Here is a 48482-nt window from a genome sequence, read left to right as displayed (position 1 = left end):
AACGGCTGCGCGGCCGTGCCGGCCCCGCTGTTCGACCCAGTCGTCGACACGTAATAAATCGTCATCTCTGAATTTCCCCTTGTCATTCAGGATTGTTCAAGCGGATGGAATAGTATTAATTTACTAAACTCGTTGCTGATGCTTGTTTATGATCCGCGGGGGAGACATTATCTGAGAATGTGTCCTGTTTATGTCCTGCATAACAAGATCGTGATTATGGCTTTTGCTGCCAACATACTGACAAATATGCGGCAATATCCTGCCACCGCTCAGCGGTGGGAAGCTCATCTCCATTTCGAAGACAGAACGAATTGGTGAGTGTTGTTGAGGGGCTTGCCTGCCTCACTCACAATGCACGAACCCATCCTGGCAGGGAGCACGGCATTGGTGCCGGCCGAACGGCTGACATCATGGCCATCAGCAATCTTTGAAAATTCGTGCACCCCTGCCGCATAGCGCGGCCTCGTCTCGAGAACCTGTTCGGCTGCCGACGTCATCGTCCTCATGCCCACTCGGCTCGAACAGAGTGCCTTCCTCGAGCTGGCGCTAAGTCGATCCTGCGGGGATGACAGCTCTTCTCGAACTGCTGCTTGGGCCGGGACTCCGGAGCGCTGAACGTGCATCGCATTGCTCTCGCCACCAACCGATTCCGGTGGCATTCAAGGTGCTTTAGCTCCTCAGCCGCGGCCGCGATCTCACAGGGAGAACGGCAAGATCGCATTTGGACATAGGGCAATGCCCGTACCTCGCCCTGCGATGGCAAAGGTCATACGGCCGACGTGTCGGGTGCACCATTCCTTCTGCAGGGGATCAGTGTCGAGGTCTCTCCCGCGACCGGGTGACATTCTCAGCGTCCGGCTCCGGTTTGCAGGCAACCGATGGGTTCCCGCAGGCGCATGAAGACTTCTCGCTGGAGCCGACGACCCCGCGCGAGCTGCGTGGCTTTTCCGACAGGTCGATCATGACCTGCTTTCCGGAGATGGGGTCGAGAACGGTCATCGATCGTCTTTCAATCTTCCGGCTGCACATGCCGTATCCACGCTTGGAAAACGGCCTCGTGCCCGCTCCGTTCAGGCTTGCCGACGCATCATGTGCGCTGGAGCACGAGGGAGTGCTGAATGGCCGCGCTAGGTCGGATCAAGCGCTTCGGGAGGGATTCCGGCAGATCACTCCGGACAACGCAGCACCGCTCAATGCGGGCGACGTGCGATGATCCAGACCGCATGGACGATGCCCGGAATATAGCCAAGGATCGTCAGGAGAATGTTGAGCCAGAACTGGCCGCCCAAGCCGACGGTGAAGAACACGCCGACCGGGGGAAGCAGGATCGCCAGGAGGATACGCAGAAGGTTTGCCATGGGATCGCGACGAGAGGTGAAGCCATGGAAAGAACGGCACCGCGGCCGTTCCGTTCCGGGCCTGATCGCCGTGACGCGATCACGAAAGCATTAGTACGGTCAGCGATCCCATTTGATGCCGAGAGCACTGGTGACGAGCCGGTCGATGAGCACCGGCGCATCAGCCGCCATGCGCTCGATTCCCGTCACGGCTTGGCGCGTCATGCGCCCATTCAGAAATGCGTAATCCATCACGATCGCGCTGACGAGCGCGATCACGGTCTTGAAGGCGCGTGAGGCGAGATCTGACCAGGACATGAGACCTCTCAAGGGGAATCGGATCGCCTCATGCCCGAAGGATCCGCCAGGATCAAGCTTTCGCCAGCATCCACTCGTGATCGGGATCGTTATGGAACTTCCAGATCCGCTTCGGGCCCGCCATCACGTTCAGATAATAGAGCTCATAGCCGTGCGGCGCGCCTACCGGGTGATAACCCCTTGGCACCAGCACCACGTCGCCGTTGCTGGCGGCCAGCGTCTCGTCGAGGGAGCGGTCGTCGGTGTAGACCCGCTGAAGCGCAAAGCCGGTCGGCGGGTTGAGACGATGGTAATAGGTCTCTTCCAGCAGCGACTCAGTCGGCAGCATGTCTCGGTCGTGCTTGTGCGGCGGGTAGCTCGACCAATGGCCCGAAGGCGTGATGACTTCCACCACGAGCAGGCTCTCTGCGGCTTCGGTCTCCGGCAGGATGTTGCGCACGTGGCGCGTATTCGTGCCCTGGCCGCGCGTCTCTTGGCCAACCTGATCGGGACGGATCACACGAGGGGGGAGCTTTCCCTCGGCGGGCGCCGTGCAGACAGCGATCTCACAATCGGTCTGCGTCTCAAGTGACCACTCGGAGCGGGCAGGCGCGTAGAGCGACCACGGATCCGGATCGAACGGCGACGAGCGTCCGCCGATCACGCCGAAATCCTGCCCCGAGGCCGCCACGCGGGCCTTGCCCGACAGGAGCACGACACAGGCCTCCCGATCCCCTGTCGCCTGATGGAGGCTCTGCCCGGCCTTCAGCTGGTAGACCTCGAATCCCACATAGGTCCACCCGGCGGAGTCCGGCGTGATGGCGTGGATGCGCCCCTGGTGATCGGGCTTCGACGGTTTGACGAGAAGATTCGCCATTGCATTCTCCCTTATCGCAGGCCGGCTTCCCTGAGGAATCGCGTCAGATTGGCATAGCCCATCTTGGCATAGGTCAGCGGATGCGCCTTCTTCGGATCCTGCTCCGCCTCGATCACCACCCAGCCGCTGTAGCCGGGCAGTTCCTTGAACACCGAGACGAAATCCACCATGCCGTCGCCCGGCACCGTGTAGACGCCTTCGATGACGGAATCGAGGAAGCTCCAGCCCTGCGCCCGCGACTTCTCCATCACGTCCCTGCGGACGTCCTTCGTGTGCACATGGCTGATGCGGCCGCGATAGCGACGGGCGAGCGCGGCCGGATCCGCGCCGCCCCAGGTGGCGTGGCCCGTATCCAGCAGGAGATGCACGGCCTCGCCGGTGGAGCGCATGAAGGCGTCGATGTCGGCCTCCGATTCCACGATGGTGCCCATGTGGTGGTGATAGACGACGCGCACGCCTTCCTGCAGGGTCCGCTCGGCGACCTCCGTGATGCGGCGCCCGAACTCGGCCCAGTCGCCGTCCTGCATGACCGGACGCTGCGACAGAGGCTTGGAGCGGTCGCCATGGATGGCATTGGAGGTCTCGGCGAAGACGAGCACGTCCGAGCCCATGCCCTTGAGAAGATCGAGATGCGGGCGCAGCGCCTTCATCTCCGCCTCGGCATCACGCTTCAGCAGCTCGGCCGAATACCAGCCCGAAACGCACGCGAGGCCGAAGGGCGCCAGCGCCTTCTTGAGGGCTTTCGGCTCGCGCGGGAACTTGTTGCCGAGCTCCATGCCCTCGAACCCGGCCTCCCTGGCTTCTGCCAGGCACACCTCCAAGGGCGTCTCGCCGCCGAGTTCCGGCATGTCGTCATTGGACCAGCCGATGGGATTGGCCCCGATGCGGATCGTCATGTTCGTCTTCCTCTGTCCTGGTCAATCGCCCACGCGCTGAGTGGCGAGAGCCGTTTCGTAATCCCTGCGGGCTTTGTTCACCTGCTCGCGCACCGACACTTCCGGTACCGCTACATCCCACCAATGGCCGCCGGCTTCGGTCGAAGCGAGCGGATCGGTGTCGATGACGATGACCGTGCTGCGGTCCGCGCCGCGCGCCTTCTTGAGCGCATCCTCCAGCTCGCCGATGCCCTTCACCTTGATGGATTGCGCGCCGAGCCCGGCCGCATGGGCGGCAAAGTCGATCTCGGGAAGGGTCACGTGATTGGTGTGCTGCAGCAGGTTGTTGAAGCTCTCCCCGCCCGTAGCGCGCTGCAGGCGGTTGATGCAGCCGTAGCCGCGGTTGTCGAGCAGTACGACGATGAGCTTGTGCCCCAGCATCACTGAGGTGGCGAGCTCCGAATTCATCATGAGGTATGAGCCGTCGCCCACCATCACGATCACCTCGCGGGATGGATCAGCCATCTTCACGCCGAGCCCGCCTGCGATCTCGTAGCCCATGCAGGAATAGCCGTATTCCATATGGTAGCCCAGCGCCGCGCTCGCCTTCCAGTGTTTGTGCAACTCGCCCGGCAGGCCGCCGGCTGCACAGACCACCACGTCGGTCGGCGACGAGGCGCGCTGAACCGCGCCGATCACTTGCGCGTCCGACGGAAGCTCCGCGTTGGTTGGGTTCGTGTACCGGGCTGCAGCATCGAACCAACGGGCCTTTTCGTCGTGGGCTTTGGCCGTCTGCTCTTCCGGCGCCGTCCAGGCGCCGAGCGCGTGGCTCAATTCCTCAAGGCCCACGCGCGCGTCGGCCACGAGCGGAGCCGCACTGTGCTTGGTCGCGTCGAAGGCCTGCACGTTGAGGCCCACGATGCGCCGCTTCGGGTTCTTGAACAGGGACCAGGAGCCCGTGGTGAAGTCCTGCAGGCGCGTACCTACGGCGATCACCACGTCGGCGTCTTCGGCGAATGCATTGGCGGCGCCCGTCCCGGTCACGCCGATCGCGCCGAGATTGGCCGGGTGGTCGTGGGGCAGGCTCGACTTGCCGGCTTGCGTCTCACCCACCGGAAGGCCGTGCTTCTGCGCGAAATCCGCCAGGGCGCTCTCGGCGCCCGAGTAGAGGACGCCGCCGCCCGCCACGATAAAGGGTTTCTTGGCCTTGCGGATGAAATCGGCCGCCTGGGCGAGCTCGGTCTCGTCCGGACGGATGCGGCGCTGCGTCCAGATCTTCTCCGCAAAGAAGCTTTCCGGGTAGTCGTAGGCTTCGGCCTGCGTATCCTGGCAGAGGGCGAGCGTCGCCGGGCCGCATTCGGCCGGATCCGTGAGCACCGTCATGGCGCGCTGCAGCGCGGGGATGATCTGCTCGGGACGGGTGATGCGGTCGAAATAGCGGGAGACTGGCCGGAAGCAGTCGTTCGCCGAGATTGTGCCGTCGGCAAAGCTCTCGATCTGCTGCAGCACCGGATCCGGTCTGCGGTTGGCGAAGACATCGCCCGGGAGGAGCAGTACGGGCAGGCGGTTCACATGGGCGACGGCCGCAGCCGTCACCATGTTGGTGGCACCGGGGCCGATGGACGTGGTGCAGGCCATCATGCGCCGCCGCCGCGAGGCCTTGGCGAAGGCGATGGCCGCGTGCGCCATGCCCTGCTCGTTATGGGCCCGATAGGTCGGAAGCTGGTCGCGCACCCCGTGCAGGGCCTCGCCCATGCCCGCCACGTTGCCGTGTCCGAAGATGGCCCAGACGCCGCCGAAGAGCGGCAGGATCCGTCCGTCGATCTCCGTCTTCTGGGCCGTCAGGAAGCGGGCAACGGCTTGCGCCATGGTCAGGCGGATCGTGCTCATGCGTGTACCTCTCGAATGGCGTCGCAAGGTGTTCAGGTTTTCGCGGTCATGGGAAGAGGACAGAGCCTTCCGCGGGCTTCATCCTTGGTATTAGGCGGCATTCACCTGGTCCGAGACGCGCTGCCACGCGTCGACGAGGCGCTGGAATCGGGAGGCCATGTCGCTGACGGCCGCTTCATCCGAGATCTCGCCCTTGAGCCAGCGCCGGGCCGCATCGTTGAAGATGGTGCGGCCGACCGCAAAGCCCTTCACCTGCGGCTCCTTGGCGGCGGCCGCGAAAGCGGCTTCCAACTCGCTCTCGGGCGCCTCAAGGCCAAGCAGCACGATGCCGCGGCAGTAGGGGTCGTTGCGGGTGATGACCGCCCCGATGGAATGCCACGCGGCTTCGTCCCGTTGCGGTTCGAGCTTCCACCAGTCGGGTCTGATGCCGAGATCGTAGAGCCGCTGCAGGATGGCGGCCACCGTGTCGGTTCTGAGCGGCCCATGCTTGCCCGCGATGATCTCGACGAGCAGTTCGCGCCCGATGCGGCGCGCGGCATCATGGAGCCGCAGCAGATCGCGCTCCTGGCGCTCCTTCAGCTCCGTCGGATCGTCCGGGTGGTAGAAGCACAGGCACTTGATGGTGTGCCCCACCGGCCATTCCACGAGCTTCGCGCCGAGTGAGCCGCCGCCCTCGAAGTCGAGGGGGCGCGAGCCGGGCAGTTCCACCGGCCTCCCGATCCAGAACGGGTGATCGGCGGCGCGAAACAACGCCTCGCGGCCATAGGTCCCGTCGATCAGCATGCCGAAGCCGGCGCGTCCGTCCGCCACGCGTGCAGCCGCCTCGACGGCGAGAACCTTGAAGTCGGGAATGCGCTCGACCGGCGCGCCGATCTCAGTCGCCATCGCTTCCAGCTGCATGCGGTGGTCGATGGCGAGCGCCATCAGCGTCTCGCTTTGAGGCCGGCGCGTCGTCGCCCAATGGATGTGGTTGATATCCTGGTCGAAGCGCAGCGCCTTGTGGCGGCTGCCGGTTTTCAGGAAATGCTGCAACTCGGGGAAGGTGGGGATCTCGGGTGAGCAGAGCAGGCGCGACACAGCGAAGGCGCCGCTCGCATTGGCATAGGCGCAGCACGTCTCGAGCGGCTCGTCCCGCAGCCATCCCCGCAGGAAGCCGGACAGGAAGGCATCGCCGGCGCCCAGCACGTTGTAGACCTCGACCGGGAAGCCAGGCCCCGTCACGCCATCATCGAACGCGTCCGGGATGTCCCCCGGAAACACCACGCAGCCCATGGGACCGCGCTTGCACACGATGGTGGCCTTCGAGATCGCCCGGATCGCCCGAATGGCGGACAGCGTGTCCTCGGACCCGCCCGCGATATGCAGTTCCTCTTCCGTGCCGACCACGAGGTCGCAATCGGCCAGGATCGGCTTCAGGTGCTCCGTCACCGCATCGGAGCGCACATAGCGGGATTCTCCCGCGCCATGGCCGAGGAGGCCCCAGAGGTTGGGGCGGTAATCCACGTCGAACACCACCTTGCGGCCATTCGCCTTGGCGATTCGGATCGCCTTCTTCTGCGCGGCGGCCGTTGCCTCCCGTGAGAAGTGCGTGCCCGTCACGACGATGGCCGTTGCGGAGGCGATGAATCCCTCGTCGATGTCATCCTCGTTGAGCGCCATGTCGGCGCAATTATCGCGATAGAAGATCAGAGGAAACGAATCCTGGTCCCGTACACCCAGGATCACGAGCGCGGTCAGCCGCTCCTTGTCGATGACGATGCCGTCTGTAGCGACGCCCTCGCGCTCCATCTGTTCGCGGATGAAGCCGCCCATGGCCTCGTCGCCGACCCGGGTGATCAGCCCGGACTTCAACCCGAGCCGCGCCGCCCCGATGGCGATGTTCGCCGGACAACCGCCGACAGCCTTGGAGAAGGAAGCCATGTCCTCCAGCCGTCCGCCCACCTGCTGGCCGTAGAGATCGACCGAAGCGCGACCAATGGTGATCACATCCAGGCCCGGCTTCATGCTGTTCCTCCCGCTCCCGGTCTTGTAAACCGTGTAAGAGCCGCGCTCGGCTCTTGCCGTTATAGAATGTTTATTCTATTAGCAGCTTATACTGGAGTATCAATTCCAAATTCGACGTAAGCCGGCAAAGGATCAGGGGGAAACATGATCAGAATCGCCGTATTGGGCGCTGGCCGCATCGGCCGCATTCACGGTCGCAACGCCGCAAGCCATCCGGACGCCCGCCTTGTGGCGGTGGCCGACCCGCATGCGCCCGCCGCGCAGGACTTGGCGGCCGCCACGGGAGCCGAGGTTGCCTCGCTCGACGCGATCGTCGAGCGTTCCGACGTGGACGCCGTCCTGGTCTGCACGCCGACCACCACCCACGCCGACCTGATCGAGCGCGGCGCACGCGCCGGCAAGGCAGTGTTCTGCGAGAAGCCGGTCGATCTGTCGAGCGCGCGCATCGAGGCTTGTCTCGCCACGGTCGAGAAGGCGGGCACGTCGCTCATGATCGGCTTCAACCGCCGCTTCGATCCGAATTTCGCGTCGCTGCGCCGTCGTCTCGCCGATGGCGAGGTTGGCGAGGTCGAGCTGGTCACGATCCTCTCCCGCGATCCCGGCCCGCCTCCGGTGAGCTACATCGCAACCTCCGGCGGTCTGTTCCGGGACATGATGATCCACGATCTCGACATGGCCCGTTTCCTGCTGCTGGGCGATGAGCCGGTGGAGGTCCATGCGGTCGGCTCATCCCTCGTCGATCCGGCGATCGGCCAGGCGGGCGACGTCGACACCGCCGCCGTCATGCTGAAGACCGCCAAGGGCCGGATCGTACAGATCTCCAATTCCCGCCGCGCCACCTACGGGTACGACCAGCGCATCGAGGTCCATGGGTCCAAGGGCATGATCCGGGCCGGCAACGTCCACCGCACCACGGTCGAGGTGGCGAACGCCTCGGGCATCACCGCCGATCCGGTGCAGGATTTCTTCCTGGAGCGCTATGCCGAGGCCTATCGCGACGAACTCGCTACGTTCCTGAACGCGATCCGCGACGGCAAGCCGTGCGACCCCACCGGCCGGGACGGGCTCATGGCCCAGCGCCTGGCCGATGCCGCGACAGAATCGGCGCAATCCGGAAAACCCGTACGGTTGTAAACAAAGGGGCGCCGCGGCGCCCCTTTTCATATCCGCGCGAGGACGCGGCCCTGTCAGCTCTCCGCCCGCTTCTCCGCCGTGCCGACGGCAAGCGCCATGGCCAGGGCGAAGGAGGCGGAGAGCGACCGGAAGGCGCCGAAATCCGCTTCCGCGACCTCGAGCCAGACATCGGCATTCGTCACCAGCGGGCTGAAGGCCGAATCTGTGATCGCGACCACCGGCACGTCGCGCTGCGCGGCTGCCGCCGCGAGATCGGCCGTGACCGGCGCGTAGGGTGTGAAGCTGATCGCCAGAACAGCGTCGCGCTTGGTCGCAATGGCGAGCTGCTCGGGGCCGAGCTGTCCGACATGGTCGATGAGGATGGCCCGGATGCCGAGCTTTCCGAAGGCATAGGCACAATAGGCGATGACCGGGAACACCCGCCGGGCGCCGAGCAGGTAGACGGTATCGGCCTTGGCCAAGGTCTCGATGGCCCGGGCCAGCTCCTCGGGGCGCACGGAGGCCCGCATCCGGTCCAGGGAGACGGCGGCCGCACTGGTGAAGCCGTCGAGCAGGGACATCGCATGAACATGATGCCCATCGGCATCGCGCAGGCTGCGGAGCCGCTCGCGATAATCCGGAAACCGCTCCCGGAGACGGTCCCGGAAGATCTGCTGCAGATGGGAGAAGCCGTCGTAGCCGATGCTCTTGGCGAACCGCACCAGGGTTGAGGGCTGCACGCCGGCATGCTCGGCGATGCCCGCAACGGTTCCGAAGGCCATGTCCTCGGGGTGTTCGAGGGCGAAGGCGGCAATCTGCTTCAGGCGCTTCGGCATCGCCTCGCGGCGGCTGAGCAGGAGCACGCGAAGGCCATCATAGTCGTCCGGCGTTTCCGCCACCGCCGCTTCCGCGCTGCCCATGCTGTCCTCGGTTTCCATCGCAGGCCTCTTGACGCCAGATCGGCCTTGACACCGATCCTACAAAAATGGAATAAAAATTCCAATATAGAAACAAAAAGGTTCTGACGTTCCGTTTCGGCGGACGATCGGATCGGCAGAGGGAACGCTGTACGGACGGTGATTCGCCCTTCGGCTCATTTGTTTTCTCTCTGCCCGTCGAGGCAAGCGGCAAGGCCGCGGCGGCGGCCGCAGCGCACAGGCGTTGTGGCACCCGCATGAGAACCATCTGGGAGGAAGAACATGAGATCCATCATCACCGGTCTGGCTGCCGCGGCAGCTCTGGCTCTTGCCGCCGCCACCCCGGCCGCAGCGCAGCAGAACGCCCGCATCATCGTCGTCAGCCACGGTCAGGCCAACGATCCATTCTGGTCCGTGGTCAAGAATGGCGTGGCGGCGGGCGGCCAGGACATGAAGGTCCAAGTCGATTACCGGGCGCCCGAGACCTTCGATATGGTCGCGATGGCCCAGCTCATCGACGCGGCCGTCAACCAGAAGCCCGCCGGCCTCATCGTGTCGATCCCCGATGCCTCGGCGCTCGGCCCGTCGATCCAGAAGGCGGTCGCGGCCGGCATCCCGGTGATTTCCATGAATTCGGGCTCCGACGTGTCGAAAAAGCTCGGCGCGCAGCTCCACGTGGGGCAGGACGAAGTCGAGGCCGGACGCATCGCCGGTGCCAAGCTCAAAGAGATGGGCGGCAAAGTCGGCCTGTGCGTGAACCAGGAGGTCGGCAACGTGTCGCTCGACCTGCGCTGCAAGGGCTTCACGGAAGGCTTCGGCGGCAAGGTGACGGTCCTGCCCGTTACGAACGATCCGGCGGACGTGCGCGCCAAGGTGAAGGCTGCCATCTCGGCGGACGCCTCGGTCGACACGGTCCTGGCGCTCGGAGCCGGCACCGCGGGCGAGCCTTCGGTCGCGGCCGTCAAGGAAGCCGGCAAGACCGGCGCCATCCGGGTCGCCACGTTCGACATGTCGGCCGGGTTCCTCAAATCGGTGGCGGCCGGCGAAGCGGTCTTCGCCATCGACCAGCAGCAGTACCTTCAGGGCTACCTGCCCGTGGTGTTCCTGGCCAACTATGCCAAGTACGGCCTCATGCCCGGCGGCAACGTGCCGTCCGGTCCGAACCTGATCACCAAGGAAAAGGCCAGCCAGGTGATCGATTTGTCCGCCAAGGGCATTCGCTAAAACAGCTCGTTGGAGCCCGCGGCCATGCTGGTTGCGGGCTCCTCTGTTTCACGGATTCATTGGGGAGACGCTCATGGTCGACACCACTCAGCCGACCGCTGATCTCGCACCGGCGACGGCCGTCAAGAAGATACAGGACGAGCGTCTGCGGGAGGTCTCACTCCTGACCAGGATCATGCGGCGGCCCGAACTCGGCGCCCTGGCCGGTCTCGTCCTGGTCACGATCTTCTTTCTCTCCACGGCCGATGCCTCGATGTTCACGCTCGCAGGCATCATGAACATTCTCTCGCCGGCCGCGCAGCTCGGAATCCTGGCTATCGCGGCGGCCCTCCTGATGATCGGCGGCGAGTTCGATCTCTCCATCGGCTCCATGGTGGCCTTCACCGGCCTCGTCTTCGGCGCCTTCATCACCATCAGCGGCTGGCCGCTCCTGCTCGCCATCGCGGCCACCCTCGTGGCGGCGGCGGTGCTCGGCGGCCTGAATGGCCAGATGGTGATCCGCACGAGGCTGCCCTCCTTCATCGTCACCCTCGCCTTCCTGTTCATCCTGCGCGGTCTCTCGCTCGTCGGATTGAAGTGGGCGACCGGTGGGTCGACCCAGATGCGCGGCATCGGCGATCAGGCGGGGGAGGGGCTCGTCCGCGAACTCTTCTCGGGCGTCGCCTTCGAAGGGGTGTTCTCCTGGCTCGCGGCGCACGATGTCATCGCCAAGTTTCCGAACGGGACGCCGACCGTCACGGGTGTGCCGATCTCCATCGTCTGGTTCGTTCTTTTCGCCTTGACGGCCACCTGGCTTCTGCTGCGCACGCGGGCCGGCAACTGGATCTTCGCGGCCGGCGGCGATGCGAACGCGGCGCGCAATTCCGGCGTGCCCGTGGACCGGGTGAAGACGGGCCTGTTCATGCTCACCGCCTGCGCGGCCGCGCTGGTTGCCATTCTCACCGTGCTCGACGCGGGCTCGACCGATGCGCGGCGCGGCTTCCAGAAGGAGTTCGAGGCCATCATCGCGGCGGTCATCGGCGGATGCTTGCTCACCGGCGGCTACGGCTCGGCCGTCGGAGCCTTCTTCGGCGCCATCATCTTCGGCATGGTGTCCATCGGCCTCACCTATACGCGGTTCGACTCCGACTGGTTCCAGGTCTTCCTGGGAGCCATGCTGCTGCTCGCCGTGCTGTTCAACAACTTCATCCGGCGCAAAGTGACGGGAGAACGCTGATGGACAAGGAAGCTCCCCTCATCGACATCCGCAGCCTCGTCAAGCATTTCGGCTCGGTGATCGCGTTGTCGGGCGTGTCGCTCACGGTCCAGCGCGGCGAGGTCATGTGCCTGCTGGGCGACAACGGAGCCGGCAAGTCGACGCTGATCAAGACCCTCGCGGGCGTGCACAGGCCGACGTCGGGCGAGTTCTTCGTCGAAGGCCAGCCGGTCGCCTTCACCAGCCCGCGCGATGCCCTCGATGCAGGCATCGCGACGGTCTATCAGGATCTTGCGATGATCCCGCTCATGTCGGTCACGCGCAACTTCTTCATGGGCCGCGAGCCGGTAAAGGGCATCTGGCCGTTCCGCAACGTGGATTTCGACCATTGCGACGAGGTCACGCGGGAAGAGATGCACAAGATCGGCATCGACGTGCGCGATCCCCATCAGGCGGTCGGCACCCTGTCGGGCGGCGAGCGCCAATGCGTGGCGATCGCGCGGGCAGTCTATTTCGGCGCCAAGGTGCTGATCCTCGACGAGCCGACCTCGGCGCTCGGCGTGGCGCAGACATCCATGGTGCTGAAATATATCCATCAGGTGCGCCAGAAGGGCCTCGGCGTGATCTTCATCACACACAACGTGCGCCACGCCTATGCGGTCGGCGACCGCTTTACCGTGCTCAACCGCGGCAAGACGCTGGGAACGTACAGGAAGTCCGAGATCCAGATCGACGAGCTGCAGAACCTCATGGCCGGCGGCAAGGAGCTGCAGGCGGTGTCGGAAGAACTGGGCGGCATGGTCTGACAGCGAGGGCTGCCTTGTCTTGAGTGCACAAGCCTCGGATGTCATGGCCGGGCTTGTCCCGGCCATTCCGGTGCTGAAGAGCGGTGTGCTTCATGCAATCGAGATCACCGGCACAAGGCCGGTGATGACGAAGGGCGTAAGTTTCCGGCCAGGTTCACTGGATGCGGATCAAGTTTTGTTCGTGAAATCTAGGAGCAGGACGGATGATGGCACTCGGGATCGGTCTCATCGGCACGGGCTACATGGGCAAGTGTCACGCACTCGCCTGGAATGCCGTTGCGGCCGTCTTCGGCGATGTCGAGCGTCCGCGCCTCGCAGTCCTGGCGGAGACCACGCCGGAGCTCGCCGAACGGAAGGCGCGTGAGTTGGGGTTCGCGCGCGCGACGGGCGATTGGCGATCACTCATCGCCGATCCCGCGGTCGACGTGGTGTCGATCACGACGCCGAATGCCTTTCATCCCGAGATGGCCATCGCCGCCCTGGAGGCAGGCAAGCATGTCTGGTGCGAGAAGCCGATGGCCACGCGCCTGCCCGACGCGGACAGGATGCTGGCAGCCGCCCGCGCGTCCGGCAAGGTCGCAGCCCTCGGCTACAACTACATCCAGAACCCCATGGTCCGCCTGATCGCCCGTCTCCTCGGGGAGGGCCGGGTTGGCGATGTCAACCACGTGCGCATCGAGATGGACGAGGACTTCATGGCCGATCCGGAGCAGCTCTTCTATTGGAAGAGCGAGGCGAGTTCAGGCCACGGTGCGCTCGACGATTTCGGCGTCCATGCGCTCAGCCTGATCTGGATCCTCTTCGGCGGCGTGCGCCGCGTCTGCGGGCATATGGCCAAGCCCTACGCCGATCGCCCGCTGAAGGATGGGGGGCGCCGGGCGGTGGAGACCTACGACATCGCCACCACCCTGATCGAGCTCGACAATGGCGCCTCCGGGGTGATCGCGCTCAACCGCTCCGCCTGGGGCCGCAAGGGGCGAATTTTCATCCAGATCTTCGGCTCGAAGGGCACCATCGTGTACGATCAGGAGCGCATGAACGAAGTGCAGCTTTATACGGTCGACGGAGCCAAGGAGACGCAGGGCTTTCGCACCATCCTGACCTCCCCGCATCACCCGCCTTATGATAAATTCGTTCCCGCGCCGGGGCATGGGCTCGGTTTCAACGACCTGAAGATCGTGGAGTGCCGGGAACTGATGCGCCGCATCGCCGGAGAGGCCGCGCATCTGATCGCGTTCGAGGAGGGCCTTCGCATCGAGCGGGTCGTGGATGCAATTGCGCGAAGCGCGCATTCCGGCGTGTGGGTGGATGTTCCGGCCGTTGGAGACAGACAAGCCGCTTGAGGAGGTTCGACCATGAAAGTCGGAACAACCGCGGATCGGATCGTCATCGAATACGATATCAGGCAGGCGCCGCAGAAAGTCTGGGCGGCGCTGACCGCGCCGGACGCGATCGCGGCCTGGTGGGGCGACCATGTGAATCTGGATGCGAAGGCCGGCGGGGCCTTTCGCGAGGAATGGACCGACGAAACCGGCCGACGGGTGGTCACCACCGGCACCGTGAGCCGGTTCGAGCCGCCGGAGTTCCTCGAATTGTCCTGGGCCGATGAGGACTGGCCCCAGCCCACCCAGGTGTCCATGGTTCTCGATCCGGTCGCCGAGACGAAAACCCTTCTTCGCCTGGAGCATCGCGGATGGTCGGTGGTTCCGGCCGACAGGAGGCAGCGGCTGATCGAACAGCATGCCGCCGGCTGGCATCATCACCTGCGGGATCTCGAAGCCTATCTCGGTCGCTGAGGCGCGGCTCAGGCCGCGTGCGCCTTCAGGACCTCCAGGAAGGCGTCCGCATAGCGGTCGAGCTTGGCTTGCCCGACGCCGTGGATCTCGCCGAAGGCGCGCACGGTGGTCGGCCGCTTGACCGCCATGTCGATCAGGCTGCGGTCGGAGAAGATCACGTAGGCCGGCACGCCCTCTTCCTTGGCAAGCCGCGTGCGCAGGCCTTTGAGGTCGAGCAGCAGCGGATCGTCGGACGGCACCACGGATTCCGCCTCCATCCGGGAGCGCCTGCGGCGGCGCTCGGCGGGCTTCATCAGCACGTCGGAGCGAAGCTCGATCCGCTCCTGGCCTTTCAGAACGGCCACGCCTTTGTCCGTCAGCGTCCAGCGTCCGTACTCCGCCAGTTCCAGCCCGACGAGGCCGGCTGCATAGATCTGCCGCAGGAGCGAGCGCCATTCCGTCTTCGAGCGGTCGTTGCCGACCCCGAACGTCTTCAGCTTGTCATGGCCGAAGCGGCGGACCGAATCCGTCTCCTCGCCCACGAGGATGCTGATGAGATGCTCCGTGCCGAAGCGCTCGCCGGTGCGCACGATCGCCGAGAGGAGCTTCTGGGCCTCGATGGTCCCGTCGAAGGACATCACGCCATCGATGCACAGGTCGCAGTTCCCGCAGGGCTCGGTGCTCTCGCCGAAATAGGCGAGCAGCGTCTGGCGCCGGCAGCGCGGCGCCTCGCAGAGGGCCACGAGCGCATTGAGCCGCTGGCGCTCGACGCGCTTCTGCTCGTCCGCCGCGTCGCTCTCCTCGATCTGCAGGCGGCGCAGGCGCATGTCGTCGAGGCCGTAGAGGGTGAGCGTGTCGGCTGGAGCGCCGTCGCGTCCGGCGCGGCCGATCTCCTGGTAATAGGATTCGATCGATTTCGGCAGGGCCGCATGCGCCACAAAGCGCACGTCGGGCTTGTCGATTCCCATGCCGAAGGCAACGGTGGCGACCATCACCACGCCGTCCTCCTGCAGGAAGATGTCCTGGTTCTTGGCCCGGTCACCCTGCGGCATGCCGGCATGGTAGGGCAGGGCCCGGTAGCCAGCCTGGCTGAGCGAGTCCGCCAGCTTTTCCGTGGCGTCGCGGGACGAGCAATAAACGATGCCGCTCTCGTGCCGGTGCTTGTCGAGGAACGAGAAGAGCTGGCGCCTCGAGTGTTCCTTCGCCTGCATGGCGAGGCGCAGATTCGGCCGGTCGAAGCCGTGGATGAAGAGGCGCGGCTCCTCCTCGAACAGGCGATGCATGATGTCGCTGCGGGTCGCCACATCGGCGGTCGCGGTGAGCGCGATGGTCTGCACGTTCCCCAAGCGCTGGCGCACCTCGCCGAGCATGGCGTATTCGGGCCGGAAATCATGCCCCCATTGCGATACGCAATGCGCCTCGTCGATGGCGAGCAGGTTGACACCGGCACGCCCCAGCCATTCGGTGGTGCCCGTATTCGCCAGCCGCTCCGGCGACGCGTAGAGAAGGCGCATGCGGCCATCCCGCACCGCATCGACCACGCGGCGGTTCTCGGCCGGGTCATTGGCGGAGTTGAGGCTGCCCGCCTCGATGCCGAAATGGCGCAACGCCGCCACCTGATCGCGCATGAGGGCGATGAGCGGGGAGACCACCAAGGTCAGGCCCTCCCGGGCAAGCGTCGGCAACTGGTAGCACAGCGACTTGCCCGCGCCGGTGGGCATGACGGCGAGAACGTCCTCGCCGGCCAGCACGGCGCGCACGATCTCCTCCTGTCCTTCGCGGAAGGAGGGGAAGCCGAAAACGTCGTGGAGAATCTTGGCGGGATCGATCACGTCTGCCCTGTGGCCGAGGAGAGGCCTCCCGTCAATGCGGCATCGGGAATCCCCAGCCGGGCCAGCACCCCTCGCGCAGCCGCGATGCCGGTCGCGAAGGTCGCCTGGAGCAGGTAGCCGCCGGTGGGCGCCTCCCAGTCCAGCATCTCGCCGGCCACGAAGACGTCCGGCATCCGCCGGAGCATCAGTTGCTCGTCGACCTCGTCGAAGGGAATGCCGCCGGCGGTGGAAATCGCCCGGTCGAGGGACTTCGTCCCCGTCAGCGTCAGAGGCACCGCCTTGATCAGCTGGGCCAGCGCATCAGGCTCGGCCGGAAGAGGCGCCGAGCCCTCCCGGAGCAGCGCAATCCCGACGGGGCCAAGGCCCGCGCTCTTGCGCAGGAAGGTGGAGGCGGACTGCCCCTTTCGCGGAGCGTCAAGGCGGTTTGTCAGAGCTTCCTCGGTCAGATCGGGCCGCAGATCAAGGTGGAGCGTGGCCTGTCCTGTCCGCTCGATGGCATCGCGCAGCTTGGCTGACAGCGCATAGACCGCCCCGCCTTCGATCCCGTCCGCCGTGACGACGGCCTCGCCTTTCACGGTCGTGCCCTCAAAAGTCAGAGCGATTCGCTTCAGGGGCTCGCCTGCGAAACGGCTCCGTATGAGGTCTGACCAGGGCAGGGTGAAGCCCATGTTGGCGGGACGCAGTCGAGCGATCTCGATGCCGCGCCGGGACAGCAGCTCCGCCCATGTCCCGTCGGATCCGAGCCGGGGCCAGCTCGCGCCGCCGAGCGCCAGGATCGTGGCGGCGGGCTGGGTCCGAACCGCCTGCCCGGCCGCTTCGGTGAAGATCAGACGGCCGTCCTCGTCCCAGCCCTGCCAGCGGTGACGCAGGGCAAAGCGGACTCCAAGGCTCTCGAGGCGCGACAGCCACGCGCGCAGAAGGGGCGAGGCCTTGAAGGCCGTTGGAAAGACGCGTCCGCTGGAGCCCACGAAGGTTTCCTGGCCCAGACCCTCGCACCAGGCGCGCAGATCCTCCGGGCGAAAGCCCTCGATCAGGGGAAGTAGTCGCGGGACGGCCTCGGCGTAGCGGGCGACGAAACGATCGAACGGCTCCGAATGGGTCAGGTTCAGCCCGCCCCGACCGGCCATGAGGAGCTTGCGGCCGACGGACGGCATCTGGTCGTAGAGTGTAACGGGAATCCCGGCGCGCCCCAGCACCTCCGCGGCGATCAGGCCTGCGGGGCCGCCGCCGATGACGGCAACTTCGGGAGGGGAGGGATTCGGGGGCATGCGGTCAGCTGACGCGGGAGAGGCAGGAATCTGGACCCTCGCGCTTCAGCATGGCATTCAGCGCCATCGGGTTCATGGCTCCTGCACATGAACGCCGCAGGCCATTTTTTCAAGGGGAGCGGCACCTGAACGCCGCCCGAAGGGGATATTCGATGCGTGCTCTCTTCATCTCGGGTCTGGTCGCCCTGGGACTGGCCGGCTGCGCGGGCGATTGGGCTCTCACTCCCAAGGATGCCGTCCTGGCGAGCTCCACGAGCGATGCCGCCGAGGCGGCCCGGCTGATCTCGGCCTATCGGGTGTCGAAGGGCTTGAGCCCGGTGACGGTGGACTCAAGCCTGAACAAGGCCGCCGAGCACCAGGCCCGAGCCGTGGCGGCGGCAGGCCGGCTCAGTCATGGCAGCTTCGCCAGCCGCATGGACCAGTACGGCATCAGCGGCTACTCGGCGGAGAATCTCTCGGCCGGTTCGGATTCGGTCGATGGCGCCATCGGCCGCTGGAAGGCCTCGCCCGGCCACAACAGCAACCTCCTGATGCCCCAGGCCCGCAGGATCGGGCTTGCCCGCGCCGATGCGAACAACCGTTACGGGCGTTATTGGGCCCTCGTGCTCGGTCAATAATGAAGGCACCAACGGGGGCGTGAAGCGTTAGGATCTCAGTTCCTCTCCTTCGCGCTTCGCATGACCCATCAACAAATGCTTTCCTTCGCCATCGTCGCCGGGATGATGGCGCTCTTCGTCTGGGGTCGCTTTCGCTACGATCTCGTCGCCGTCCTGTCGCTGCTGGTGGCCGTGCTCGTCGGCATCGTGCCGGCCGACAAGGCTTTCGAGGGCTTCAGCGACGACATCGTAATCATCGTGGCGAGCGCGCTTCTGGTCAGCGCCGCTGTGGCCAAGTCCGGGATCCTGGAAGCCGGCTTGAACCGGGTCGGACCCTATTTGCGCACCACGCAGATTCAGGTCGTCGTGCTGGTGACCGTGGTGACGGTCCTCTCCGCTTTCGTGAAGAATATCGGCGCTCTGGCGATGATGATCCCCGTCGCCTTCCAGATCGCCCGGCGCACGAACACGCCGCCGTCGAGCTTCCTCATGCCGATGGCCTTCGGCTCTCTTCTCGGCGGCATCGTCACCCTGGTCGGCACCTCGCCCAACATCATCGTGTCGCGGGTCAGGCAAGAACTCCTGGGCGAGCCGTTCGGCATGTTCGACTTCACGCCCGTCGGTGTCGGCATCGCGGTGGCTGGGGTCGTCTTCCTGGCCTTCGGCTACCGGCTTCTGCCGCAGGGACGCAAGGGGGCCGCCTCCCTCGATGCGGCCCTCAACATCAAGGACTACATCACCGAAGCCCGGGTCACGTCCGAGTCCGAGGTGATCGGCCAGACCGTGGCGGACGTGCACAAGCTTGCGAATGGGGAAGTGAAGGTTGCGGCCATCATCCGCAACGAGACCCGCAGCTCCAGCCCGCTCCCCGATGCGGCCATCCGTGAGAACGACCTGCTCATGCTCGAAGGCGAACCGGATGCTCTCGAAAGCGCCGTCTCACGGGCCGGTCTGAAGCTCAGCCGGGAGCACCGCCAGCCGGAGATGGAAGAGGCGCTGGACGAAATCGGCGTCATCGAGGCGATCGTCGGCCCGAATTCCGCTCTGGCCGGCACCTCGGCGGAGAGGATGGGACTCTACGAGCGGTTCGGCGTCAATCTCATCGCGGTCAGCCGGAGCGGTCAGCGGTTCAAGGAACGCCTGCGCACCATCACCCTGCGCTCCGGCGACGTCATTGTCCTTCAGGGCAATCTCAGGCGGTTGCCGGATACCCTGCGCGACCTCGGCTGCCTGCCTCTTGCGGAGCGCGAGATCCGGCTCGGCAGCGCCCGCCGCAGCCTCGTGCCGGCGGCGATTTTGGCCGGCACCATGCTGCTCGTCGCCTTCAACATTTTGCCGGTCGCCATCGCCTTCTTCGGCGCGGGCGTCCTGCTCGTCCTGTTCGGATCCCTTACCCTGCGTGAGGCGTACGACACGATCGAATGGCCGATCATCGTCATGCTGGGGGCGCTCATTCCGGTCAGCGAATCGATTCGCACGACCGGGGGCACGGATCTGATCGCAGGTTGGCTTTCGACGGCCGCTCACATGCTGCCGCCGACCGGAGCGCTTGTGCTCATCATGGTGGCGGCCATGGCGGTGACGCCGTTCCTCAACAACGCGGCCACCGTGCTGGTGATGGCACCTATCGCGGCGAGCTTCGCCAGCCAGCTCGGCTTCAAGCCCGATGCATTCCTCATGGCGGTAGCCATCGGGGCAGCCTGCGACTTCCTGACCCCCATCGGCCATCAGTGCAACACCCTGGTCATGGGGCCGGGCGGATACCGCTTCGGAGATTACTGGCGGCTTGGACTGCCTCTGTCGATCCTGGTGGTCGTGATCGGCACTCCGCTGATCATGCTGGTCTGGCCACTGCAGTAAACCTGTCAGCGAAAGATCGCCGTCAGGAGCAGGGTGGTGCCCGCCACCGAGGACGAGAGCGCGACGATCATGGCCCAGATGTGCAGCCGGTCGCGCTCCTCTTGATTGAGCAGAGGACGATAGCGCGAATCCGAGCGACCGAAGATGAAACTTGCATTGCGCGCCGGCCTTGGATCGTGAGGCAGCACGCAGAAGCTCGACCGCACCGTCTGATGGCGGACGCTGTAGGACGGTTCACGGGAGAGCGGCGGGGTCATGGCAGGACGCAGCATGGTGCAGATGATGACCGGGAGGTTGGCTCCAAAGCCGTGAAGGAGTGGTAAAGGCGGCCGGGTGTTGTCCATCGTCGTAAACCAAATCTTGATCGCCGATTGATCTTCCCTGTGGATCGTCCGGTCCAATCAGGGCTGTCGTTGCCTTTCTCATGATGTTATGGTGATATTATGTCGTTACGTTAACTGAAGGGGCAGATCATGATCAGGGTTTTCACCGGGGCCGGTGCACTTGCGATGATTCTCACCCTGACTGCGTGCAACCAGACCGGAGCCGGATCGGCTGCCCTGGACGCGGCCACTGGGCTGGATCCGACCGGGCTGTCCGGAACGGCCGTCAGTCTGGTCCAGAGCGCCCAACCCGAGCGGGACCCGGATCCCCAGAGCATCGATTTCAGCCGGTTCGCGTCTCGCCTGTCCGATGTGGCGGCCGGCAACACGGCACGCCCCAGTTATCTCGGTGAACTCGATCGTCAGTCGAATCTCGCGATGGCCAGGCACGCGGCCGGCATGGCCAGCACGGTCGCATCCGCGGCCATCGGCGGGGCCATGACCGGCGGCGTCGGTCTGGCGGCCGCCGCTCCGTCCCTCGCCATGCAGGCCGCGGCCGCCGGCATGACATCGAGCCAGTTGGCCGCCGCCCGGGGGCAGGCCAGCGCCAGCATCGCCCAGGCGGAGGCTCAGCGGGCTGCCGCACAGCTCGTATCCGATGCTGATCGCCCCGCGGAGGCCCAGGCGGTTCTGTCGATCCTCAACGGTGCAGGCGCGGCCAATGCCACATGGCAGAACCCTGCAACCGGCGCCTCCGGGAGGGTCAGCCTGAAGCCGGTGAACAGGAAGGCGTTCGGCGAACTCGATTGCCGCCTGATCCGCCGGGAGTTGCGGAGCGGCGGGGCAATGCGCACGGGCGAGATGCTCGCGTGCCGCAGCAACGGGGAATGGTACGACCTCTCCTGATCACAGAAAACGGGTCGCCTCGCGGGCCGCTTCGTGTCAGGTCTGGCCCACGAAGTTCGGAACCGAATCTGATGCCGCAGGCCGCCATCCAGAAAAACATGACCGCGTCCGATTGGGCGCTCTTGACGGTCCTTTCGGTCGTCTGGGGCGGGTCGTTTCTCTTCGTGGGTGTGGCCGTCCGGGAGTTGCCGCCCCTGACCATCGTGGCGCTGCGGGTGCTGACCGCCGCGATGGCGCTGCTTCTCGTCCTGAGGCTCACGGGCGTCGACCTGCCGCGGACCCGCCAGGTCTGGGCTGCCTTTGTCGGCATGTCGATCCTCAACAACGTCATTCCCTTCACCCTGATCGTCTGGGGGCAAAGTCACATCGCCAGCGGCCTGGCGTCCGTTCTCAATGCAACCACGCCGCTCTTCACGGTGATCGTGGCGCATTTTCTGACAGCCGACGAGCGGCTCACGGGTCAGCGGCTCGCGGGCGTGATCGTGGGATTCATTGGAGTCGCGGTGATGATCGGGGGGGCGGCCGTCGCGTCGCTCGATGCGGGCATCCTGGCGCAGCTCGCCGTTTTGGGAGCGGCCCTGTCCTATGGCTTCTCCGGTGTGTTCGGCCGCCGCTTCAAGACGATGGGCATCCCGCCGCTCGCGACGGCCGCCGGTCAGGTCACGGTCTCGAGCACGATTCTTCTGCCTGCCGCCCTGATGGTCGAGCAACCCTGGACACTAGCGGTGCCCAGCACCGCCGCCATTCTGTCACTGGCGGCCCTCGGCTTGGTCTCGACGGCCTTCGCCTATCTGATCTTCTTCCGCCTGCTCGCGCGGGCCGGCGCCACCAATGTGGGTCTCGTGACCTTCCTGATCCCGGTCAGTGCCATCCTGTTCGGGGTATCCGTCCTCGGCGAGACCCTGATGATGCGGCATATGGCCGGCATGGTGCTGATCGGCGCAGGCCTCGTCCTGATCGACGGCAGGGTGATGTCATTTATAAGCGCGCGGCTCGCCGTCAAGGAGCCGGCGTCGCGCGGAAACGGTTGAACATCATGTCGGGCGCGCTGGTGTTGTGCCGCGAGGGCACGAGTCGGCCCATCCAGGCATCGGTCGCCTTGGCGTCGCGGAAATTCATGATCGGCTCCTCGCGCCAGGACCGGGCACCGGCCTCGCGAACCGCGATGCGGGCCACATCGGCGTTGAATTCGGTCACGTACATGGAGCGAAGACCCGCGAAAGGCAGGCCGGCGATCCCCTGATCGAACGACACATCCAGGGTCATGCGCTCCTCGTTGAGAGCCTTGACCGCGACAATCGCCTTGCCGCCTTTCACCAGGGTCAGCGTGAAGGTCATGGTCTTCGGATCGAAGGCGACGTCCTTCAGGTTCACCACGGGGCGCTGGTCGAATTCCACCGGGCCGACGAGGAAGGAGGAGCCGTAGGAGGTCCAGTCCAGATGCTCGGGCGGGAGCGGCTTGATGCGCCAGTAGCCGTCGCCAGGATAGATCACCAGCACTTCGACGGCCTTGTCGCCCCGCTTCTTCAGGAGCTGCAGGAGATGGATCTTGTGCGTGACCTTGTCGCCGATCGTCACGGTGACGTCGTTCGGGCGCCAGAACTCCGTAAATGACAGGCCCATGATGCGCAGATCGGCGTCGTCATAGAGGGTCGTCATGGTCGGATGGGGCTTGGCCGAGGTCTGTTCGGAGATGTCCTCGCAGGCGGTCCAGTCCGGCTCCCAGCGGTCCTGGCGCAGGGAGCCCATATAGGCCGGATGCACGGCCTCGATCTGAAAATGCTTCACCTCCGGGGCGGCGAAATTGATCGCCACATTGTCCTTTTCCGCACAGAGGACCGGCTCGCTGGTATTCGTCACGGTCACGGCCAATCCGTCGAGGGTGGCGGCGCCCGCCGCGGAGGCGAAACCGAAGAGGCCAAGGGCGACGAGCCGGGGCAGGAACGTGGGCATGGTCAAGGATCTTTGCGGAGGCTGAAGCGGCGGGACGCGCCAGAGATAGCGCGCTCGGACTATGCCGTCGAGCCAAGAGACGTTTGCACGCGAGCCTGTTGATCCAGCATGGCTGCCATCGCATCTATGGGATTAGGGATCGGGGGCGGCCTGTGGTAGGGTGGCGATCATCCTGAAGCGTGACTTCAGTGGCCGTCTGGCCATAAAGACCCAAAACCTGCCAGATCCGAGGCCGTTTTCTAGAGTTTTCGACCATGCGCCTGACCTTGAGCCTGTCCGCCAATCCTGCCACGACCTCGGTCGAGCGGGCGATCATGGAGTTTCGCAGCGCCCGCCCGGTGGTAATCGACGGGTCAGAGGGCAGCGTGCTCGTGGCCGGCGTCGAGGACCTGGACGAGGTGACGAGCACCGAGATCGAGGCGGTTGCGGGCGGCCATGCTCATCTGGTCCTGCCGGCGGCGCGGCTTCGCCGCCTCGGGCTCGAGCGCGAGGTTCCCGGCCGGATCGCCCTGCCCGTGGTCGACCGGAGCCGCGTCGAGGCCCTGGCTCTCAAGGTCGATGGTCGCATCGACGCGCCGGTTCGGCCCGCCGATGGGTTGGACAGCGAGGCGCTGGAGCTGGCTCGCCTGTCGCTCGTCCTGCCGGCCGTGATCGTGGTGCCGCTGACGAAGGGCATCGAGATCGCCCCGTCGGTCGTGCGCGTGTCCGGCGAGGCCGTCCGCGGCTATCGCCGTGCCGCGGCAACCGAGTTGAAGATCGTCAGCCGGGCGCCGGTGCCGCTCGAAGGAGCGCCGACCAGCGAATTCGTGGTGTTCCGTGGCGGCGAGGGGCTGCGCGATCAGGTGGCGATCGTCGTCGGCAAGCCCGATATCTCGAAGCCCGTGACCGTGCGGCTGCACTCGGCTTGTCTCACGGGGGATCTTTTCGGCAGCCTGAAATGCGATTGCGGCGACCAGCTGCGTGAGACGGTGCGCTTCATGGCCTCGGGCGAGGGAGGAATCCTGCTCTATCTCGATCAGGAGGGGCGCGGGAACGGCATCGCCAACAAGATCCGCGCCTATAAGCTCCAGTCGCAGGGTTACGACACCTACGATGCCGACGAGATGCTGGGCTTCGAGGCCGACCAGCGCCGCTTCGATTTCGCCGCCGTGATGCTCAAGGAATTAGGCGTCGCCAAGGTCCGCCTCATGACCAACAACCCAGACAAGATCGCGGCGCTGACCAGGGCCGGGCTCGAGGTCATCTCGGACCATCGGGTGCTGGGCCGTCCCACGGCCGAGAACGTCAGCTATCTGGCCGCCAAGCGCGACCGCGCCGGTCACTATATCGATCTCGAAGGCATGCTGGCCTGCTCGCAGAAAGATTAAGCGGTTGATACCGCACAATTCCCCTTAAGGTCGTATTGTCGCATTAGAACAATGTTCTAGCTTTTCCGTCAGGCGGAAAGACCTCTCCGGCCCGACCGCCATGCCACGGGTGCCAGCAGGCGCTGGCGGGGTGAGGGAAAAGCTCATGTGGAGCCAAGTCTATAATCCATTCGGCAACGCGACGTTGTCGACCATCGCGGCGGCCATTCCCGTCGTTCTGCTCCTGGTGATGATCGCATCCGGCAAGGTGAAGGCCCACATTGCCGCGGTAATCGCCCTACTTGCGGCGATCGCCGTCTCGGTCTTCCTGTTTACCATGCCGGCCGGGCTCGCCACCCGTGCCGCCCTGTTCGGCGTCGCGACGGGCATGTTCCCGATCGGCTGGATCATCCTGAACGTCATCTTCCTCTACCGGCTGACGGTGGAGAGGGGATGGTTCGCGACGCTTCAGCAATCCGTCGGGGATCTCACGACGGATCGCCGCCTGCAGTTGCTGCTCGTCGCCTTCGCGTTCGGTGCCTTCTTCGAAGGCGCCGGCGGCTTCGGCACGCCGGTCGCCGTGACGGGCGCCATTCTCATCGGACTCGGGTTCTCGCCCCTTGCAGCATCGGGTCTGTCGCTGATCGCCAATACGGCGCCGGTGGCCTATGGCGCCCTTGGCGCTCCGATCCAGGGTCTGGCCTCGGTGACGGGTTTCGACCCCTACGTCCTCGGCGCGATGGTCGGGCGCCAGTTGCCGTTCTTCTCGTTGATCGTCCCCTTCTGGCTGATCTGGGTGTTCGCCGGGTTCCGGGGCATGCTCCAGGTCTGGCCGGCCATCCTCGTCTGCGGCGTGTCCTTCGCCATTCCGCAATTTCTGATCTCCAACTACATCAACCCCTGGATCGTCGACATCGGCGCATCCCTGATCTCGATGGCCTGCCTCGTCGGGTTCATGCGGATCTGGCGCCCGAGGGAGATCTGGACGTCTCCGGCGCTGCGAACCCATGACATCTCGGCCGGCACCATGACGCGTCCCGCATCGCTGGGAGCCGGCGCCGCCAATGTGCCCCCCAGGGCGAGCCGCGACGAAATCATCCGGGCGTGGGTGCCGTGGATCATCCTGTCGGTGATCGTGGCCATCTGGGGCACGGGCTGGTTCAAGGCGCTCGTCAACCCGATCTTCACCTGGAGCTATCCGATTCCGGGCCTGCACAACATGGTGCAGAAGGTTGCGCCCATCGTGGCCAATCCGACCGCGGAACCGGCCGTCTTCGCCTTCACCTACATGTCCTATACGGGCACGGGCGTGCTGATCGCTGCCATCATCGCCGGGCTTGTCATGGGCTTCTCGCCCCTGAGGCTCGTCACGGCCTGGTTCGAAACGATCTGGGTGCTGCGCTACTCGCTCATCACCATCGCGGCCATGCTCGCGATCGGCACGCTGACGCGCTTCTCGGGCGTCGATGCGACGCTTGGGCTTGCCTTCGCCGGCACGGGAATTCTGTACCCGTTCTTCGGCACCCTGCTTGGTTGGCTCGGCGTGGCGCTGACGGGTTCGGACACCGCGTCGAACGTGCTGTTCGGCGGCTTGCAGAAGATCACGTCGGAGCAGCTCGGGCTGTCACCCATCCTCATGGCGGCGGCCAATTCGTCCGGCGGCGTGATGGGCAAGATGATCGACGCGCAGTCCATCGTCGTGGCGTCGACCGCGACCAACTGGTTCGGCCACGAGGGAAGCATCCTGCGCTTCGTGTTCTGGCACTCGATCGTGCTGGCGTGCCTCGTCGGCGGCCTCGTGATGCTGCAGGCCTACGTCTCGCCGTTCACCGAGATGGTCCTGCACTGACGGGCAGCGGGAGACAAAACGAAAGCGCCGCCGGATGGTTTCCGGCGGCGCTTTCGTTCGAAGCGGCTTAGTGCATCGTGCGGACCGAGAAAAGTGGATGCACGTTCGGGTCCGATGCTCTAGCGCGCCGGCATGCCGGTCTCGATGATCTTCGCCCAGAGGGAGACACCATAGGGGCTCGCCTCGTCGTTGAAGTCGTAGGCCGGATGGTGGACGCCCGCCGTATCCCCGTTGCCGAGGAAGATGTAGGCGCCGGGGCGCTGCTCCAGCATATAGGAGAAATCCTCGGCCCCCATGAGCGGCAGCACCGTGGTGTCCACGGCGTTCTCGCCGGCGACGGCGCGGGCGACGCCCGCCATGAAATCGGTCTTGTCGGGATCGTTCATGGTCACCGGATAACCGCGGTCATACTCGACCTCCGCCTTGGCGCCGAATGCCGCGCAGACATTCTCGACGATCGCGCGGATGCGCGTCTCCGCGAGGTCGCGGACCTCGGGGGAGAGGGTGCGTACGGTGCCGAGCAGCATCGCCGTCTGCGGAATGACGTTGAAGGCTTCGCCCGCCTTCACGGTGCAGACGGAGACCACCACGGAATCGAGCGGATCGGCGCTGCGCGACGCGATGGTCTGCAGGGCCGTGATCACATGGGCCGAGATGACCACCGGGTCGATGCAGTCGTGAGGACGCGCCGCATGGCCGCCCTTGCCCTCGATCGTGATCGTGAACCGGTCGGCCGCGGCCATCATGGGGCCCGGCCGGATGGCGAACTGGCCCACGGGAATGCCCGGCATGTTGTGCATGCCGTAGACCTCGTGCACGCCGAACCGCTCCATCAGGCCGTCTTTGAGCATCTCGTTGCCGCCGCCGCCGCCTTCTTCCGCCGGCTGGAAGATCACCACCGCAGTGCCGTCGAAGTTGCGCGTCTCGGCGAGATATTTCGCGGCCCCGAGGAGCATCGCCGTGTGGCCGTCATGGCCGCAGGCATGCATCTTGCCCGGCACCTTGGATTTGTGCGGAACGTCGGTCGCCTCTTCGATGGGCAGCGCGTCCATGTCGGCGCGAAGGCCGATTACCTTGCCCGAGTTGTTCGAACGCCCCTTGATCACGCCGACGACGCCGGTTCGCCCGAGGCCGGTCACGACTTCGTCGCAGCCGAAGCTCTTCAGCTTCTCCGCCACGATGCCGGCGGTGCGATGAACGTCGAACAGGAGCTCCGGGTTTTCATGGAAGTCGCGGCGCCAGACGGCAATTTCATCGGCAAGGTCGGCGACGCGGTTGATGATCGGCATGATCGTCCCTCGGGTTTGAGAATCCGGAAACCGTCAGCGAAGCAGAGGCGAGGCCGCTTCGTCAATCCTTCTGCGCAAGATGCACTAGCGCGTCGTGTGGATCCAAAAGTGGAATCCACTTTCGGGTCCGATGCACTAAGCCATGCGGTGCAGAACGGCCTTGGGACGCTTCGTGCGAAACTGTCCCCGCTCGATGGCAACGAAGATCAGCACCAGAGCCACGAGCGCGGTGAACCACCAGACCTGCGTGGTGCCGATGCCGAGGCAGCCCAGGGCGTAGGTGCAGGCGAACGCCGCCATGATGCCAGGCGCCACGCTGGCGCGGTGGCCCCTGGCGCTGACGACCGCCTGATACAGCAGAACAGACCCGGCCACGGCACCTACCACTCCGAGTTCATACCAGATCTCGAACAGCAGCGTGGACGGTGCGCTGGGCGGCATCAATCCGAGGAAGCGCCCGCGCAGGGCCGTCTCCAGGCCATGTCCCGTCAGCAACCGCAGCGGCTCGCCGAGAATGATCTGGCGCCACACCTCGAGGGCGAGGGTCGTCGGAGAGTTCACGCCGAGCAGGTTGGCCGCCAAGGGTTTCAGGAGGAAGGGCAGGACCGGAGCAAACAGCAGGAGGCCGGCCATGACGAGACCGGTCAGGCGCGGGCCGAAGACCGGATTCCACGCGGTGACGACGAACACGACGGCGCCGGCGACCAGGCCATAGAGCGGCAGGCCGTCACGCGTGAGGAGCGAACAGACTGCGACGGCGAGCGCCAGCCCGATGGCTTCCAGGTTGCGCCCGCGGGAATGAAGCCATGCGATGGCCGGCCAGAGGAGCAGAACGAGCATCAGCATGCCGCGCTCCAGGCTCAGACCTTCTGGGTCGACGGTGCTGCCGCCGGTGAGCGTCAGGAAGACGGCAATCAGGGCCGCGAGTCCGACCCCGACCGGCAGAAGATAGAGATTGGCCGAGCGCATGCGCTCGGGAACGGCGAGAAAGCCGCCCAGGCCCATGAGGATCATGCCGGTGATGTTGAGGAGCCGCTCGGAGGCCTGAGGCAGAAAGGGCGTCCACAGCAGGGACAGGCCGGCCCAGAACAGAAGGACCAGCCCGGCTATTCCGCCAGGAGACGTGGCAAGGGCCGTCAGCTTGTCCCAGGCATGCTTCGCGCTGCCGTCGAGCACCGACGCGAGGACGAGGAGGATGACCGCCAGGGGCGCCATCACCACGAGCGCGCGGCGCGTGAACAGAGCTGCCAGAGGGACGGCGAAGAACAGGATGGCGAAGCCGAGACGCCGCAGCATGGCGGCGGCATCGGCTGAGGGATTGGCCGCTTGGAAGACAGGACGGATCATGCGGGCAGGCAATCAGCGGTTGAATGTTCAGGAGATGAAAGCCTAACGGACGGCGGGGCCAAATGCTGTAGGTGCGATGCAACACATGTTTTTCTTTATGGCATTCCTCACCGGCCTGTCATGGCCGGAGCGAGGCCGGCCATGACATGGGGACCCCGCCTCAATCCTTCCGTCCGCGAATGAAGTTGATGATGCCGGAGAAGTCGTCACCCTCGTGGCCGGCATTGTTGAACAGGGCGTAGAGTTGGGCCGCCTCCGCCCCGAGGGGTGTGGGGGCGCCCGAGGCGAGCGCGGCCTCCTGCGCGAGCTTCAGGTCCTTGAGCATGAGGGCTGCCGCGAAGCCCGGCTTGTAGCCGTTGTTGGCGGGCGAAGCGGGCACGGGGCCCGGTACCGGGCAGTAGGTGGTCAGCGACCAGCATTGGCCCGACGACGTGGAGGCGACATCGAACAGCGCCTGATGCGACAGCCCGAGCTTCTCGCCGAGCACGAAGGCTTCGGCCACCCCGATCATCGAGATACCGAGAATCATGTTGTTGCAGATCTTCGCCGCCTGGCCGGCGCCCGCCTCGCCGCAATGAACGACCTTCTTGCCCATTCGGGACAGGATCGGCTCGGCTCGGTCGAAGGCGTCCTTCGTGCCGCCCGTCATGAAGGTGAGCGTCGCGCCCTTCGCGCCGCCGACGCCGCCGGATACGGGCGCGTCGAGGCTCGCGAGGTTGCGTCCCTGCTCGCGCGCCAGGGCGTGCACCTTGCGTGCGCTCTCCACGTCGATGGTGGAGCAGTCGATCAGCAGCGTGCTCTCCTTCACCGAAGGGAGAATATCGGCCCAGACCGCGAGCACGTGCTTGCCGGCCGGCAGCATGGTGACGACGATCTCCGCGTCCCGCACGGCGTCGATCGTCGATCCCGCGATGGTCACGCCGTCGCTGCGCGCCTGGTCGCAGGATGCGGGAGACAGATCGAAGCCGGAGACGCTGTGTCCAGCCTTGACGAGATTGGCGGCCATGGGTCCGCCCATGTTGCCGAGGCCGATGAAGGCGATAATGGTCATGAAAACCCTCCCTTGTTGTGATGTGACGCCCGGCCGAGAAGCCAGAACGAGCCGGCCGCCATGACGAGGCCGCTGCCGGCGTGCAGCAGGAGATGCCCGGGGCTCTCGAAACCCCGTTCGACGAAGACGAGAATGACGTCGCCGGCCGGAATGAGAACCGTCAGCCCCAGAACCGTGCCGACGATGCGCCGGGTCGCCAGGCGCGACAGAGCCGCGAGGTAGGCCCCGAAGGCGAGATCGCGCAATCCGATGGCAGAGACGTAGGACAGACTCGGGCCGTCCGGAGCAGCGATTCCGAACAGGGCCGACCCAGCGCGCGGCGCGAAGACGAACAGGATCCCCAGCAGGACGAACACACCCGACAGGGCGACGACGAGCCAGGTGCTCGGCTCACGCCAAGGCAGCCCCGACGGTTCGTCCCGGCCCGTCATGGGCGTCGCGCCACCCACAGGGCACCGGTGAGCGCGAAGCCGTAGAACCACAGCATCAGCGAGCCGAAGACCTTGTCGAGAGCGGGATCGAGTTGCGGAAAGAACACCGCGAAATGCGATCCCACGGCAGCCATGACCAGCATGCCCGGCACGGCGGTCAAAGCCATGGCATGGCTCGCGGCTTTGCGCGGCACCTGCAGGATGCGGTCGATCGTCAGGCCGAGGCCCGATCCCAGCACGGCGCCTGCGGTGAAGTTGAGCTGGAACGGGCGTCGTCCGTCCTGGAAGAACCAAGGTCCCGCCAGCCAGAACAGCGCCAGGATCGCCGCCGCGATGCCGACGCCGAGGCCGAGCGACCGCACCATCATCGATTGCCGCGTCCCACCAGATCGCGCGCCACGATCAGGCGCATGATCTCGTTGGTGCCCTCGAGGATCTGGTGGACGCGCAGGTCGCGCACGATCTTCTCGACCCCGTAATCGGCGAGGTAGCCGTAGCCGCCGTGGAGCTGCAGGGCGTCGTTCGCCACCTGGAAGCCCACGTCGGTCGCCATGCGCTTGGCCATGGCGCAGAGCTTCGTGGCATCGAGCGCCTTGGCGTCGAGCGCGGAGGCCGCGCGCCACAGGAAGGTGCGCGCGCATTCGAGTTCGGTGGCCATGTCGGCGAGCTTGAACTGGAGCGCCTGGAAATCCGCGATGCGCTTGCCGAAGGCCTTGCGGTCGCCCGTGTAGGCGAGCGCCTTGTCGAGCGCCGCCTGAGCGCCGCCAAGTGAGCAGGCGCCGATATTGATACGTCCGCCATCGAGGCCCGACATGGCGATCTTGAAACCCATGCCCTCGTCGGACAGGCGGTTGGCGACCGGCACGCGCACGTCCTCGAAGATCACCGCGGCGGTCGGCTGCGCATTCCAGCCCATCTTCTTCTCCTGCGCGCCGAAGGATACGCCCGGCATGTCCTTCTCGATCACGAGGGTCGAGATGCCGGAAGGACCATCCTCGCCGGTGCGCACCATGGTCACGTAGATGTCGGAGGTGCCGGCGCCCGAGATGAACTGCTTGACGCCGTTGACGACATAATGATCGCCGTCGCGGACGGCCTTGGTCTTGAGCGCGGCCGCATCCGAGCCCGAGCCCGGCTCGGTCAGGCAGTAGCTCGCGATCAGCTCCATGGTGACGAGGCGCGGGATGTAGCGCTGACGCTGCTCCTCCGAGCCGTAGCGGTCGATCATCCACGTCGCCATGTTGTGGATCGACAGATAAGCCGAGACGGCCGGGCATCCGGTGGCGAGCGCCTCGAAGATCAGCGCCGCGTCGAGCCGCGTCATGCCCGATCCGCCCACATCGTCGCGGGTGTAGATCGCCGCCATGCCGAGGGAAGCCGCCTCGCGCATCACGTCCACGGGAAAATGCTTCTTCTCGTCCCATTCGAGGGCATGAGGAGCGAGGTTGTCCGCCGCGAAGGCCAGCGCCATGTCGCGGACGGCGATTTGATCGTCGGTGAGGGAAAACTGGGTCATGGTCCTAAATCGTCACGACAGGGGTGCTTCGTGCACCCCGACTTTGGATCTAGTGCACCCATCGGCGAAGTGGTCACAGGTCACCGCCAAAAAGATGCAGCCCAAGAAGCAGATGGCCGGGATCCAGGTCCCGGCCATCACGCTTGTGCCTACTTCATGGTCGGAATGGAGAATTCCGCCCCTTCCTTGATGCCGGACGGCCAGCGGGAGGTGACCGTCTTGGTCTTTGTGTAGAAGCGTACCGCATCCGGACCGTGCTGGTTGAGGTCGCCGAAGCCCGAGGCCTTCCAGCCGCCGAAGGTGTAGTAGGCGAGCGGCACCGGGATCGGCACGTTGATGCCGACCATGCCCACATTCACCTTGGAGGCGAAATCGCGGGCGGCGTCGCCGTCGCGGGTGTAGATCGCGACGCCGTTGCCGTATTCGTGATCGGAGGGCAGGCGCAGGGCCTCGTCGTAGTTCTTGGCGCGCACCACCGAGAGGACGGGACCGAAGATCTCCTCCTTGTAGATGCGCATGTCGGTCGTCACCTCGTCGAAGAGGCAGCCGCCCATGTAGAAGCCGTTCTCGTAGCCCTGCATCTTGAAGTCGCGCCCGTCGACCACGAGCTTGGCGCCTTCCTGCACGCCGAGATCGACATAGGAGCGCACTTTTTCCATGTGCGCTTTCGTGATCATGGGGCCGAAATCGGCGGAAGGATCCGTGGAGGGGCCGACCTTCAGGCTTTCCACGCGCGGGATCAGCTTGTCCATGAGCGCATCGGCCGTTGCCTTGCCGACCGGCACCGCGACCGAGACCGCCATGCAGCGCTCGCCGGCCGAGCCGTAACCGGCGCCGATGAGGGCGTCCGCAGCCTGGTCGAGATCGGCGTCGGGCATGATGATCATATGGTTCTTGGCGCCGCCGAAGCACTGGGCGCGCTTGCCGTTGGCGGCGGCGCGGGAATAGACGTACTGCGCGATCGGCGAGGAGCCGACGAAGCCCACCGCCTTGACGTCCGGATCGTCGAGGATCGCGTCCACCACTTCCTTGTCGCCGTTGACCACGTTGAGGATACCGGCCGGAAGACCCGCTTCCAGCATCAGTTCGGCAAGCCGCATCGGCACGCCCGGATCCCGCTCGGAGGGCTTCAGGATGAAGGCGTTGCCGCAGGCGATGGCGGGGGAGAGCTTCCACAGCGGGATCATGGCCGGGAAGTTGAACGGCGTGATGCCGGCCACGACGCCGAGCGGCTGACGGATCGAATACATGTCGATGCCGGGGCCGGCGCCTTCCGTGAACTCGCCCTTCAGGAGATGCGGGATGCCGGTGCAGAACTCGGCCACCTCGACGCCGCGCTGGATGTCGCCCTTCGCGTCGGCGACCGTCTTGCCGTGCTCGCGGGCAAGCAAGTCGGCGAGCGAATCGGTCTCCTTGGCGATGAGCTCGAGGAACTTCATCATCACGCGGGCGCGGCGCTGCGGGTTGGTGGCCGCCCAGGCGGGCTGTGCGGCCTTGGCGTTCTCCACCGCCTGACGCAGCTCGTCCCTGGAGGCGAGCGCGACGCGGCCGAGGACCTCGCCGGTCATGGGCTGAAAGAATTCGGTGCTCCGTCCCGATTTGCCGGGGACCTGCTTGCCGCCGATGAAATGTCCGACCTCGCGCATGGCGTCTCCTCCTCAAGGGTGTTTTTCGTGAGCCTCTTCTATCATTGTTGAAATCGCACGACTATGGGTGAAACCAAAGCACCGTTGTGCGAAAATGCCAATATGTGGGGGAGTGGCATGAGCGCATTCGACTGGGACGATCTCCGCTTTTTCCTCGCCGTCGCCCGGGCCGGGCGGCTCACCGCGGCCGCGCGCCAGCTGGAGGCCGACCACACCACCGTGTCCCGCCGCATCTCGGCCCTGGAACGGGGGCTCAAGGCCAAGCTCTTCGAGCGCAGCCCGCAGGGCTACACCCTGACCGAGCAGGGTGAGCGGCTCCTGAAGCACGCGGAGACGATGGAGACCCAGGCGCTCTCGGTGGCGAGCGAACTCGGCGGAGCGGACCTCGCGCTCTCGGGCACCGTGCGCATCGGCGCTCCGGACGGAATCGGCACCTATTTCCTCGCCCCCGAACTCGGGGTGCTGGCCGAGCGCCATCCGGGTCTCACCCTGCAGCTCGTGGCGCTGCCGCGCACCTTCTCGCTCTCGAAGCGCGAGGCCGATATCGCCGTGACCCTGGAGCAGCCGACCGAAGGGCGCCTCGTGTCGCGCAAGCTCACCGATTACCGCCTGAGGCTCTACGCCTCGCAGGCCTATCTCGACCGGCACGGGCCGCTGACGGAGCTCGCCGACCTGTCCGGCAAGACCCTCGTCACCTATGTGGCGGACCTGCTCTACAGTCCGGTGCTCGATTATTTCTCCGCCCTGGAGAAATACACCGCCCGCCGGTTCGAGTGCGCCAGCGTGGTGGCGCAGGCCGAAGCGGTCCGGGCCGGCGTGGGCATCGGCATCCTGCATGACTACGCGGTACGCCAGTTCCCGGAGCTCCGGGTCGTGCTGCCCGAGGTGTCCTACCTGCGCACCTACTGGCTGGTCACCCATGCGGACGTGCGGTCCCTGCGCCGGGTGGAGGAGGTCTATTCCTTCATCCTGAGCCGGGTTCGGGCCAACCGGGGGCTGTTTGTCTGACGCTTTGCCCTTCACGCGGGCCCCCGATGGGACTAAGTCAGATCCAAAGGACAACCCACGGAGATCCCCGATGCCCTCCAAGCTCGACCAATTGCGCGCCATGACGGTCGTCGTCGCCGACACGGGCGACCTCGACGCGGTGCGCCGCCTCAAGCCCCAGGACTGCACCACCAATCCGACCCTGCTCCTGAAGGCGGTCGAGATTCCTGCTTACGGGCACCTCCTCGAGGAGGGGCTGGCCTGGGGGCGCAAGCAGGGCGGTGCCCGCGAGGGCGTGGTGGCGGCGATCTGCGACCGGCTCGCGGTCGCATTCGGGACCGAGCTTGCCGGCATCGTGCCGGGCCGGGTCTCGACGGAGGTGGATGCCGACCTGTCTTTCGATACGGACGCGACGGTGAAGACCGCGCGGAGCATCGTCAAGGACTACGAAGAGCGTGGCGTCGGGCGCGAGAAGGTCCTGATCAAGATTGCCTCCACCTGGGAGGGCATCCGCGCCGCCGAAATCCTCCAGAACGAAGGGATCGACTGCAACCTCACGCTTCTGTTCTCCCAGGTGCAGGCACAGGCCTGTGCGGAGGCGGGCGTGTTCCTGATCTCTCCCTTCGTCGGGCGCATCCTCGACTGGCACGTGAAGGCAGGCGGCGGGCCCTACACGGGCGAGACCGATCCGGGCGTGATCTCGGTGCGCGACATCTACGCCTCCTACAAGGCCCAAGGGATCAAGACCGTTGTGATGGGCGCATCCTTCCGCAACATCGGTGAGATCGAAGCGCTCGCCGGATGCGACCGGCTCACCATCTCGCCCGCGCTCCTCGACGAGCTGGCGAACGCGCAGGGCGAGCTGCCGCGCAAGCTGTCGCCCGACAACGTCGACAGGATCGAGCCCCTGCCACGCCTCGACGAGAAGAGCTTCCGCTTCGTGCTCAACGAGGACGCGATGGCGACCGAGAAGCTCTCCGAGGGCATCCGCTCCTTCGTGAAGGATCTGCGGTCCCTGCGCACGCTCGTGGCCCGGCGGCTCGAGGAAGCCAAGGCGGCCTGATCGCGATGGCGAAGGCTCTCGTCATCATCGACGTGCAGGCGGGAATTCTTCCCGCAAAAGGCTCTGAGCGTCCTGCGGTGCGGCAGCGCTTCGACGAGGTGCGCCGCCGGATCTTCGGTCTCGTGGGCGAGGCCCGGCGCCAGGGCGCGCCGATCGTCTTCGTCCAGCATGCCGGAGAGCCCGGGCATCGTCTGGAAACCGGCACGCCCGGCTGGGAGATCTGCGAGGACCTTGGCCTGACGGCGGACGATATCGTGGTCAGCAAGACGGCCTGCGATTCCTTCTACGAGACGGATCTGCAACCCGTATTGTCAGAGCACGGCATCAGCCATCTCGTGGTCGTTGGTCTGATGACGCAATATTGCGTCGACACCACCTGCCGGCGTGCCGTGAGCCTCGGCTATGACGTCACGCTCGTGGCCGATGCCCATACGACGGCCGACATGAGGTCACTGACTGTCGAGCAGATCGTCGATCATCACAACGCGTTGCTCGACGGGTTCGATGCCGGGGCGGCTGCGATCAAAGTCAGGCCGGCGAGCGAGGTCTTCGTGGCTGAATAAGGGGGCTCGCAAGACCCATTGGAAAAGGCGCTACGATCATCGTAGCGCCTTTTTGTTTCTGACCTAACCTCGTCCGGCGCCTACTTCTTCGCCGCCAGCGCCCTGTCGCGGATCGCCGTGAGCGACATGGTGGGCGTGATGACTTCCGGATCGATGATGCAATGGAGGATCGCCGGCTTGCTGGAGGTCAGCGCGCGCTGCAGGGCAGGGCCGAACTCCTCCGTGTTCGTCACCCGCTCGCCATAGCCGCCGAATGCCTTGGCATAGGCGGCGAAGTCGGGGTTCTTCAGCATGGTGGCCGAGACGCGGCCGGGATATTCGCGCTCCTGGTGCATGCGGATCGTGCCGTACATGCCGTTGTCGAGCAGGATCACGAGGATCGGCAGGTCGTACTGCACGGCGGTGGCGAATTCCTGCCCGTTCATGAGGAAGTCGCCATCGCCGGCGAACACCACCACGGGGCTGTCGGGCCGGATCCGCTTGGCGCCGACCGCGGCAGGGACGCCGTAGCCCATGGAGCCGGAGGTGGGCGCGAGCTGCGTGCCATATTCGCGGAAGGGCCAGAAACGGTGGACCCAGGTGGCAAAGTTGCCGGCGCCGTTGCAGAAGATCGTGTCGGACGGCATCACCTTGCGCAGGTGCGTCATCACCTCGCCCATCTGCAGGCCGCCGGCGGTGCGGATGGCGCTCGGATCACTCCAGGCCAGATAGTCTGCATGCGCGGCCTTCGTGCCCTCGCTCCAGGGAAGGGAGGCCGGCGGATGCACGCCTTCCAGCGCCGCCGTGAAGGCGACCGGCGAAGCGTTGATGGCAAGGTGCGGGGCATAGACCCGGCCGAGCTCGCTCGGATCCGGATGGACATGCACCAAGGTCTGCTGCGGCGCGGGAATGTCGAGGAGCGTATAGGCTTGGCTCGGCACCTCCGACAGACGTCCGCCGACGAGCAGGACGAGGTCGGCTTCCTTGATGCGCGCGAGGAGCTTCGGGTTCACGCCGAGGCCGAGATCCCCGATATAGGAGGCGTGGTCGGCGGGAAACAGCATCTGGCGGCGGAACGTGCAGGCGACCGGCAGTTCGAAGCGCTCGGCGAAGCGCACGAAGCGCTGGACGGCGGTCTCGGACCAGCGGCTGCCGCCGAGAAGGGCGATCGGCTTCTTCGCGCCGTGCAGCAGCTTCTGCAGCTCGGCCATCTGGGTCAGGGCCGGATGGGTTTCGATGACCTGGTAGCGCGGCGCGTCGGCGACGTCGGCCATCTCGGTGAGCACGTCCTCCGGCAGCGCGATCACGACCGGTCCGGGGCGGCCTGAGGTCGCCACGTGGAAAGCCCGCGAGACGATCTCGGGGAAGCGCGCCGGATCATCCACCTCCGTGGCCCATTTGGCGAGCGGGCCGAAGGCGGCCCGGTAATCGAGTTCCTGGAACGCCTCGCGCTCGCGCATGCCGCGCTCGATCTGGCCGACGAACAGGATCATCGGGGTGGAATCCTGCTTGGCGATGTGGATGCCCGGCGAGGCGTTCGTCGCGCCGGGACCGCGGGTGACGAAGCAGATGCCGGGGCGGCCGGTGAGCTTGCCGTAGGCCTCGGCCATCATCGCGGCGCCGCCTTCCTGGCGACACACCGTCACATTGATGTTCGCATCATGCAAGGCATCCAAGGCGGCCAGATAACTCTCGCCCGGAACGCAGAAGATGTGATCGACTCCGTGCAGGTTAAGCTGATCGACAAGAATCTGGCCGCCGGTGCGGGAGGGCATGGTCATGGAAGGCTCGTGATTGAAGAGGGCTGATAACAAAACGGAGGGCTCGAGCATCGGACCCGAAAGTGGACCCACTTTTGGGATCGGATCCGATGCTCCTTTCCTCAAGCAGCGCATCGTTCGGAGCGGAAAACCGGGTCCACTTTTCCGCACGATGCGCTCATGCCCTCCGCTCGATGCGTTTGAACTGCTCAGGCGTCGACGTCGAACTTCACGCCCTGGGCGAGCGGAAGCGTCGAGCCGTAATTGATCGTGTTGGTGGCGCGGCGCATATAGGCCTTCCAGGCGTCCGAGCCGGATTCGCGTCCGCCGCCCGTTTCCTTCTCGCCGCCGAAGGCTCCGCCGATCTCGGCGCCCGAGGGGCCGATATTGACGTTGGCGATGCCGCAATCGGAGCCGACCGCCGACACGAAGGCCTCGGCCTCGCGCAGGTTGAGAGTGAAGATCGACGAGGAGAGACCAGCGCCGACCGCATTGTGCAGCTCGATCACCTCGTCGAAATCCGAGTAGCGCATCACGTAGAGAATCGGCGCGAAGGTCTCGCGCGTCACCGGGCCGGTCTGGCTCGGCATCTCGACGAGCGCCGGACGGGCATAGAAACCGTCATTCGCCACGTCGGTGGTGCGCCCGCCGCCATGCACCTTGCCGCCGGCCGCGCGGGCCTCGTCGAGGGCGCGCTCCATGCCGTCGAAAGCCGCCTTGTCGATCAGCGGCCCGACGAGCGTGCCCTCAATGCGCGGATCGCCGATCTTCACGCTGCCATAGACTTTCGCGAGACGCGGCACGAGCTGGTCGTAAACGCTGTCATGCACGAAGAGACGGCGCAGGGTCGTGCAGCGCTGGCCTGCGGTGCCCATGGCGGCGAACGCGATGCCGCGCAGGGCGAGATCGAGGTCGGCCGAGGGGGCGACGATGGCGGCGTTGTTGCCGCCGAGCTCCAGGATCGCGCGAGCGAAGCGCTCGGCGAGCTTCGGGCCGACCTGACGGCCCATGGCGGTGGAGCCGGTAGCGGAGAGAACCGGCACGCGGGTGTCCTCGACGAGGATCTCGCCGACCTCGCGGCCGCCCAGAAGCACCTCGCACAGGCCCTCCGGCACGCCGCCGAAGCGCTTGGCGGCGCGCTCGACGATGGCGTGCGTGGCGAGCGCCGTGAGCAGGGTCTTCTCGGACGGCTTCCACACCACGCTGTCGCCGCACACGAGGGCGAGCGCCGCGTTCCAGGACCACACGGCTACCGGGAAGTTGAAGGCCGAGATGACGCCGCAGACGCCGAGGGGATGCCAGGTCTCCATCATGCGGTGATCGGCGCGCTCGGTCGCGATGGTGAGCCCGTAGAGCTGGCGGGAGAGCCCGACGGCGAAATCGCAGATGTCGATCATCTCCTGCACTTCGCCGAGACCCTCGGACACGATCTTGCCCGCCTCAAGGGTGACGAGGCGGCCGAGATCGTCCTTAGCGGCGCGCAGCTCCTCGCCGAGCAGGCGGATGAACTCGCCGCGCTTGGGCGCCGGGACCTTGCGCCAGGCCTTGAAGGCGGCGTCGGCCCGGCCGATGGCTGCCTTGGCCTCCTCGGGCGTGGTCTCACGCACATGGGCGATCACTTCGCCGGTGATCGGCGACCGGGCCGGCCGCCCGGCGGACGCGAAGGCGCTCTCCGGCACGCCGAGGCGCGCGAGAATGGCGCGGGCCTCGTCCGCAACGGAAGCAGGCGCGGAGGATACGGGTTTCAGGCTCGCGGTCATGTTGAATCTCCCTCGATGCGGGCGTGAGGCTTCCACGGGAAGTCCGCCGCCCTCGCTTGTCGTTGAAACGAAACGACGGCGGCTCTCATGCCACCGTCTTAATGCATGACCGGGAAGCCTGGGAACTGCTTTTCCCGAATAGGGTCATGCCAAATGGTCAAGAACTCGGAACGCTCCCGCTTCCGTTGAAGCGGGAGCCCAGTCCCGTTCGTCATGCCGCCGAGTCGAGGCGGATGTTCTTCGCCGCCGGCTCGTGGCCCTCGTCCAGGCGCTCGCCCGCGTAGACGCGGCCGAAACGGTTGGCCAGGAAGGTGTCGAGGTCGATCTCCTCCTGGCGCACGAAACCCTGTTTCGGAAGCTGGCCTTCGACGAGCAGATCGAGCATGGCGCAGATCCCGGCCGCCGTGGTGACCTGGATCGCCGTGCGCTGGACGCCGGCGACCTTCTGGCCGTAGACGCTGCGGGCATAGGTTTCCTGCACGTAGCGGCCGCCGCGTTCGCCGGTCACGGTCACGAAGACGATGACCATGTCCTGCATGGTGGCCGGCACCGCATTCTCCAGGATGTCCTTCAGGATCTCGCGGCGGTTGCGCAGCTGCAGGTCGTTGAGCAGGACGCGCATCAGGGCGCAGTGGCCGGGATAGCGGATGGTTTTGTAGTTCAGGTTGCGCACCTTGCCTTCCAGCGTCTCGCACAGGGTGCCGAGGCCGCCGGAGGTGTTGAAGGCCTCGTAACGGGTGCCGTCGAGGGAGAATTCCTCGAGCTCCTCCATGGCCGGGACCTCGCGCAGCTTCCCGTCGACCACCGCCTCGCAGCGCTCGATATATTCGTTGATGACGCCGTCCGTGCTCCAGGTGAGGTTATAGGACAGGGCATTCGACGGGTATTGCGGCAGGGCGCCGACGCGCAGGCGGACCGTGTCGAGCTTGTCGAAGCGGCTGGCGATGTCGTGCGCCACGATGGAGATGAAGCCGGGCGCGAGGCCGCATTGGGGAATGAAGGCCGTGGTGGCGCCCTCGGAGAGTTCCTTCACCATGCGGGTGGTGGCGACATCCTCGGTCAGGTCGAAATAGTTGACGTCGGCGAGGCGGGCTGCCTGGGCCACGTGGCCGGTCAAGTGGTAGGGGGCGGCGCTGAGCACCGCGAAATGGCCCTTGAGCGCATTCTGCAGGGCGACCGCGTCACTGAAGTCGAGCTGAAGCGTCTTCACTCCATCCTTGGCGACGGCCTCGAGGGCGGCGGCGGAAGCATCCGCGACGGTGACGTCGTAATCGCCGGTCTCATGAAGCATGTCGACAATGGTGGAGCCGATCTTACCGGCCCCGATGACGAGGATCGAGTGCATGGAAATCTCCCTATGATCCTCTCAGAAAACGGCAAAGCCATGCAGAACGCCATGGACAAGCTGACGAAAAGCCGGCTAGTTTTCGGCATATTGCCGTTATGGTTGGTCATAGTGATGCTCGACGCCACCGATCGCGCCTTGATTGCTCTCCTGCGGGAGAATGCCCGGATCGGCCATGCGGAGGCGGGGCGGCGCCTCAAGCTCTCCCGCACGACCGTGCAGGCCCGGGTCGAGAGCCTGGAGCGTCGCGGGGTGATCGCCGGCTATACCTTGCGCCTCGCCGAGGAGGTCGCGAGCCGCATGGTGCGGGCGCATGTGACGATCGTGGTGGCGCCGAAGGCGTCGGGCGGCGTGGTCTCGGCGCTGCAGCGCATGCCAGAATTGCGCGCGCTTCATTCGGTCGCGGGTGTCTTCGATCTTCTGGCGGTGGTAGAGGCTGAGGACGTTCCCTCCCTCGATGCCGCCATCGACAAGATCGGCGCCCTCGACGGGGTGGAGCGCACCCAATCCTCCATCATCCTCTCAACGAAATTCGAACGATGACCTCTTCAGCCTCTCCTTCAGCCGATGTCGTGATCGTCGGCGGCGCCGTCATGGGCTCCTCCGCGGCCTATCACCTGCTCGCCGATGCCGGCTTCAAGGGACGCGTGGTCGTCATCGAGAAGGATCCGACCTACCAGCTCTCCGCCTCGGCCCTGTCGGCGGCTTCGATCCGCCAGCAATATTCCAGCGCGGTGAACATCCGGATTTCGCTCTATGGAATCCAGTTCCTGCGTACCATCGCCGATCACCTGACCGTCGACGGCGACCGGCCGGAGATCGGCCTGAGGGAAGGCGGATATCTCTATTGCGCGTCGGAGGCCGGCGCCTCGATCCTGGCGGAGAACCAGGCGCTCCAGGTCGCCGAGGGGGCGGACATCCTGTTCCTGAAGCCGGATGCCCTGAAGGAGCGCTTCCCCTGGCTCAACGTGGAGGACCTGGCGGCGGGCACCTGGGGACGTTCGGGCGAGGGCTGGTTCGACGGCTGGGGCCTGCTCCAGGCCTTCCGCAAGAAAGCCCGCGCGCTCGGCGCCCAGTACGTGAAGGGCGAGGTGGCCGACATTGAGCGGGACGGCAACGCGGTCGTCGCGGTGCGGCTGAAGGACGGCACCCGGATCCCCTGCGGCACGCTCGTCAACTGCGCGGGCTCCGGCGGGCGCGCCGTGGCGGCCATGGCCGGGCTCGACATTCCGGTCCAGGCCAAGCGCCGCTACGTCTTCACCTTTTCCTGCAAGGAGCGGGTCGAGAACTGCCCGCTGCTCATCGACACGTCGGGCGCCTATGTGCGGCCGGAAGGGGAAGGGCATTTCATCTGCGGCGCCTCGCCGGAGGCGGATCTCGATCCCGACTGGTCCGACGAGGATCCGGCCAGCCAGGAGATCGACCATTCGTTCTTCGAGGAGTTCATCTGGCCGAACCTGGCGAACCGCGTCCCGGCCTTCGAGGCGATCAAGCCGGGACGCGCCTGGTCCGGGCCCTACGACATGAGCCTCCTCGATCACAACGCGATCATCGGCCTGACCGGCGAGCTCACGAACTTCTACCTCTGCAACGGCTTCTCCGGCCACGGCCTGCAGCAGGCCCCGGCGGTGGGCCGAGGCCTGGCCGAGCTGATCGTCCATGGCGGCTACAGGACGCTCGATCTGTCCGAGCTCGGCTACGAGCGCGTTCTCGCCAACCGTCCGCTGCTCGAGCGCAACGTGATCTGAGCCTCGGTCCCGAAAGCGGAAAGCACGTTCGGGGTCCTCTCCGGCGCTCCGCGTGCGATGGGCTAGAGACCCATCTCGTCGGCGGTGCGGTAGGCCCAGATCCGGCCGCCCCGGTTCATGTGGCGCTGCATCAGGCCGGGCTGGTCGGGATCGGGCCGGGTGTCGACGGCCAGCTCGTTGACGCCCTCCCGGTCGGCCCGCTCGTCGGCGCGGCGCGCGCCGGTGCCGACGGTCGTGCCCGAGCCCTGGTTGGTCTGGCTGAACTCGTCCGTCCTCAGGTCCGTGGTGCCGAGATCGTCCGCGCCTTCCGCCATGAGCCCCATGCCGGGCAGGGAGCCCGTGGTGGTGGTGCCGGCGCCCGAGCCGCCGGTGATCCCGGCCGCCAGGGGCGCACCCGCATCGGCTCCCGCCTGGTCGGATCCGCTCTCCTCGAGCCATTCGCGGCTGCTGCCGTCGAGATCGACCGGATCGAACATCTCCAGGACCCGTACGGCCTCCTCCATGTTGTCCCGGTCGACCTGCGCGGCGATCAGGGAGCAGTGCCTCCGCAAACCCTGCTCGAAGAGGCGCTTGTCGGAGTCCGGCAGGTTCAGGTCGTGCAGCGCGTCGAGGGTGTCGTCCCGGGCCGACAGGCTGCGGAAGCCGGAGATCGACGAGATCTCGCGGGCTTCCGCATTGCCGGCGGCGACGATTCGGTTCTGGGCGATGCCCATTTGCAGCAAGGACTGAAGGGCCTGATGGGCCTGGGCGGGATCCCTGAACAGGGCGGCGATCATCTGGGGCATGGGTCTCTTCCGTTAAGTTACTCCCTCAACGAAGAGGTGTTCCGGGCTGTTCCCGAAGTCGGCCGTTAAGTCTTTTGGATGAAAGGGCTTCCATTTTGAAGCCGGCTATGATTGTCATGTTTTCGTCATAGAAACGTCATCCGGCCTTAACGCCGGGGTGATGAACGACAAGAACGTCCCCGACGGGATGACATGGGAGAGATTACTATGATGAAGAAGTCCCTCCTCGGCGCTCTGGCCATCGGCCTGGCGACGAGCACCTCCGCCTTCGCCCAGACCGAGATCCAGTGGTGGCACGCCATGACGGGTGCCAATAACGACGTCGTGAACCGGCTGGCGGACGAGTTCAACAAGTCCCAGAACGAATACAAGGTCGTGGTCAGCTACAAGGGCCAGTATGCCGATACCCTGAACGCCGGCATCGCCGCGTTCCGCGCGGGCAACGCCCCCCACATCCTGCAGGTTTTCGAAGTCGGCACGGCGACCATGATGGGCGCCCGCGGGGCGATCAAGCCCGTCTACCAGCTGATGGCCGACGCCGGCGAGAAGTTCGACCCGCAGGCCTATCTGCCGGCGATCACCGGCTACTACTCCACGGCCAAGGGCGAGATGCTCTCCTTCCCGTTCAACTCCTCCTCGATGGTCATGTGGATCAACAAGGACGAGCTGAAGAAGGCGGGCGTTAACGAGATCCCGAAGACCTGGCCCCAAGTGTTCGAAGCCGGCAAGAAGCTCAAGGCTGCCGGCCACGACACCTGCGGCTTCTCGAACGCTTGGGCGCCCTGGGCCAACGTCGAGCAGTTCTCCGCCTGGCACAACATCCCGATGGCCACCAAGGCCAACGGTCTCGACGGCTTCGACACGGAGATGAAGTTCAACTCTCCGGCGCACGTGAAGCACCTGCAGAACCTCGTCGACCTGCAGAAGGACAAGACCTACGACTATTCGGGCCGCGACTCGAAGAGCGAGGGCCGCTTCACCTCGGGCGAATGCGCGATCTTCCTCACCTCGTCGGGCTTCTACGGCAACGTGAAGGCGAATGCGAAGTTCGACTTCACGTCCGTGCCGATGCCTTACTACCCGGACATCCAGGGCGCTCCGCAGAACTCCATCATCGGCGGCGCTTCGCTGTGGGTCATGGGCGGCAAGTCGGCCGCCGAGTACAAGGGCGTGGCCAAGTTCTTCACCTTCCTGTCGGACACGGACCGCCAGGCCAAGCTGCATCAGGAATCGGGCTATCTCCCGATCACCAAGGCAGCCTACGAGAAGACCAAGGCTTCAGGTTTCTATGAGAAGAACCCGGTCCTGCAGACCCCGCTGCTCGAGCTGACCAACAAGGAGCCGACCGAGAATTCCCGCGGTCTGCGCTTCGGCAACATGGTCCAGATCCGCGACGTGGTGTCGGAGGAGATCGAGGCTGCTCTGGCCGGTCAGAAGCCCGCCAAGGACGCTCTCGACTCCGCCGTGACGCGCAGCAACCAGATCCTGCGCCAGTTCGAGCGTTCCGTCAGCCGCTGAGCGATCTGACCGCACGACTTTCCATCCCGGGCGGCCCCGCTGCCCGGGATGATCTTATGGATCACCTTCGCAGACCGGTTGCCGCCGTCATCTGCCACCCATCATCCGGACAGCCGTAAACGCGATGGAAAAACGAGCTCATTTTTCAGGTTGGACGCTGCCACTTCTGCTCATCGTTCCGCAGATGGCGATCACCGTCATTTTCTTCTATCTGCCTGCATCGCAGGCCATCTGGCAGTCGTTCCTGCGGGAAGACGCCTTCGGCCTCACCTCCGAATTCGTCGGCTTCGAGAACTACAGCGCGGTCTTCGAGCAGCCTGAATATTACCGGGCAATGGTCACGACCGTGATCTTCTCGACCCTGGTGGCCTTCTTCTCGCTCGCAGTCGCGCTTCTTTTCGCCACCCAGGCCGACAAGAGCCTGCGCGGCGGCCACGGTTTCAAGACCCTGCTGATCTGGCCTTACGCGGTGGCTCCCGCCATCGCGGGTGTTTTGTGGATGTTCATGTTCCACCCGACGCTCGGCACGCTCGGGCGCCCGCTCAACCTCATGGGGTTCAACTGGAATCCCATGCTTGACGGCAAAGATGCCATGATCCTGCTCGTGCTCTCCGCCACCTGGAAGCACGTCAGCTACAATTTCCTCTTCTTCCTCGCTGGCCTGCAGGCGATTCCGAAGAGCGTGATCGAAGCCGGCGCCATCGACGGTGCAGGGCCCATGCGCCGCTTCTGGACGATCATCTTCCCGCTTCTGTCGCCGACCACCTTCTTCCTTCTCGTCGTGACCATCGTCTACGTGTTCTTCGAGACGTTCGGCATCATCGATGCCGTGACGGGCGGCGGTCCTGCCGGAACGACCACAACCCTCGTCTACAAAGTCTACGCGGACGGCCGCTCCGGCGGCGATCTCGGCCTGTCGGCCGCCCAATCGGTGGTCCTCATGGTCATCGTGATCGCGCTGACGGCCATCCAGTTCCGCTATGTCGAACGCAAGGTACAGTACTGATGGTCGAGAATCGTCCCTTTAGAGACTTCATGGCCTATCTGACGCTGATCATCGGCGTCGTTCTGGTGGCCTTCCCGGTCTACCTCGCGATCATGGCGTCGACCTTCGACACCGCCACCATCATCAACGGCAACATGCCGCTGATCCCGGGCGATCAGACGCTGGAAAACTACTCCCGCGCGCTGTTCTACGGGGGCAAGACGGCCCGCGAGCCCGTGATCGGCATGATGATCAACTCCATGATCGTCGCAATGGGAATCGCATTCGGCAAGATCCTGATCTCGATTCTGTCGGCCTATGCGGTTGTGTATTTCAGGTTCCCGTTCCGCAGGACGGCGTTCTGGGTCATCTTCATCACCCTGATGCTCCCGGTCGAAGTGCGTATCTATCCGACCTACAAGATCGTCGCCGATCTGGGTCTCCTCGATACCTATTCCGGTCTCATCCTGCCGCTCATCGCGTCGGCGACCGGCACGCTCCTGTTCCGGCAATTCTTCATGACCATTCCGGAGGAGCTTCTGGAAGCCTCGAAGATCGACGGCGCGGGCGCGTTCCGCTTCTTCAAGGACACGCTGCTTCCGCTTTCGATGACGACGATCGCGGCACTCTTCGTGATCCAGTTCATCTATGGCTGGAACCAGTATCTCTGGCCGCTGCTGATCACCACGAAAAGCTCGATGCAGACCATCGTCATCGGCATCAAGAAGATGATCACGACCACCGATGCACTGACCGAGTGGAACATCGCCATGACGACGGCCGTGCTGGCGATGGTGCCGCCGGTGCTGGTCGTCATCTTCATGCAGAGGCTCTTCGTGAAGGGTCTCGTCGAAACGGAGAAGTGACGCGGGAAACGCGCAGGGCCCTTCCCGTTCGGCGGAAGGGCTCCTTCTCACATGATTGGAATTCTCGCCCGCGGCCCACGGCGGCGCGGGCAGCGATAAAAGGAAAGACACGATGGCAGGGGTCACACTCGATACCGTCAGGAAGATCTATGCGGGCAATGTTGAGGCCGTGAAGGGCGTCTCTCTCGGAATCGAGGACGGCTCCTTCTGTGTGCTCGTCGGCCCGTCCGGCTGCGGCAAGTCCACGCTGCTCCGGATGATTGCGGGCCTCGAGACGATTTCCGACGGCGAGGTGAAGATCGGCGAGCGAGTGGTGAACCAGGTCGAGCCGGCCGATCGCGACATCGCCATGGTGTTCCAGAACTATGCGCTCTACCCGCATATGACCGTCTACGACAACATGGCCTATGGCCTGAAGAACCGCGGCACGCCGAAGGACGAGATCGAGAAGCGCGTGAAGGAAGCGGCCCGCATCCTGGCGATCGAATCCTTCCTCACACGCAAGCCGCGCCAGCTCTCCGGCGGCCAGCGCCAGCGCGTCGCCATGGGCCGGGCCATCGTGCGCAAGCCCCAGGTGTTCCTCTTCGATGAGCCGCTCTCCAACCTCGATGCCAAGCTGCGCGTCCAGATGCGCGTCGAGATCAAGCGCCTGCAGAAGGCTCTCGGCGTGACGTCGATCTACGTGACTCACGATCAGGTCGAGGCCATGACCCTGTCCGACAAGCTCGTGGTGATGTCCGGCGGCCAGATCGAGCAGGTGGGCAGCCCGGCGGACGTCTACCGCCGTCCCGAGACCCGGTTCGTCGCCACCTTCATCGGCTCGCCGCCCATGAACATCCTGCCCGGCAAGGTCGAGGGGCCCGGCCGGGTGTCGGTCGGCGGACAGGCGATCATGGTCGCGGACATGCGCGACGGCCTCGCCCCCGGCTCCGCCATCGAGGTGGGCCTGCGTCCGGAGGACGTCCAGGCAGGCGGCGCGGGCTCGAGCTCCCTCTCCATGGATGTGGATTTCGTCGAGGAACTCGGCGCGACCCAGCTCTTCCACGGCAAGGTCGCCGGCGCCGACTTCGTCGTTCAGGCCTCCACCGGTCAGATCCCGGCCGAGACCCGCCGGCTGACCCTGTCGGTCGATCCGGCCAACGTCCATCTCTTCGACCCTCAGACCACCCGGCGTCTCGGCAAGGTCTGACATCCCGGACGGCGAGCCGGAACGTCAGGGTGTCCAAGGGCCTCGGGCTTGCGCTCGGGGCCCTCTCGTTGTGCGGGCAACCTCATGCCCCTTGTCCCTCTCCCCCTCGTCAGGATGAGGGGGAGGGTTGACGATCAGGGTGGGCGGTCCCGCACCACCGCGCCGGCACCCGCTCCCACCTTCCCGCAGCCGTTCCGCTACCCTCGGCCCGTTCTCGCCACCCTCGGCCCGTGCTGGCACCCAGCTGTGTCGGCTACCCTCCGCCCGTCCTGACACCCTCACGTCATGGCCGGGCTTGTCCCGGCCATCCCGATTGGAAGAGCAGTGTGCCTTACGGGTCGGGATCACCGGCCCAAGGCCGGTGATGACGTGGGAGTGGTGGACAGGTGTGGGTGCGATGATGTTCCACCT

The 48482-nt window shown here is 65.5% G+C and carries 43 protein-coding genes; 21 read left to right on the top strand and 22 right to left on the bottom strand.

The window, feature by feature from the left end:
- Positions 1-1190 precede the first annotated feature (1190 nt).
- The 6 genes from KBI52_RS17420 to iolC all read right to left on the bottom strand — a co-directional run bounded on the left by KBI52_RS17420 (position 1191) and on the right by iolC (position 7280).
- Positions 1191-1358: a YqaE/Pmp3 family membrane protein gene (locus KBI52_RS17420; RefSeq protein WP_173946662.1), complete on the bottom strand. Its 168-nt coding sequence runs from the start codon at positions 1356-1358 to the stop codon at positions 1191-1193.
- A gap of 99 nt (positions 1359-1457) precedes the next feature.
- Complete coding sequence (locus tag KBI52_RS17415) at positions 1458-1655, bottom strand: hypothetical protein (RefSeq protein WP_173946661.1); 198 nt, start codon at positions 1653-1655, stop codon at positions 1458-1460.
- 52 nt (positions 1656-1707) lie between these two features.
- A complete protein-coding gene (gene iolB / locus KBI52_RS17410) occupies positions 1708-2511 on the bottom strand; it encodes a 5-deoxy-glucuronate isomerase (protein ID WP_173946660.1) in 804 nt (267 codons plus the stop codon).
- Between the two features lie 11 nt (positions 2512-2522).
- Positions 2523-3407, bottom strand: coding sequence for a myo-inosose-2 dehydratase (gene iolE / locus KBI52_RS17405; RefSeq protein ID WP_210809011.1), 885 nt, complete (start codon positions 3405-3407; stop codon positions 2523-2525).
- 21 nt (positions 3408-3428) lie between these two features.
- Positions 3429-5276 carry a 3D-(3,5/4)-trihydroxycyclohexane-1,2-dione acylhydrolase (decyclizing) gene (gene iolD / locus KBI52_RS17400; RefSeq protein ID WP_173946658.1) on the bottom strand — a complete coding sequence of 616 codons (1848 nt, stop codon included), beginning with the start codon at positions 5274-5276 and terminating at the stop codon, positions 3429-3431.
- 90 nt (positions 5277-5366) lie between these two features.
- A complete protein-coding gene (iolC, locus tag KBI52_RS17395; RefSeq protein ID WP_210809009.1) occupies positions 5367-7280 on the bottom strand; it encodes a 5-dehydro-2-deoxygluconokinase in 1914 nt (637 codons plus the stop codon).
- A gap of 144 nt (positions 7281-7424) precedes the next feature.
- Between iolC and iolG the strand changes: the two genes are divergently transcribed.
- Entirely contained in the window at positions 7425-8414 is a 990-nt protein-coding gene (gene iolG / locus KBI52_RS17390) for an inositol 2-dehydrogenase (RefSeq protein ID WP_210809007.1), read from the top strand.
- 53 nt (positions 8415-8467) lie between these two features.
- Here iolG and KBI52_RS17385 read toward each other — a convergent pair whose 3' ends face one another.
- Positions 8468-9331 carry a MurR/RpiR family transcriptional regulator gene (locus KBI52_RS17385; RefSeq protein ID WP_371823185.1) on the bottom strand — a complete coding sequence of 288 codons (864 nt, stop codon included), beginning with the start codon at positions 9329-9331 and terminating at the stop codon, positions 8468-8470.
- 261 nt (positions 9332-9592) lie between these two features.
- Here KBI52_RS17385 and KBI52_RS17380 point away from each other — a divergent pair, with 261 nt between their 5' ends.
- The 5 genes from KBI52_RS17380 to KBI52_RS17360 all read left to right on the top strand — a co-directional run bounded on the left by KBI52_RS17380 (position 9593) and on the right by KBI52_RS17360 (position 14331).
- Positions 9593-10534, top strand: coding sequence for a sugar ABC transporter substrate-binding protein (locus tag KBI52_RS17380; protein WP_173946655.1), 942 nt, complete (start codon positions 9593-9595; stop codon positions 10532-10534).
- Positions 10535-10607: 73 nt separating this feature from the next.
- Complete coding sequence (locus KBI52_RS17375; protein WP_247654464.1) at positions 10608-11750, top strand: ABC transporter permease; 1143 nt, start codon at positions 10608-10610, stop codon at positions 11748-11750.
- A complete protein-coding gene (locus tag KBI52_RS17370) occupies positions 11750-12535 on the top strand; it encodes an ATP-binding cassette domain-containing protein (RefSeq protein ID WP_173946654.1) in 786 nt (261 codons plus the stop codon). The genes KBI52_RS17375 and KBI52_RS17370 overlap by 1 nt, the downstream gene beginning before the upstream one ends.
- A gap of 203 nt (positions 12536-12738) precedes the next feature.
- The gene (locus KBI52_RS17365) at positions 12739-13878 is read left to right on the top strand and encodes a Gfo/Idh/MocA family protein (RefSeq protein ID WP_210809005.1); all 1140 of its coding nucleotides are present in this window, start codon (positions 12739-12741) and stop codon (positions 13876-13878) included.
- A gap of 12 nt (positions 13879-13890) precedes the next feature.
- Positions 13891-14331: an SRPBCC domain-containing protein gene (locus tag KBI52_RS17360; protein ID WP_173946652.1), complete on the top strand. Its 441-nt coding sequence runs from the start codon at positions 13891-13893 to the stop codon at positions 14329-14331.
- 8 nt (positions 14332-14339) lie between these two features.
- Here the strand turns inward: KBI52_RS17360 and recQ are convergent, their stop codons facing one another.
- Both recQ and KBI52_RS17350 read right to left on the bottom strand, forming a co-directional pair.
- Positions 14340-16142, bottom strand: a complete 1803-nt coding sequence (gene recQ, locus KBI52_RS17355; protein WP_210809003.1) for a DNA helicase RecQ — start codon at positions 16140-16142, stop codon at positions 14340-14342.
- Positions 16139-17410 (bottom strand): TIGR03862 family flavoprotein, encoded by a 1272-nt coding sequence (locus tag KBI52_RS17350; protein WP_210808999.1) that lies wholly within the window; start codon positions 17408-17410, stop codon positions 16139-16141. Before KBI52_RS17350 ends, recQ begins: the two co-directional genes overlap by 4 nt.
- Before the next feature lie 152 nt (positions 17411-17562).
- On the opposite strand from KBI52_RS17350, the gene KBI52_RS17345 reads away from it, so the two are divergent.
- Both KBI52_RS17345 and KBI52_RS17340 read left to right on the top strand, forming a co-directional pair.
- On the top strand, positions 17563-18027 hold the full coding sequence (locus KBI52_RS17345) for a CAP domain-containing protein (RefSeq protein ID WP_173946649.1): 465 nt from the start codon (positions 17563-17565) through the stop codon (positions 18025-18027).
- Between the two features lie 60 nt (positions 18028-18087).
- Positions 18088-19866, top strand: coding sequence for an SLC13 family permease (locus tag KBI52_RS17340; RefSeq protein ID WP_173946648.1), 1779 nt, complete (start codon positions 18088-18090; stop codon positions 19864-19866).
- A 5-nt stretch (positions 19867-19871) separates the two neighbouring features.
- Here the strand turns inward: KBI52_RS17340 and KBI52_RS17335 are convergent, their stop codons facing one another.
- A complete protein-coding gene (locus KBI52_RS17335) occupies positions 19872-20210 on the bottom strand; it encodes a hypothetical protein (protein WP_173946647.1) in 339 nt (112 codons plus the stop codon).
- A 129-nt stretch (positions 20211-20339) separates the two neighbouring features.
- Between KBI52_RS17335 and KBI52_RS17330 the strand changes: the two genes are divergently transcribed.
- Together KBI52_RS17330 and KBI52_RS17325 are read left to right on the top strand one after the other, a co-directional pair.
- A complete protein-coding gene (locus KBI52_RS17330; RefSeq protein WP_210808995.1) occupies positions 20340-21095 on the top strand; it encodes a hypothetical protein in 756 nt (251 codons plus the stop codon).
- A 98-nt stretch (positions 21096-21193) separates the two neighbouring features.
- Positions 21194-22126, top strand: a complete 933-nt coding sequence (locus KBI52_RS17325; RefSeq protein WP_247654463.1) for a DMT family transporter — start codon at positions 21194-21196, stop codon at positions 22124-22126.
- On the opposite strand, the gene KBI52_RS17320 is transcribed toward KBI52_RS17325, so the two are convergent.
- The gene (locus tag KBI52_RS17320) at positions 22095-23048 is read right to left on the bottom strand and encodes a hypothetical protein (protein ID WP_210808991.1); all 954 of its coding nucleotides are present in this window, start codon (positions 23046-23048) and stop codon (positions 22095-22097) included. The genes KBI52_RS17325 and KBI52_RS17320 overlap by 32 nt on opposite strands.
- A 254-nt stretch (positions 23049-23302) precedes the next feature.
- Between KBI52_RS17320 and ribA the strand changes: the two genes are divergently transcribed.
- Together ribA and KBI52_RS17310 are read left to right on the top strand one after the other, a co-directional pair.
- A complete protein-coding gene (gene ribA / locus KBI52_RS17315; RefSeq protein WP_173946643.1) occupies positions 23303-24415 on the top strand; it encodes a GTP cyclohydrolase II RibA in 1113 nt (370 codons plus the stop codon).
- Between the two features lie 145 nt (positions 24416-24560).
- The gene (locus tag KBI52_RS17310; protein WP_210808988.1) at positions 24561-26243 is read left to right on the top strand and encodes an L-lactate permease; all 1683 of its coding nucleotides are present in this window, start codon (positions 24561-24563) and stop codon (positions 26241-26243) included.
- 119 nt (positions 26244-26362) lie between these two features.
- On the opposite strand, the gene KBI52_RS17305 is transcribed toward KBI52_RS17310, so the two are convergent.
- From KBI52_RS17305 to KBI52_RS17275, 7 genes are all read right to left on the bottom strand, one after another.
- Entirely contained in the window at positions 26363-27532 is a 1170-nt protein-coding gene (locus KBI52_RS17305; RefSeq protein ID WP_173946641.1) for a M20 aminoacylase family protein, read from the bottom strand.
- 135 nt (positions 27533-27667) lie between these two features.
- Positions 27668-28879 (bottom strand): peptide ABC transporter permease, encoded by a 1212-nt coding sequence (locus KBI52_RS17300; protein WP_173946640.1) that lies wholly within the window; start codon positions 28877-28879, stop codon positions 27668-27670.
- A 160-nt stretch (positions 28880-29039) separates the two neighbouring features.
- Positions 29040-29930, bottom strand: coding sequence for a 3-hydroxyisobutyrate dehydrogenase (gene mmsB / locus KBI52_RS17295; RefSeq protein ID WP_173946639.1), 891 nt, complete (start codon positions 29928-29930; stop codon positions 29040-29042).
- Complete coding sequence (locus KBI52_RS17290; RefSeq protein ID WP_210808985.1) at positions 29927-30361, bottom strand: DUF4267 domain-containing protein; 435 nt, start codon at positions 30359-30361, stop codon at positions 29927-29929. The genes mmsB and KBI52_RS17290 overlap by 4 nt, the downstream gene beginning before the upstream one ends.
- Positions 30358-30729: a DUF5367 family protein gene (locus KBI52_RS17285; protein WP_173946637.1), complete on the bottom strand. Its 372-nt coding sequence runs from the start codon at positions 30727-30729 to the stop codon at positions 30358-30360. Before KBI52_RS17285 ends, KBI52_RS17290 begins: the two co-directional genes overlap by 4 nt.
- Positions 30726-31877 (bottom strand): isobutyryl-CoA dehydrogenase, encoded by a 1152-nt coding sequence (locus KBI52_RS17280; protein ID WP_210808983.1) that lies wholly within the window; start codon positions 31875-31877, stop codon positions 30726-30728. The genes KBI52_RS17285 and KBI52_RS17280 overlap by 4 nt, the downstream gene beginning before the upstream one ends.
- Before the next feature lie 149 nt (positions 31878-32026).
- Positions 32027-33523, bottom strand: a complete 1497-nt coding sequence (locus KBI52_RS17275; protein ID WP_173946635.1) for a CoA-acylating methylmalonate-semialdehyde dehydrogenase — start codon at positions 33521-33523, stop codon at positions 32027-32029.
- Positions 33524-33640: 117 nt separating this feature from the next.
- Between KBI52_RS17275 and KBI52_RS17270 the strand changes: the two genes are divergently transcribed.
- The 3 genes from KBI52_RS17270 (at position 33641) to KBI52_RS17260 (ending at position 36136) form a co-directional block, all read left to right on the top strand.
- A complete protein-coding gene (locus tag KBI52_RS17270; RefSeq protein ID WP_173946634.1) occupies positions 33641-34531 on the top strand; it encodes a LysR family transcriptional regulator in 891 nt (296 codons plus the stop codon).
- Between the two features lie 70 nt (positions 34532-34601).
- Positions 34602-35573, top strand: coding sequence for a transaldolase (gene tal / locus KBI52_RS17265; protein WP_173946633.1), 972 nt, complete (start codon positions 34602-34604; stop codon positions 35571-35573).
- Positions 35574-35578: 5 nt separating this feature from the next.
- Positions 35579-36136, top strand: a complete 558-nt coding sequence (locus KBI52_RS17260) for a cysteine hydrolase family protein (protein ID WP_173946632.1) — start codon at positions 35579-35581, stop codon at positions 36134-36136.
- Positions 36137-36216: 80 nt separating this feature from the next.
- Here the strand turns inward: KBI52_RS17260 and KBI52_RS17255 are convergent, their stop codons facing one another.
- The 3 genes from KBI52_RS17255 to KBI52_RS17245 form a co-directional block, all read right to left on the bottom strand.
- Complete coding sequence (locus KBI52_RS17255; protein WP_210808981.1) at positions 36217-37896, bottom strand: thiamine pyrophosphate-binding protein; 1680 nt, start codon at positions 37894-37896, stop codon at positions 36217-36219.
- A 188-nt stretch (positions 37897-38084) separates the two neighbouring features.
- On the bottom strand, positions 38085-39635 hold the full coding sequence (locus KBI52_RS17250) for an aldehyde dehydrogenase family protein (RefSeq protein ID WP_173946631.1): 1551 nt from the start codon (positions 39633-39635) through the stop codon (positions 38085-38087).
- Between the two features lie 211 nt (positions 39636-39846).
- On the bottom strand, positions 39847-40980 hold the full coding sequence (locus KBI52_RS17245) for a saccharopine dehydrogenase family protein (protein ID WP_173946630.1): 1134 nt from the start codon (positions 40978-40980) through the stop codon (positions 39847-39849).
- A 114-nt stretch (positions 40981-41094) separates the two neighbouring features.
- Here KBI52_RS17245 and KBI52_RS17240 point away from each other — a divergent pair, with 114 nt between their 5' ends.
- Together KBI52_RS17240 and KBI52_RS17235 are read left to right on the top strand one after the other, a co-directional pair.
- On the top strand, positions 41095-41523 hold the full coding sequence (locus KBI52_RS17240) for an Lrp/AsnC family transcriptional regulator (protein WP_173946629.1): 429 nt from the start codon (positions 41095-41097) through the stop codon (positions 41521-41523).
- Positions 41520-42728, top strand: a complete 1209-nt coding sequence (locus tag KBI52_RS17235; RefSeq protein ID WP_173946628.1) for an FAD-binding oxidoreductase — start codon at positions 41520-41522, stop codon at positions 42726-42728. Before KBI52_RS17240 ends, KBI52_RS17235 begins: the two co-directional genes overlap by 4 nt.
- A gap of 62 nt (positions 42729-42790) precedes the next feature.
- On the opposite strand, the gene KBI52_RS17230 is transcribed toward KBI52_RS17235, so the two are convergent.
- Positions 42791-43513 (bottom strand): hypothetical protein, encoded by a 723-nt coding sequence (locus tag KBI52_RS17230; RefSeq protein WP_173946627.1) that lies wholly within the window; start codon positions 43511-43513, stop codon positions 42791-42793.
- Between the two features lie 207 nt (positions 43514-43720).
- On the opposite strand from KBI52_RS17230, the gene ugpB reads away from it, so the two are divergent.
- From ugpB to KBI52_RS17210, 4 genes are all read left to right on the top strand, one after another.
- Positions 43721-45031, top strand: a complete 1311-nt coding sequence (gene ugpB / locus KBI52_RS17225) for a sn-glycerol-3-phosphate ABC transporter substrate-binding protein UgpB (protein ID WP_371823184.1) — start codon at positions 43721-43723, stop codon at positions 45029-45031.
- A gap of 124 nt (positions 45032-45155) precedes the next feature.
- Entirely contained in the window at positions 45156-46037 is an 882-nt protein-coding gene (gene ugpA, locus KBI52_RS17220; RefSeq protein ID WP_173946626.1) for a sn-glycerol-3-phosphate ABC transporter permease UgpA, read from the top strand.
- A complete protein-coding gene (gene ugpE, locus KBI52_RS17215; protein ID WP_173946625.1) occupies positions 46037-46882 on the top strand; it encodes a sn-glycerol-3-phosphate ABC transporter permease UgpE in 846 nt (281 codons plus the stop codon). Before ugpA ends, ugpE begins: the two co-directional genes overlap by 1 nt.
- A gap of 112 nt (positions 46883-46994) precedes the next feature.
- Positions 46995-48071 carry a sn-glycerol-3-phosphate import ATP-binding protein UgpC gene (locus KBI52_RS17210; RefSeq protein WP_210808978.1) on the top strand — a complete coding sequence of 359 codons (1077 nt, stop codon included), beginning with the start codon at positions 46995-46997 and terminating at the stop codon, positions 48069-48071.
- Positions 48072-48482: the final 411 nt, after the last annotated feature.

Source organism: Microvirga sp. HBU67558 (assembly GCF_018069605.1).
Taxonomy (GTDB): Bacteria; Pseudomonadota; Alphaproteobacteria; order Rhizobiales; family Beijerinckiaceae; genus Microvirga; species Microvirga terrae.
The sequence above is the reverse complement of the archived record's forward strand: the minus strand, read 5'-3'. Positions and strand labels throughout refer to the sequence as shown.

Bases quoted from the DNA above. Each gene is read 5' to 3' on its own strand.
- KBI52_RS17420 (WP_173946662.1), bottom strand. From the start codon at position 1,358: ATGGCAAACCTTCTGCGTATCCTCCTGGCGATCCTGCTTCCCCCGGTC.
- KBI52_RS17415 (WP_173946661.1), bottom strand. From the start codon at position 1,655: ATGTCCTGGTCAGATCTCGCCTCACGCGCCTTCAAGACCGTGATCGCG.
- iolB (WP_173946660.1), bottom strand. From the start codon at position 2,511: ATGGCGAATCTTCTCGTCAAACCGTCGAAGCCCGATCACCAGGGGCGC.
- iolE (WP_210809011.1), bottom strand. From the start codon at position 3,407: ATGACGATCCGCATCGGGGCCAATCCCATCGGCTGGTCCAATGACGAC.
- iolD (WP_173946658.1), bottom strand. From the start codon at position 5,276: ATGAGCACGATCCGCCTGACCATGGCGCAAGCCGTTGCCCGCTTCCTG.
- iolC (WP_210809009.1), bottom strand. From the start codon at position 7,280: ATGAAGCCGGGCCTGGATGTGATCACCATTGGTCGCGCTTCGGTCGAT.
- iolG (WP_210809007.1), top strand. From the start codon at position 7,425: ATGATCAGAATCGCCGTATTGGGCGCTGGCCGCATCGGCCGCATTCAC.
- KBI52_RS17385 (WP_371823185.1), bottom strand. From the start codon at position 9,331: ATGGAAACCGAGGACAGCATGGGCAGCGCGGAAGCGGCGGTGGCGGAA.
- KBI52_RS17380 (WP_173946655.1), top strand. From the start codon at position 9,593: ATGAGATCCATCATCACCGGTCTGGCTGCCGCGGCAGCTCTGGCTCTT.
- KBI52_RS17375 (WP_247654464.1), top strand. From the start codon at position 10,608: ATGGTCGACACCACTCAGCCGACCGCTGATCTCGCACCGGCGACGGCC.
- KBI52_RS17370 (WP_173946654.1), top strand. From the start codon at position 11,750: ATGGACAAGGAAGCTCCCCTCATCGACATCCGCAGCCTCGTCAAGCAT.
- KBI52_RS17365 (WP_210809005.1), top strand. From the start codon at position 12,739: ATGATGGCACTCGGGATCGGTCTCATCGGCACGGGCTACATGGGCAAG.
- KBI52_RS17360 (WP_173946652.1), top strand. From the start codon at position 13,891: ATGAAAGTCGGAACAACCGCGGATCGGATCGTCATCGAATACGATATC.
- KBI52_RS17350 (WP_210808999.1), bottom strand. From the start codon at position 17,410: ATGCCCCCGAATCCCTCCCCTCCCGAAGTTGCCGTCATCGGCGGCGGC.
- KBI52_RS17345 (WP_173946649.1), top strand. From the start codon at position 17,563: ATGCGTGCTCTCTTCATCTCGGGTCTGGTCGCCCTGGGACTGGCCGGC.
- KBI52_RS17340 (WP_173946648.1), top strand. From the start codon at position 18,088: ATGACCCATCAACAAATGCTTTCCTTCGCCATCGTCGCCGGGATGATG.
- KBI52_RS17335 (WP_173946647.1), bottom strand. From the start codon at position 20,210: ATGGACAACACCCGGCCGCCTTTACCACTCCTTCACGGCTTTGGAGCC.
- KBI52_RS17330 (WP_210808995.1), top strand. From the start codon at position 20,340: ATGATCAGGGTTTTCACCGGGGCCGGTGCACTTGCGATGATTCTCACC.
- KBI52_RS17325 (WP_247654463.1), top strand. From the start codon at position 21,194: ATGACCGCGTCCGATTGGGCGCTCTTGACGGTCCTTTCGGTCGTCTGG.
- KBI52_RS17320 (WP_210808991.1), bottom strand. From the start codon at position 23,048: ATGCCCACGTTCCTGCCCCGGCTCGTCGCCCTTGGCCTCTTCGGTTTC.
- ribA (WP_173946643.1), top strand. From the start codon at position 23,303: ATGCGCCTGACCTTGAGCCTGTCCGCCAATCCTGCCACGACCTCGGTC.
- KBI52_RS17310 (WP_210808988.1), top strand. From the start codon at position 24,561: ATGTGGAGCCAAGTCTATAATCCATTCGGCAACGCGACGTTGTCGACC.
- KBI52_RS17305 (WP_173946641.1), bottom strand. From the start codon at position 27,532: ATGCCGATCATCAACCGCGTCGCCGACCTTGCCGATGAAATTGCCGTC.
- KBI52_RS17300 (WP_173946640.1), bottom strand. From the start codon at position 28,879: ATGATCCGTCCTGTCTTCCAAGCGGCCAATCCCTCAGCCGATGCCGCC.
- mmsB (WP_173946639.1), bottom strand. From the start codon at position 29,930: ATGACCATTATCGCCTTCATCGGCCTCGGCAACATGGGCGGACCCATG.
- KBI52_RS17290 (WP_210808985.1), bottom strand. From the start codon at position 30,361: ATGACGGGCCGGGACGAACCGTCGGGGCTGCCTTGGCGTGAGCCGAGC.
- KBI52_RS17285 (WP_173946637.1), bottom strand. From the start codon at position 30,729: ATGATGGTGCGGTCGCTCGGCCTCGGCGTCGGCATCGCGGCGGCGATC.
- KBI52_RS17280 (WP_210808983.1), bottom strand. From the start codon at position 31,877: ATGACCCAGTTTTCCCTCACCGACGATCAAATCGCCGTCCGCGACATG.
- KBI52_RS17275 (WP_173946635.1), bottom strand. From the start codon at position 33,523: ATGCGCGAGGTCGGACATTTCATCGGCGGCAAGCAGGTCCCCGGCAAA.
- KBI52_RS17270 (WP_173946634.1), top strand. From the start codon at position 33,641: ATGAGCGCATTCGACTGGGACGATCTCCGCTTTTTCCTCGCCGTCGCC.
- tal (WP_173946633.1), top strand. From the start codon at position 34,602: ATGCCCTCCAAGCTCGACCAATTGCGCGCCATGACGGTCGTCGTCGCC.
- KBI52_RS17260 (WP_173946632.1), top strand. From the start codon at position 35,579: ATGGCGAAGGCTCTCGTCATCATCGACGTGCAGGCGGGAATTCTTCCC.
- KBI52_RS17255 (WP_210808981.1), bottom strand. From the start codon at position 37,896: ATGACCATGCCCTCCCGCACCGGCGGCCAGATTCTTGTCGATCAGCTT.
- KBI52_RS17250 (WP_173946631.1), bottom strand. From the start codon at position 39,635: ATGACCGCGAGCCTGAAACCCGTATCCTCCGCGCCTGCTTCCGTTGCG.
- KBI52_RS17245 (WP_173946630.1), bottom strand. From the start codon at position 40,980: ATGCACTCGATCCTCGTCATCGGGGCCGGTAAGATCGGCTCCACCATT.
- KBI52_RS17240 (WP_173946629.1), top strand. From the start codon at position 41,095: ATGCTCGACGCCACCGATCGCGCCTTGATTGCTCTCCTGCGGGAGAAT.
- KBI52_RS17235 (WP_173946628.1), top strand. From the start codon at position 41,520: ATGACCTCTTCAGCCTCTCCTTCAGCCGATGTCGTGATCGTCGGCGGC.
- KBI52_RS17230 (WP_173946627.1), bottom strand. From the start codon at position 43,513: ATGCCCCAGATGATCGCCGCCCTGTTCAGGGATCCCGCCCAGGCCCAT.
- ugpB (WP_371823184.1), top strand. From the start codon at position 43,721: ATGATGAAGAAGTCCCTCCTCGGCGCTCTGGCCATCGGCCTGGCGACG.
- ugpA (WP_173946626.1), top strand. From the start codon at position 45,156: ATGGAAAAACGAGCTCATTTTTCAGGTTGGACGCTGCCACTTCTGCTC.
- ugpE (WP_173946625.1), top strand. From the start codon at position 46,037: ATGGTCGAGAATCGTCCCTTTAGAGACTTCATGGCCTATCTGACGCTG.
- KBI52_RS17210 (WP_210808978.1), top strand. From the start codon at position 46,995: ATGGCAGGGGTCACACTCGATACCGTCAGGAAGATCTATGCGGGCAAT.